We start from the raw sequence: 54,482 nt of genomic DNA on the forward strand, positions 1-54,482 counted from the left end.
CGGGTCGCTGGCGACGCCGTCGATGGCGGTGTTGACCAGACGCAGCACCGGCATCGTGACCGGGTCGATGGTCTCGCCCTGTGCAGCGAACTCATTGGCGACCAGGGCGGCGGCCTTTTCGGTCGGCAGCGCCAGCAGCGCCTTGCCCGGCGTGCGCACCGGCTTGCCATCGAGGTGGACGACAAAACCGTCCTCCACAGCTACGACCGACACGTCCTTGTAGAAGCGCTTCGGCAGGTGCGTCTTCATCTGGATCTGGGCGCGGCGGACCGGATCCGGATCGGACAGATGCTTTCCCGCTTCGAGGTCGTTGAGGATGTCACGCATGGTCGAACTTTCTATCCAGGTACCTGCTTGCGCGCCGGCCGGTTGACGATGATCAGGCCGACTGCGATCAGCCCAAGCGCCACAAAGATCCTGGTCGTTGGCGCCTCGCCAAGAATGATAGCGCCGCAGAGGACGCCGAACACCGGCGACAGGAAGGCGAAGCTCGACAGGCCCGATGCCGGATAGCGCCTGAGCAGCCAGAACCACAGCACATAGGTGAAGGCAACTATATAGAGCGACTGGAACAGCAGCGCCAATGTCGGCAAGGCACTGACCGCGCGGATCGGCGGGCCGGCGAAAGGCAGAACCAGGACACCGACAATGGCCGCACCGGCCAGCTGATAAAGCAGCAATTTCTCGGCACTGGTCTCGACCAGTTTCGAACGCTTGATGACGATGCTGGTCGCCGCCCACAGGATGCCCGAGCCGAGGCTGAGCAGATCGCCCATCAAGGTCACGTCGGTGCCGCCGGCAATCCCGTCGGAAAACACCGCCACAAGGCCACAGAAGGCAAGCACGAGCCCGCCAAGCTTGCGCGCGTTGATACGCTCACCGAGCAGGAAATGGCCGCCGATCAGGACCCAGAACGGCATGGTGTTGACCAGCAGTGTGTTGCGGGCAACGGTCGTGTATTCCAGCCCGATATAGAGGCACAGGAACTCGACGCCGAACAGCACGCCGACGATGATGCCGGCGACAAGCGACCCGTCGGCCTTAAACAGCCTGATGCCGCGCAGCCAGCACCAGCCGAGCACACAGAGCCCGCCGATGATCGAACGTGCGATCGAGACGAAAACCGGATCGAAGCCGGCATAGGAGATCTTGGCGGCGACGTAGTTCAGCCCCCAGGAAAAGGTCAACCCGACCATGATGGAAGCAGCCGCCAGATCGACCGCATCGCGGCGATCCAATGCCGAGGCGACGGCCAATGTCAGTCCTCCGCGCTGGCGTCGTCGAAGCCGATCAGGTTCCAGCTCTGGCGCATATGCGGCGGCATCGGCGCGGTGACGTCGATGACGCCCTTGTCCGGGTGCGGAATGACGATGCGGCGCGCATGCAGATGCAGGCGGTTCTGAATGCCGCCCGGAAAGTCCCAGTTGGTGTCGGCCTCGAAATATTTGGGGTCGCCAAGGATCGGGCAGCCGATATAGGCGGCATGAACGCGCAGCTGGTGGGTGCGGCCAGTGTACGGCTCCATTTCCAGCCAGGTCATCGTCTGGGCCGCCTGCTCGATGATGCGATAGTAGGACACGGCGTGGTCGGCGCCCTTTTCGCCATGGGCTGCCACGCGCACGCGGTCGCCGTCCTCGGTCGGCTCCTTGATCAGCCAGGTCGAGATCTTGTCCTCACGCTTGGGCGGGACGCCCTTGACCAGCGCCCAATAGGTCTTCTTGGTCTCGCGCGCCCGGAATGACTCGGAAAGCTTCATCGCCGCAAGCCTGGTGCGGGCAACCACCAGCACGCCCGACGTGTCGCGGTCGAGCCGGTGCACCAGGCGCGGCTTCTCGCCCTTCTGGCTGCGCCAGGCCTCCAGCATGTCGTCGACATTGCGGGTGACGCCCGAGCCGCCTTGCACCGCCAGGCCCGCCGGCTTGTTGAAGACGAAGACTTTTGGATCTTCGTGGATCAGCATCTTGGCCAGCACATCGGCGTCGCCCTGGTTGCGGATCGAGTAACCCGTAAGCGCACTCTCGCCCTTCTTGTCGACCTCGAGCGGCGGCACACGCACCACCTGGCCGGGCTCGACACGGCTGTCGGCCTTGACCCGGCTGCCATCGACGCGGATCTGGCCCGAGCGCAGCAACTTCTGCAGATGGCCAAAGCCGAGGCCGGGGAAATGGGTCTTGAACCAGCGATCGAGCCGCATGCCCGCCTCGCCGGCCTCCACCGTGATCTGTTCTACGCCTGCCATGATTTTCGCTTTATCCGTTTCTAACGCGTGACCCCGAAATCTACTCCGGCTTTCGGAAAGGATCATGCGCAAGATCAAAGTTTCTGCAGCGCGTCCAGAGGATGCGGCGTGCTCCAGGTCGGGGCAATAACACTATGAAACGGTTCTTGCGAGCCAAAGTCCCAGAAACAGGGCGATAATGGCGCCAACGACGCTGGCCAGCGCATATCCCAACGCCGGCAGCGTCGCTCCGCGCTCCCATAGGGTCGCGAAATCGAGCGAAAAGGCGGAGAAGGTGGTGAAGCCGCCAAGGATGCCGGTGGCGACGAACAGCCGGAGCTCATTGGAACCGCCGCGCCGCATCAGCGCGGCGATGAACAGCCCCATGGCAAAGGAGCCGACGATGTTGATCACCATCGTCCCCCAGGGGTAGTTGGGGCCGACGAGGCGCAAGGCGCCGATGTTGGTCAGGTGGCGGATGCCGGCGCCGATGCCGCCGCCGACCACAACAAGAAGCAGATTGAACATGCCCGTTTACTGCCCGGCCAAGGCAGTGCGGTCAATCCCTTCAGGCCAACGCCTCAGGTCGTCTCGACCTTCTTTGCCTTGCTCGAGCCGATCATCTTCCAGTTCTTGTAGAACATGGAATTGATGCGCTCGACGGTGACCGAAACGATGGCCAGAAGTCCGGCGATGAAACCGGGGAACGGCGACGGGCGGATGATGTCCATGAACACGCAGTAGCGGCGTCCGTCATACTCGTTGACCGAGCGGTGCAGCAGCGTGTCGTCGAAAATATAGAGCGGGTTGTCGTGCCAGTAATTCCTCGCGCCGTTGCATTCGACGAAAACCTCTGCCTTCACCGGCAAGAGATTGTAGAGGATGCGCAGGCTGAGCCGCAGCGGTCCGAAATGCCAGGAAGTCGATTCCTTGCCTCTGAAGACAGATACGGCAATGGTCTTGATGTATTTGAAATCCTTGTTGAATTCCGCGACATTGTCGATCCGGTGCTTGCCGTACCACTGATAGACATACATGCCGCGACGACCGGTGCCGAAATTGGCGTCGATATCGGCGATGATCTCGTCCTTGCGCGCCTTGAAGACGTCAAGAACCTCGTTGACCTCGCGCTGATAATCGGCGGGAAACTGCTCCAGCTTCCACACGCCCGGGTTCCTGTAGCAAACGAGGTCCACCAGCAGATTGAAGGGCGACAGCAGCCAGGTGAAGATGCCATTGCCGAGGAAATAGCCGCGCAACAGCGACAGATCCTTGTTGGCGTTGCGCAGCACATCGATCAGGCCGCAGACGATCCAGATCGTGGTCAGGATCGGAATGAAATAGAAGCCGAGCGCGAGCAGCGGGACAGCAATCACAGCCTGGCGAAGCGTTTTGCGAAGGGATTTTGTCATTTCTGTTCGCGCCGCGCGCTGTCCCCGTTCCGAATTATCGCCCGTCCTGGCAGCCTCCCGGCCGAGTCATGCGACGTGATAGGGCTTTTTGTCATGCGGTACAATCACACTGCTGTGACTGGCGGGGGCAGAATTTCAGTTCATCGCGGGCAGGCCGAGTTCGTCCCGTTTGTCCCGCGCGCCTATTTTTCCCGCTCGCTGCGCAGCTTTGCCCAATAGTCCAGCCGTTTCTTGATATCGCGCTCGAAGCCGCGTTCGGGCGGATCATAAAAGGTCTGCCGGCCCATCTTTTCGGGGAAATAGTCCTGGCCGGAAAAAGCATCGGGCTGGTCGTGATCGTAGCGGTAGCCGGCGCCGTAATCCTCCTCTTTCATCAGCTTGGTCGGCGCGTTGAGGATGTGCTTGGGCGGCAGCAGCGAACCGAACTCCTTCGCCGCCCGCGTGGCTGCCTTGAAGGCGGTATAGACGGCGTTGGATTTGGGCGCGGTGGCGAGATAGACGGTGGCCTCGGCGAAGGCCAGTTCGCCTTCGGGCGAGCCGAGATAGTCGTAGGCGTCCTTGGCGGCGTTGGCGATAACCAGCGCCTGCGGGTCGGCCAGCCCGATATCCTCCATCGCCATGCGCACCAGCCGGCGGCCGAGATAGAGCGGATCCTCGCCGGCGTCGAACATGCGGGCAAGATAATAAAGCGCCGCGTCCGGGTCGGACCCACGCACCGATTTGTGCAGCGCCGAGATCAGATTGTAGTGACCGTCCTGGCCCTTGTCATAGATCGGCGCGCGGCGCTGGACGATGCGCTGCAGCCCTTCGGGATCGAAAACCTCGCCGGGTTTGGCGGCGCGCCAGACTTCCTCGGCCAGCGTCAGCGAGGCCCGGCCGTCGCCATCGCTCATGCGGATGAGCATCGCCCGCGCCTCGTCGTCGAGCGGCAGCGCCCTGCCCTCCGTCTCCTCCGCGCGCGTCATCAGCTTGGCAATGCTGTCCTCGCCCAGCGAGTGAAACACCAGCACCCGCGCGCGCGACAGAAGCGCGGCGTTCAGCTCGAAGGACGGATTTTCGGTCGTGGCGCCAACCAGCACGACGGTGCCGTCCTCCATGACCGGGAGAAACGAATCCTGCTGGGCGCGGTTGAAGCGATGGATCTCGTCGACGAACAGCAGCGTCTGGCGGCCATTGGTGCGACGCAGCTTTGCCGCCTCGAACACTTTCTTCAAATCGGCAACGCCGGAAAACACCGCTGAGATCTGCTCGAAGGCAAGGCTGGTCTCGCCGGCCAGCAGCCGCGCCACCGTGGTCTTGCCGGTGCCGGGTGGCCCCCAGAAAATCATCGAGCCGAGCGAACCGGAGTTGATCAACCGCGTCAGCGCGCCGTCCGGCCCGGTCAAATGCTCCTGGCCGACAACCTCGCCGAGGTTTTTCGGACGCAGCCGATCGGCCAAAGGCCGGCCGGGCGGCGCTCTTTCCGGTTCATCGACGCTGAACAGATCGGCCATCTAGGTCTTCTGGTTGGAGCACGATCCTCAGAAATGGGAAGATCGCCTCAGTAACGCAACACCTGGCGCAGTATCTGCCCGCCGCGCTCGACGGTAAAGCGCCACCAGCGTGTATCCTGCTGGGCAAGCTGCGCCAGTGTCGCCGCCGTATCGACCGTCGTGCCGTTCACCTCGCGCACGATGTCGCCCGGCTGGAAGCCGAAATCGGCGGCCGGCGAATCGCGGTTGATGTCGACCACGGTGACGCCCTTGAGGTCGGTGCGCAGGCCGAGGCGCTGGGCGAGCCTGGGCGACAGTTCCGCGACCTTGGCGCCGGAAAACGGGCTGCGGCCATGCAGCGTCACTTCCGAAGCCTTGGCTCCTTCCGGCGCGCGCTCCAGTGCGATCTCCATCGTCGCCTGCTGGCCCTTGCTCAGGATGGCGAAGGTCGCCTTGGTGCCGATCGACAGGGTCGCCATGCGGTAATCCAGCGCCTCGATGCCTTCGACCGTCGTGCCATTGAGCTGCAGCACGACATCGCCGGGCTTCAGCCCTGCCTTGGCCGCCGGTCCGGCTTCCTCAACCGACGACACCAGCGCGCCGGTCGGCTTCTCCATGCCAAGCGATTCGGCGATCTGCGGTGTGACCGCTTCGAACTCGGCGCCTATATAAGGCCGCTCGAAGAAATCGAGCCCGGCCTTGGCCGCGTCGGCGAAGGCGCGCACCATGTTGGCCGGGATGGCAAAGCCGATGCCGATCGAGCCGCCGCTGCGGCTGTAGATGGCGGTGTTGATGCCGACCAGCTGGCCGCCCATGTTGATCAGCGCGCCGCCGGAATTGCCGGGATTGATGGCGGCGTCGGTCTGGATGAAGTAGCCCGAATCCGAAACGCCGATATGGCTGCGGGCAAGCGCCGACACGATGCCGCTGGTGGTGGTCTGGCCGACGCCGAACGGATTGCCGATGGCCAGCACCAGGTCGCCGACCTCGAGCGCGTCGGAATCGCCGATGGCGATCACCGGAAAGGGCTTGTCGGAGTTGATCTTGAGCACGGCGAGGTCAAGCGTCTCGTCCTTGAGCATGACCTTCGAGGTGAATTCGCGCCCGTCGGCGGTCGCGACCTTGACCTCGTCGGCATCCTTGATCACGTGGAAATTGGTGACGACGACGCCGCTTGGATCGACCAGCACGCCCGAGCCGAGCGAGGATTGCGCGCGCGGCTGCGCGCGGCCGAAGAATTCCTCGAAGAAAGGATCGCCGTCGAAGGGCGACGTGACCTTGGCCGTCTGCGAAGCATAGACATTGACCACCGCCGGCGCCGTCTGCTTGACCAGGGGCGCAAACGACAGCTGTACCTCTTCGCGGCCGAACGGCACGCGCTTGTCGGGACCGGAGGTGCCGTTCTCGCCTTCGACGCCATGCAGGAGGTCGGTCAGCACATCGGAGAGCCCCGGATCGGCTGGCTTGGCGGCGTCCTCGGCCAGAGCCTGCCTGACTGTCGGCGCGGCTGCGAACGCCATCATGGCGAAGAGCAGAACAAGAGACAGTCGGTTGGCGCGCATTCGCGAATCCTCCAAGGCAAGTTCGGGGGCATTGTCCCGACGATTGTGCAGAATGAAAGGCTAATGCACTGAAATGCGGCGATTGTCGTGCAAAAGCACTTGGCCGGCAGGCAAAAAAGCCTGGCGAAGCATGCCCTCGCGACAATGCAAAAAAGGGGCCCGAAGGCCCCTTGAAGTCATTCCTGAAAAACCGAGCCTTATGCGGCAGCGGCTTCCTCGTCGGTGCCTTCGGCCTCGATGCGGGCGCGGTCGCCGGCGCCCTTGGCCGAGGTGTCGCGATCGACGAACTCGATGACTGCCATGGCGGCATTGTCGCCGTGGCGGAAGCCGGCCTTCATGATGCGCAGATAGCCGCCATTGCGGGTGGCGTAGCGCGGCGCGATGGTGTCGAACAGACGCTTGACGACGCCTTCATTGCCGATCTGGGCAATGACCTGGCGGCGCGCATGCAGGTCGCCGCGCTTGCCGAGCGTCACCAGCTTCTCGACGATCGGACGCAAATCCTTCGCCTTCGGCAGGGTGGTGACGATCTGTTCGTGTTCGAGCAGCGACACGGCGAGGTTGGCGAACATCGACTTGCGATGGCTAATGCTTCGGGCGAAGCGGCGGCCTTTAAAACCGTGGCGCATGGCTCTTTTCCTTCTTCAGTTGTTCAAGAGGCCGTGGCCTCTGATGGTTTTCCGCATGACCGTCGGATCGAGCGGCCCACGCCGCCGATCCTTGGAAATTCATGCTCAATATTGGTCTTCGTAACGCTTGGCGAGGTCTTCGATGTTTTCCGGCGGCCAGTCCGGCACTTCCATGCCGAGGTGCAGGCCCATCGCCGCGAGCACTTCCTTGATCTCGTTCAGCGACTTGCGGCCGAAGTTCGGGGTGCGCAGCATCTCGGCTTCGGTTTTCTGGATAAGATCGCCGATATAGACGATGTTGTCGTTCTTCAGGCAGTTGGCCGAACGCACCGAAAGCTCGAGTTCGTCCACCTTCTTGAGCAGCGCCGGGTTGAAGGCGAGCTCGGTGACGGCCTCGGTGGCGACTTCCTTCTGCGGCTCGTCGAAATTGACGAACAGGCCAAGCTGGTCCTGCAGGATGCGGGCAGCGAAAGCCACCGCGTCCTCCCCCGAGATCGAACCGTCGGTCTCGATAGTCATGGTCAGCTTGTCATAGTCGAGAACCTGGCCCTCGCGGGTGTTCTCGACCTTGTAGGAGACCTTCTTGACCGGCGAATACAGGCTGTCGACCGGGATCAGGCCGATCGGCGCGTCTTCGGCGCGGTTGCGGTCGGCCGGCACGTAACCCTTGCCGGTGTCGACGGTGAATTCCATGCGGATTTCAGCGCCCTCGTCCAGCGTGCAGATGACGTGGTCGGGGTTGAGGATCTCGACGTCGCCAACCGTCTGGATGTCGCCAGCCAGAACCGCACCCGGGCCCTGCTTGCGAACGACCATGCGCTTGGGACCATCGCCTTCCATGCGGATGGCGATTTCCTTGATGTTGAGGACGATGTCGGTCACGTCCTCACGCACGCCGGCAATCGACGAGAATTCATGCAGAACGCCGTCGATCTGCACGGCGGTGACAGCCGCACCGCGCAGCGAAGACAAAAGCACGCGGCGCAGCGCGTTGCCGAGCGTCAGGCCGAAGCCACGCTCGAGCGGCTCGGCGACCAGCGTGGTCAGCGTCTTCTTCTTCGACGAGAACTCGATCTTGTTCGGCTTGATCAGTTCCTGCCAATTTTTCTGGATCATGATGCTTTCCTTCCGTTGACCCGCCACCATCCAATCGTGGCGGGCGACCTGGAGTGCCGTGGAGGAGCGCCTTGAGGCGCTCACGCGGCGTTCGGTAATGTCTTAGACGCGGCGCTTCTTGCGCGGGCGGCAGCCATTGTGCGGGATCGGCGTCACATCACGGATCGAGGTGATGGTGAAGCCGGCCGCCTGCAGGGCGCGAAGCGCCGATTCACGACCGGAGCCGGGTCCGCAGACCTCGACTTCGAGCATGCGCATGCCGTGTTCCTGGGCCTTCTTGGCGACGTCTTCGGCAGCCATCTGGGCGGCGAACGGGGTCGACTTGCGCGAACCCTTGAAGCCCTGGGCACCGGCCGACGACCAGGCAATGGAATTGCCCTGCGCGTCGGTGATGGTGATCATCGTGTTGTTGAAGGTCGAATTGACGTGGGCAACGCCCGACGAGATGTTCTTGCGTTCGCGACGGCGAACACGAGCGGCTTCCTTGGCCATGATAGTCCTTTCAGTTGATCTCTACACCGCCGTAATGCCAGCGGCTCCACCTTTGAAAGCGAGTAGTGAGCAGGGACCAGCGAATAGGGAACCCCTACTCGCTAATGGCTACTCGCTATTCGCTCACTTACTTCTTCTTGCCTGCAATCGACTTGGCCGGGCCCTTGCGGGTGCGTGCATTGGTGTGCGTGCGCTGGCCGCGAACCGGCAGCGAACGGCGGTGACGCAGACCGCGGTAGCAGCCGAGGTCCATGAGACGCTTGATGTTCATCGACACTTCGCGGCGCAGGTCGCCTTCGACCTGGTAGTCGCGGTCGATGGTCTCGCGGATCTGCAGCACTTCCGCGTCGGTCAGCTGGTTGACGCGGCGCTCGGCCGGGATGCCGACCTTGTCGACGATCTCCTGGGCGAACTTCTTGCCAATGCCGTGAATGTACTGAAGCGCAATGACGACGCGCTTGTTGGTCGGAATGTTGACGCCGGCTATACGAGCCATATTCTTCTCTTCTCCATGTGGGACCGGCCGGCCTTCAAAAAAAGGGGCATGCGCGGCGCTGTTCAAATTACCCGCGTCCGGTGGAGGCCGGCCCTTGCGGGAGTTCCCTAGTTTCAATGCGGCTGCCTTGCCCTTGCGGACAAGCAAGCCTCATGCCTGATAGGAAGACGGGCCGCCATAACCCAGCGAACCGTTCCAGTCAAGCGCAATCTTTACTTTACCGTAACGGTCTCCCGCGTCACCGCCGCGAGCAGCGCTTCAATCTCCGCCGTCACGGTGTCGACAGGGGCCATGCCGTCGACACTCCTAAGCGAGCGTTTGGCATAATAATAGCCGATCAGAGGCGCGGTCTTCTTGTAATATTCCCGCAGGCGCTCTTCGAACACCACCGGATTGTCGTCCTTGCGCACCGGCTGTCCGGCGGCCTTGGCGTCGTCGGCGCGCTTGACGATGCGGCCGACCAGCGCTTTGTCGTCGACGACGAACTCGATCACGGCATCGAGGCCAATGCCGCGCTCGGCGAGCATCGATTCAACCGCATCAGCCTGCACCAGCGTGCGCGGATAGCCGTCGAGAATGAAACCGTTGGTGCAATCGGGCTGATCGATGCGCTCGGCCACGATGGCGTTGACGATGGCGTCGGAAACCAGCTCGCCGGCATCCATCACCGCCTTGGCGCGCTTGCCGACTTCGGTGCCGGCCTGCACGGCCGCCCGCAGCATGTCACCCGTCGACAGCTGCGGTATGCCGTATTTTTCTACCAGTCTTTGTGCTTGCGTCCCCTTGCCCGCTCCTGGCGGCCCAAGCAATATCAATCTCATCTGGCCTTCTTCCCCCCGCGCAGCTTCGACTTCTTGATCAGGCCCTCATACTGGTGCGCGATCAGGTGACCCTGGATCTGCGCCACCGTATCGAGGGTTACACTGACCACGATCAGAAGCGATGTGCCACCGAGGTAGAATGGTACGCCAGTCGCCGAAATCAGGAACTCGGGCAGCAGGCACACCAGCACCAGATAGATGGCGCCGACGACGGTGATGCGCGTCAGGACATAGTCGATGTAATCGGCGGTGCGCTCACCCGGACGGTAGCCCGGAATGAAGCCGGAATGCTTCTTGAGCTGGTCGGCGGTGTCCTTCGGATTGAACACGATGGCCGTGTAGAAGAAGGCGAAGAACACGATCATTGCCGCATAGAACAGCATGTAGAGCGGCTGGCCGTGGCCGAGCGAGGCGAGCACGGTGCTTGCCCAGGCCGGCAGGTTTGTCGTCTGCGAGAAGCCGGCGACCGTTGCCGGCAGCAAAAGCAGCGACGACGCGAAGATCGGCGGAATGACGCCCGACGTGTTGAGCTTCAGCGGCAGATGCGAGGTATCGCCCTGGAACATGCGGTTGCCGACCTGGCGCTTCGGATACTGGATCAGCAGGCGGCGCTGCGCGCGCTCGAAGAACACGATCAGCGCGATGACGATGATAGCCAGCACGATGATCGCGAGTATCAGCCCGGTCGATAGGGCGCCGGTGCGGCCGAGCTCCAGCGTGCCGGAGATGGCGCGCGGCAGGCCGGCGACGATGCCGGAAAAGATGATCAGCGAAATGCCGTTGCCGATGCCGCGGGCGGTGATCTGCTCGCCCAGCCACATCAGGAACATGGTTCCGCCAACCAGCGTGACGACGGTCGAGATGCGGAAGAACATGCCGGGATCATTGACGATGCCGTTGCCGCCTTCCAGGCCCACCGAAATGCCGTAGGCCTGCACCAGCGCCAGGAGTACCGTGCCGTAGCGCGTGTACTGGTTGATGACCTTGCGGCCCTGCTCGCCTTCCTTTTTCAGCGCTTCCAGCGACGGAATGACCGAGGTCATCAGCTGCATGATGATGGAGGCTGAGATGTAAGGCATGATGCCGAGCGCGAAGATCGCCATGCGCTGCACGGCGCCGCCGGCGAACATGTTGAACATGCCGAGCACGCCCTTGGCCTGCGAAGAGAAGGCCTGCGCGAATGCATCCGGATTGATGCCGGGCAGCGGGATATAGGTGCCGAGGCGATAGACGAGCAGCGCGCCGACGGTGAACCAGATTCGCTTCTTCAGGTCCTCCGCCTTGGCGAAAGCCGCAAAATTCAGATTCGAGGCTAGTTGTTCAGCAGCCGAAGCCATGCCTGATTCTCCGCTAGAGCATGATGCCGAAAAGTGTGAAGCGGTTTTCGGACAACGTCATGCGCTACTTCTTTGATTTGTATGTCACGCTCGATGCCCGCAGCTCAGGCGGCGCGTGGCACCGAAGCTCACGAGATAAGCTCCGGGCTCTAAACATGCAAGCGGCCGCGTTGACGCGGCCGCCTAATTGATTGGATCAAAGCGCAATCGTGAACAAAAACGGATACCGTTCCTGCCGGCCGCGCTTCAAATTGCCGTTACTCCGCTGCCGCTTCCGGCAGCTTGACCGAACCGCCGGCCTTTTCGATCTTCTCGATCGCGGCCTTGGAGGCGCCCGCGACGTCGAAGGCAAGCTTTGCCTTGAGCTCGCCGTCCGAGAGGATGCGCACGCCGTCCTTGACGCGGCGGATGACGCCGGCGGCAACGAGCGCCTCGGCCGTCACGGTCGCCTTGGCGTCAAGCTTCTTGGCATCGAGCGCCGTCTGGATACGAGCCAGCGACACGACGACAAAGCTCTTGGCGAAGATGTTATTGAAGCCACGCTTCGGCAGGCGCCGATAGAGCGGCATCTGGCCGCCCTCGAAGCCGTTGATGGCAACGCCGGAGCGCGCCTTCTGGCCCTTGACGCCGCGACCGCCGGTCTTGCCCGAGCCGGAGCCGATGCCACGGCCGAGACGCTTCTTGGAGTGCGTCGCGCCGTCCTTGTCACGCAGATCGTTGAGTTTCATCTGGGTTCTCCTGCGCTTTTGCTCAGCCCTCGTCCACGACGCGGACGAGATGCTGGACGGCAGCGATCATGCCGCGCACCGAGGGAGTGTCCTCCAGAGTGCGCTGCTTGTGCATCTTGTTGAGGCCGAGGCCGACCAGCGTCGCGCGCTGTTCCTTCGGGCGGCGGATCGGCGAACCGATCTGCTCAACGGTGATGGTCTTGGTTGCTTTCTTGGCCATGGTCAAAATCCCTGGTCAGATCGACTATTCTTCAGCCGCAACGGCGGTGCCGCGGCGGGCCTGAAGGGTCGAATACTTGATGCCGCGTGCAGCAGCCACATCCTTGGGATGCATCTGGCTCTTCAGCGCGTCGAATGTGGCACGAACCATGTTGTAGGGGTTCGACGAACCCATCGACTTGGCGACCACGTCATGCATGCCGAGCGTCTCGAAGACAGCGCGCATCGGGCCGCCGGCGATGATGCCGGTACCCTGCTTGGCAGCGCGCAGCAGCACGCGTCCGGCGCCCCAGCGTCCTTCGACGTCGTGGTGCAGCGTGCGGCCCGAGCGCAGCGGCACGAAAATCATGTCGCGCTTGGCCGACTCAGTTGCCTTGCGGATCGCTTCCGGCACTTCGCGCGCCTTGCCGTGACCGAAGCCGACGCGGCCCTTCTGGTCGCCGACGACGACGAGTGCTGCAAAACCGAAGCGACGGCCGCCCTTGACGACCTTGGCGACACGGTTGATGTGGACGAGCTTGTCCACCATGCCGTCATCGCGTTCTTCACGATCGCGGCCGCGGCCGCCATCCCTACGTTCCTGTGCCATATCCTGTTCCTTGTTTTTTTCCGGAAGCACGGTTGCTGATAAGATCCGGTGCGCCTCTTTGGGTCACCGGGGGCGAATTATTTTTCCTTGCATGATCTTGTCCGAAAAGTCTGCAACTTTTTGCTGCGCTGACCTTCGGTTCGGGATCAGGCAATTAGAAGCTCAGACCGCCTTCACGGGCAGCCTCGGCCAGCGCCTTGACGCGGCCGTGATAGATATAGGCGCCGCGGTCAAAGACGACTTCCTTGACGCCGGCCTTCGAAGCACGCTCGGCGATCAGCTTGCCAACAGCGGCTGCTGCCTCGGTGTCGGCGCCGGTCTTGAGCGAACCCTTGAGGTCCTTCTCGAGTGTCGATGCAGCCGCGATGGTATGGCCCTTGGCATCGTCGATGACCTGCACGTAGATGTTCTTCGACGTGCGGTGAACCGAGAGACGCGGACGTTCGCCGGCGACCTTCTTGATCTGGCGGCGGACGCGCTGCGCGCGGCGCTGGATGGATTCCTTGGTAGCCATGATAGTCTTCCTTGCCTTCAAAAAACGGGGGCCGCCATGTGCGGTAGGCGAAAGCGCCTCCCGCGACCGCTCCCCGCGGCGTTGCACTTCTTTGGCTTGGCCTTTTCCGAAAAGTCTGCAACTTTTCGGGGCCAGGCCTACTACTTCTTCTTGCCTTCCTTGCGGACGATCTTCTCGCCGGCATAGCGGACACCCTTGCCCTTGTAGGGCTCGGGACCGCGATACTCGCGGATCTCGGCTGCAACCTGGCCGACCTGCTGCTTGTCGATGCCGGTCACGGTGATTTCCGTCGGCTTCGGCACGGTGATCGTGATGCCGGCCGGCGTCTCGTAAACGACGTCGTGGCTGAAGCCAAGCGCCAGCTGCAGGTTCTTGCCCTGGAGTGCCGCGCGATAGCCGACGCCGGTGATCTCGAGCTTCTTCTCGAAACCGTCCTTGACGCCCTGCAGGATGTTGACGATCTGCGTGCGCGACATGCCCCACTTGGAGCGGGCGGTCTTGGTCTGGTCACGCGGCTGGACAGCGATTTCGCTGCCTTCCATCTTGACCAGCACTTCGTCGTTCACCACGAACTTCAGCTCGCCCTTGGGGCCCTTCGCCGTCACGGTCTGGCCGTTGACGGTCGCGGTCACGCCCTGCGGCAGCGAAACGGGTTTCTTTCCAATACGAGACATTTGGTTGTCCTCGTCACTTCTCTTGTTTCAGGTCTGCCGAATTAGAAAATCTGGCAGAGGATTTCGCCGCCGACATTCTGTTCGCGTGCTTCGTGATCGGCCATCACGCCCTTCGGCGTCGAAAGGATGGCGATGCCGAGGCCGTTGGCGACGTGCGGGATCGACTTGGCCGAAACGTAAACGCGGCGGCCAGGCTTCGAGACGCGGGCGATTTCGCGCACGACCGGAGCACCGTCGAAATACTTCAGCTCGATTTCGATTTCGGACTTGCCGTTGTCGAAGTCGGTCTGGCTGTAGTCGCGGATATAGCCTTCAGCCTTCAGCACGTCGAGGACGCGGGTACGCAGGCGCGACGCCGGCGTCGAAACGCTCGACTTCTTACGGCCATACGCGTTGCGGATGCGGGTCAGCATATCGCCGAGAGGATCGCTCAATGACATGTTATGTCCTCCTTACCAGCTCGACTTGACCAGGCCCGGGATCTGGCCGTTATTGCCGAGATCACGAAGCGCGATGCGCGATACTTTGAGCTTGCGATAATAGGCGCGCGGACGGCCGGTAACTTCGCAGCGGTTGCGGATGCGGATCTTGGCCGAGTTGCGCGGCAGGGCAGCAAGCTTCAGCTGAGCGCGGAAACGCTCTTCCATCGGCTTGGACTGGTCCATGATGATCGCCTTGAGCGCTGCGCGCTTGGGACCGTACTGGTCGGCAAGCTTGCGGCGCCTGTTGTTCTTCTCGACTGAGCTGGTCTTTGCCATTTCAGATTTTTCCTTTTCTCGCTGCCGTTACTGGCGGAAGGGGAAGTTGAAGGCCTTGAGCAATGCCCTGGCTTCGTCGTCCGTCTTCGCAGTCGTACAAACGATGACGTCCATGCCCCAGATCTGATCAACCTTGTCGTAGTTGATCTCCGGGAACACGATGTGTTCCTTGATGCCCATGGCGTAGTTGCCACGGCCATCGAAGCTCTTCGGATTCAGTCCGCGAAAGTCGCGGACGCGCGGCAGTGCGATGTTCACGAGACGGTCGAGGAACTCGTACATGCGTTCCTTGCGCAGCGTGACCTTGGCGCCGATCGGCATCTTCTCGCGGACCTTGAAGCCGGCGATCGAATTACGGGCGCGGGTGACGACGGCCTTCTGGCCGGCGATCATCGCCAGGTCTTCGGCCGCGATCGAAGGCTTCTTCGAATCCGCGGTCGCTTCGCCGACGCCCATGTTCAGCACGATCTTGTCGATGCGCGGAACCTGCATCTCGTTCTCGTAGCCGAACTGCTCCTGCAGCGCCTTGCGGATGGTCTCGTTGTAGACCTGCTTGAGGCGCGGCGTGTTCTGGGCCTTGGACTGTTTGCTTTCAGCCTTGGGCTTCGTGGTTTGAGCCTTAGCCATTGATGACTTCTCCCGAGCGCTTGGCGACGCGCACCTTCTTGCCGTCCTTCTGGAAGATGAAGCCGACGCGGGTCGGCCTGCCATCCTTGGGGTCGGCGAGCGCGATGTTCGACAGCTGGATCGGCGCTTCCTTGGTGATGATCCCGCCCTCTTGGGACTGGGACTGCTTCTGGTGACGACGGATCATGTTGACGCCGCGCACCAGCGCGGTGTCTTCCTTCGGCTGAACCGAGAGGACTTCGCCCGAACGGCCCTTGTCCTTGCCGGCCAGCACGACGACCTTGTCGCCTTTTCTAATCTTTTGCATTGGTCCGGCTCCTTACAGCACTTCAGGCGCGAGCGAGATGATCTTCATGTGGTTCTTGGCGCGGAGTTCGCGCGGAACCGGTCCGAAGATACGCGTGCCGATCGGCTCTTTCTTGTTGTCGACGAGAACGGCCGCGTTCTTGTCGAAACGGATCACGCTGCCGTCCGGGCGGCGGATGTCCTTGGCCGTGCGAACCACGACCGCCTTCATCACATCGCCCTTCTTAACGCGGCCGCGCGGAATGGCTTCCTTGATCGACACCACGATGATGTCGCCTACGGAAGCGTATTTCCGCTTCGAGCCGCCCAGCACCTTGATGCACATGACACGACGGGCGCCGGAATTATCCGCGACGTCGAGGTTTGTTTGCATCTGAATCATGACTGGCCGCCTTCTTCTCTACTAACGGGACGGGCTCAAAGCCCCTCCCCGGTCTGTCCAAAATTCGGTTTGTTACGCCTGGTCCGAAGACACGACGATCCAGCGCTTGTCCTTGGAAATCGGCTTCGATTCCTGGATGAACACCTGATCGCCGACCTTGTGGGCGTTGTTCTCGTCGTGCGCCTTGTACTTCTTGGTCATGCGCACGGTCTTCTTCATCACGGGATGCGTGAAGCGCCGTTCGACCTTGACGACTACCGTCTTCTCGTTCTTGTCGCTGACGACAGTGCCCTGCAGAATGCGCTTTGGCATGATTTTCGTCCTTAAGCCTTCTTGGCCGCGGACTTTTCCGCAGCGATGGTCTTGATACGCGCAATGTCCTTGCGAACCTGCCGCACGCGCGCGGTCTTCTCGAGCTGGCCGGTGGCCTTCTGGAAGCGCAGGTTGAACTGCTCCTTCTTCAGGCTGGCCAGATCGTCGGTCAGCTGGTCCTGGGTCTTGGTCCGGATGTCTTCGGCTTTCATGATCAGCCCGTCCTTATTCTGCGATGCGCTGTACGAAGCGCGTCCTGACCGAGAGCTTGGCCGCGCCGAGACGCAGCGCCTCACGGGCGGTTTCTTCGTTGACGCCGTCGATCTCGAACATGATGCGGCCCGGCTTTACGCGCGCCGCCCAGTAATCGACAGCGCCCTTGCCCTTGCCCATGCGCACTTCAGTCGGCTTCGACGTCACCGGCACATCAGGGAAAATACGGATCCACACGCGGCCGGCACGCTTCATCTCACGAGTGATCGCGCGGCGGGCCGCCTCGATCTCACGCGCGGTGACGCGGTTCGGCTCAAGCGCCTTCAGCCCGAAACCACCGAAATCCAGGTTGGTGCCGCCCTTTGCGGTACCATGGATACGGCCCTTGAACTGCTTGCGGAACTTTGTGCGCTTTGGCTGCAGCATCGTTCTAACTCCAAATTCCTAAATAATCAGGCGTTTTCGCGACGACGACCGCGTTCGCGATCACCACCACCGCCATGCGCAGCATCACCCTCGGTCGCGCGACGCTCCGAAGCCATCGGATCGTGCTCGAGGATTTCGCCCTTGAACACCCAGACCTTGACGCCGCAGATGCCGTAAGCCGTATGCGCTTCGGCCGTGCCATAGTCGACATCGGCGCGCAGCGTATGCAGCGGCACGCGGCCTTCGCGGTACCATTCCATGCGTGCAATCTCTGCGCCGCCGAGACGGCCGGCGCAGTTGATGCGGATGCCTTCGGCGCCCAGGCGCATCGCCGACTGAACGGCGCGCTTCATGGCGCGGCGGAACGCGATACGACGCTCGAGCTGCTGGGCGATCGACTGGGCGACCAGGGTTGCGTCGATTTCCGGCTTGCGCACTTCAACGATGTTCAAGTGCGTCTCGGACTTCGTCATCTCCATCAGCTTCTTGCGAAGCTTTTCGATGTCGGCGCCCTTCTTGCCGATGATCAGGCCCGGGCGCGCCGCATGGATGGTGACGCGGCACTTCTTGTGCGGGCGCTCGATCACGACCTTGGAAATCGCAGCCTGCTTGAGTTCCTTTTCAAGATATTTGCGGATCTTGATGTCCTCATGCAGCAGCTTGCCGTACTCGCCGGTGTTCGCGAACCAGCGCGAATCCCAGGTGCGGTTGATGCCGAGGCGCAGACCGATCGGATTGACTTTCTGACCCATTATGCGGCCTCCCCTTTTTCTTCGACTTCACGAACGACGATCGTGAGGTGCGAGAACGGCTTTTCTATACGGCTGGCGCGACCGCGGCCACGAGCATGGAACCGCTTCATGACGATCGACTTGCCGACATAGGCTTCCGCCACGATCAGTGCATCGACGTCGAGGTCGTGGTTGTTTTCCGCGTTGGCGATCGCCGATTCCAGCGTCTTCTTGACCGTGCCGGAAATCCGCTTGGCCGAGAATTCGAGATCGGAAAGCGCTGTCGCGACCTTCTTGCCGCGGATCAGCGCGGCAACCAGGTTCAGCTTCTGCGGGCTGATACGGATCGTGCGCAGAACGGCGCGCGCTTCGTTGTCAGCAAGCCTGCGCGGAGCTTTGGCCTTGCCCATGATTATTTCCTCTTCGCCTTCTTATCCGCGCCGTGACCGTAATAGGTCCGGGTCGGAGCGAATTCACCGAACTTGTGACCGACCATGTCCTCGTTCACCGAGACGGGAACATGCTTCTGGCCGTTGTAGACACCGAAGGTGAAGCCGACGAACTGCGGCAGGATGGTGGAGCGACGGCTCCACATCTTGATCACCTCATTGCGACCACCTTCACGAACCTTGTCCACCTTCTTGAGAAGGTAGCCGTCGATGAAGGGGCCTTTCCAAATAGAACGAGTCACTTGGCGTTACCTCTTCTTAGCTCTTGCGCTGATGGCGCGAGCGCAGGATGAACTTGTCGGTCGCCTTGTTGGACCGCGTCTTCTTGCCCTTGGTCGGCTTTCCCCACGGGCTGACCGGATGACGGCCACCGGAGGTGCGGCCTTCACCACCGCCATGCGGATGGTCGACCGGGTTCATGGTCACGCCGCGATTGTGCGGGCGCTTGCCGCGCCAGACCGTGCGGCCGGCCTTGCCGTCGTTGATGTTGCCGTGGTCGGGGTTCGACACGGCGCCGACGGTGGCCATGCAGGAGCCGTGAACGACCCGCTGCTCGCCCGAGTTGAGGCGCAGGATCGCCATGCCCTGGTCGCGACCGACCAGCTGTCCGTAGCCACCTGCCGAGCGGGCAACCTGGGCGCCCTTGCCCGGCTTCAGCTCGATGTTATGGACGATCGTGCCGACCGGCATCGAGGCCAGCGGCATCGCATTGCCTGGCTTCACGTCGACCGATTCACCGGCCACGATCTTGTCGCCGGCGGCAAGGCGCTGCGGAGCGATGATGTAGGACAGCTCGCCATCGTCATACTTGATCAGCGCGATGAAGGCGGTGCGGTTCGGATCGTATTCAATGCGCTCGACCGTGCCGACGACGTCGAACTTGCGGCGCTTGAAGTCGATGATGCGGTACGAACGCTTATGACCGCCGCCGATGAAGCGGGCCGTGATGCGGCCGTGATTGTTGCGGCCGCCCGACTTGGTCAGGCCTTCGGTCAGTCCCTTGACGGGCTTGCCCTTGTAGAGGCCCGAGCGGTCGACGATGACCAACTGGCGGGTGCTCGGCGTTACCGGGTTGAATTTTTTAAGTGCCATGTTTGTTGTCCTCGCGGCCTAGCTCAGAGACCCGTCGCGACGTCGATCGACTGGCCGTCGGCCAGTGTCACAATCGCCTTCTTGACGTCGCTCTGGCGGCCGATCGTGCCGCGGAAGCGCTTGATCTTGCCCTTGCGGACAAGCGTGTTCACGGCCGTAACCTTGACGCCAAACAGCGCTTCGACAGCGGCCTTGATTTCCGGCTTCGACGCCTTCTTGGCGACGTTGAAAACAACCTGGTTGTTCTCGGAAGCCATGGTCGACTTTTCCGTGATCGCCGGCGAGACGATCACGTCGTAATGACGGAGGTCGGTCATTTAAAGCGCTCCTCGAGAGCCTCGACGGCGGCCTTCGAAAGGACCAGCGTGCCGCGGCGCAGAATGTCGTAGACGTTGATGCCCTGGATGGGCAGCACGTCGATGTTCGGGATGTTGGTCGCCGCCAGCTTGAAGTTCTGGTCAAGCTCGGCACCGCCGATCACCAAGGCGTTGGTCAGGCCCAGTGTCGCGAAATTCGCGATCAGCGCCTTCGTCTTGGCCTCGGTCAGCTTCAGCTCGTCGATGATGATGATCGACGCGCTCTTGGCCTTGGCCGAGAGAGCATGCCGCAAGCCCAGAGCGCGCACCTTCTTCGGCAGATCGTGCTCGTGGCTGCGAACGACCGGGCCGTGGGCCTTGCCGCCGCCGCGGAACTGCGGAGCGCGTGCCGAATGGTGACGGGCGCGGCCCGTACCCTTCTGCTTGTACATCTTGGCGCCGGTGCGCGCGATTTCGGCGCGGCCCTTGGCCTTGTGCGTGCCCTGCTGCCGTTTGGCCAGCTGCCAGCGCACGACGCGCTGCAGGATGTCCTCGCGCGGATCAAGGCCGAAAATCTCCTCGGAGAGTTTCACCTTGCCGGCGTCCTTGCCGCCAAGCGTTGTGATCTTGAGATCCATTATTCTGCTCCCTCTGCGGCCGGAGCCTCGTTCTTGGCGCCACTCTCGGCGGCAACGGCGCGGATCGCGGCAGGCTTCGGCGCGTTGGCCGGCAGTGCCACCTTGGCCGCATCGCGGACCAGGATCCAGGCGCCCTTCGATCCGGGAACCGCACCGCGGATCAGGATCAGGCCGCGGTCGGCGTCGGTCGAAACGATCTCGACATTCTGTGTGGTGACGCGGGTGTCGCCCATGTGGCCAGCCATATGCTTGCCCTTGAACACTTTGCCCGGGTCCTGACGCTGGCCGGTCGAACCATGCGTACGGTGCGAAACCGAGTTACCGTGCGTCGCGCGGCCACCACCCATGTGATGGCGCTTGATGACGCCCTGGAAACCCTTGCCGATCGTCGTGCCCGTCACATCGACCTTCTGGCCGGCGACGAAGTGCTCGACGGTGATCTCGGCGCCGACATCGATCATGTTGTCGGCGGAGACGCGGAACTCGGCGACCTTCGCCTTCGGCTCGACGGAAGCGGTCGCGAAATGGCCGCGCATCGCCTTCGACGTGTTCTTCACCTTGGCAAGGCCAACGCCGAGCTGGACGGCGGTATAGCCGTTCTTCTCCTGCGTGCGCTGAGCCACGACCTGGCAGTTCTCCATCTGGAGAACGGTGACGGGAACATGTTCCCCGGCATCATTATAGATGCGGGTCATTCCCACCTTCTTTGCAATCACACCTGAACGCATCGGTTCAATTCCTTTAGAGTTCCGGGCCAGGGGCACCGCCCCTTACCGCGCTCTCATTCCCTTAGAGCTTGATCTCGACGTCGACACCGGCGGCCAGATCGAGCTTCATCAAAGCATCGACCGTCTGCGGGGTCGGATCGACGATGTCGAGCAGACGCTTGTGCGTGCGCATCTCGAACTGCTCGCGGCTCTTCTTGTCGACGTGAGGCGACCGGTTGACCGTGAACTTTTCGATCCGCGTCGGCAGCGGAATGGGGCCGCGGACGTTTGCTCCGGTGCGCTTGGCCGTCGACACGATTTCTTTCGTCGAGGCGTCAAGCACGCGGTGATCAAACGCCTTCAGGCGGATGCGGATATTCTGTCCGTTCATGCGTCACTTCCTTGTTCTGGCGCGGCGCGGGCAAATCCTGCGCCCGCGACAGATCGGTTTAAGTCCAAATTACTCTTTGATGGTGACGACGATGCCGGCACCGACGGTGCGGCCGCCTTCACGGATGGCGAAGCGCAGCTTCTCTTCCATGGCGATCGGCACGATCAGCTCGACATCGACGGTGATGTTGTCGCCGGGCATAACCATTTCCGTGCCTTCCGGCAGCGACACGATGCCGGTCACGTCGGTCGTGCGGAAGTAGAACTGCGGACGGTAGTTGGTGAAGAACGGCGTGTGACGGCCACCTTCGTCCTTGGTCAGGATGTAGGCTTCGGCCACGAACTTCTTGTGCGGCTTCACCGTACCGGGCTTGGCCAGAACCTGGCCGCGCTCGACACCTTCACGATCAACGCCGCGCAGCAGCGCGCCGATGTTGTCGCCGGCCTGGCCCTGGTCGAGCAGCTTGCGGAACATCTCGACGCCCGTGCAGGTCGTCTTGGTCGTCGGACGGATGCCGATGATTTCCAGTTCCTCGCCGACCTTGACGATGCCGCGCTCGACGCGGCCGGTCACGACCGTGCCACGGCCCGAGATCGAGAACACGTCTTCGATCGGCATCAGGAACGGCTTGTCCAGCGGACGAACAGGCGTCGGGATATAGGCATCGACCGCAGCCATCAACTCGCGGATCGCATCTTCGCCGATGGTCTTGTTGGAATCTTCCAGAGCAGCCAGCGCCGAACCCTTGACGATCGGAATGTCGTCGCCGGGGAACTCGTTCTTCGACAGAAGCTCGCGAACCTCGAGCTCGACCAGTTCGAGCAGCTCGGCATCGTCGACCTGGTCGACCTTGTTCAGGAACACCACGATCGACGGCACGCCGACCTGACGGGCAAGCAGGATGTGCTCGCGGGTCTGCGGCATCGGGCCGTCGGCGGCCGACACCACCAGGATCGCGCCGTCCATCTGCGCAGCGCCCGTGATCATGTTCTTCACATAGTCGGCGTGGCCGGGGCAGTCGACATGGGCGTAGTGGCGCGCTGCCGTCTCGTATTCGACGTGCGCCGTCGAAATCGTGATGCCGCGGGCCTTCTCTTCGGGCGCCGCATCGATCTGGTCGTAGCGCTTGTACTCGCCAAAATACTTCGTGATCGCCGCCGTCAGCGACGTCTTGCCATGATCGACGTGGCCAATCGTGCCAATGTTCACATGAGGCTTGTTACGCTCGAATTTACCTTTTGCCATGTGATGTCTCCAATCTGCTCGCCCGTACGGGCCTTGAATTAAGTTACCGATGCAACCCGTTCAGGTTACGCGTATTTCTTCTGGACTTCCTGGGCGACCGCGGTCGGCACAGGCTCATAGTGATCGAACTGCATCGTGTAGGCCGCGCGGCCCTGGCTCATCGAGCGCAGGTTGTCGACGTACTTGAACATGTTGGCCAGCGGCACCATCGCGTTGATGACGACAGCCACGCCACGCGCTTCCTGGCCCTGGATCTGGCCGCGACGGCCGTTCAGGTCGCCGATGACGCTGCCGACATAGTCTTCCGGGGTCACGACTTCGACCTTCATGATCGGCTCGAGCAGCTGCACGCCAAGCTTGGGTGCGGCTTCACGGAAGCAGGCGCGGCCGGCGATTTCGAAGGCCAGAACGCTGGAGTCCACATCGTGGTAAGCGCCGTCGATAAGCGTCGCCTTGACGCCGATCATCGGGAAGCCCGCGAACGGACCCGACGACATGACGCTGTTGATGCCCTTTTCGACACCCGGGATGTATTCCTTGGGAACCGCACCGCCGACGATCTTGGTCTCGAACTCGAACTCCGAGCTTTCCGGGTTCGGTTCGAACACGATCTTGACGCGGGCGAACTGACCGGTACCGCCGGTCTGCTTCTTGTGGGTGTAGTCCTGCTCGTGCCTGCGGGTGATGGTCTCGCGGTAAGCCACCTGCGGCGCGCCGACATTGGCCTCGACCTTGAACTCGCGACGCATGCGGTCGACGATGATGTCGAGGTGAAGTTCGCCCATGCCCGAAATGATGGTCTGGCCGCTTTCCTCGTCCGTCTTGACACGGAAGGACGGATCCTCGGCAGCCAGGCGGTGAAGGGCGAGGCCCATCTTTTCCTGGTCGTTCTTGGTCTTCGGCTCGATGGCGATCTGGATGACCGGATCGGGGAATTCCATGCGCTCGAGGATGACCGGGTGCAGCGGATCGCTGAGCGTGTCGCCGGTGGTCGTGTCCTTGAGGCCAGCCAGAGCAACGATGTCGCCGGCAAAGGCTTCTTCGACGTCGGCGCGCGAATTCGCATGCATCTGCAGCATGCGGCCGATGCGCTCTTTCTTGCCCTTGACGGTGTTATCGACCGAGATGCCCTTGGTCAGCTTGCCCGAATAGATGCGGGCAAAGGTCAGCGAACCGACGAACGGGTCGTTCATGATCTTGAAGGCCAGCATCGACAGCGGCTCGTTGTCGTCGGCATGACGCTCGATCTCGGCGTCGGTCTTGGCGTCGACGCCCTTGATGGCGGGAACATCGGCCGGCGACGGCAGGTATTCGACGACGGCGTCGAGCAGCGGCTGCACGCCCTTGTTCTTGAAGGCCGAGCCACAGAACATCGGGTAGAACTTGACGGCGATGGTGCCCTTGCGGATCAGCGCGCGGATCTCGTCATTCGACGGCATCTTGCCTTCGAGGTAATTCTCGAGTGCCGTCTCGTCCATTTCGACAGCGGCTTCGATCATCTTCTCGCGGTATTCTTCGGCACGGGCCTGGAGATCGGTCGGGATCTCGACGACGTCCCAGGCTGCGCCCAGCGTCTCGTCGCGCCAGACCAGCGCGTTCATCTCGACGAGATCGACAACGCCCTTGAATTCAGTCTCAGCGCCGATCGGCAGCTGCATGACGACGGCATGCGCACCAAGACGCGAGCCGATCATCTCGACCGAGCGGTAGAAGTCGGCGCCGATCTTGTCCATCTTGTTGCAGAAGATCATGCGCGGAACTTTGTACTTGTCGGCCTGGCGCCAGACAGTCTCGGTCTGCGGCTCGACACCGGCATTGGCATCGAGCAGCGCAATGGCGCCGTCGAGCACGCGCAGCGAACGCTCGACTTCGATGGTGAAGTCGACGTGTCCGGGAGTGTCGATGATGTTGAAGCGGTACATCTTGCCGCTGCGACCCTTCCAGAAGGTCGTGGTGGCGGCGGACGTGATGGTGATGCCGCGCTCCTGCTCCTGCTCCATCCAATCCATGGTGGCAGCGCCGTCGTGGACTTCGCCGATCTTGTGCGACTTGCCCGTGTAATAGAGGACGCGCTCGGTGGTCGTCGTCTTGCCGGCGTCAATATGCGCCATGATACCGAAATTGCGGTAGTCTTCGATTTTGTATTCGCGGGCCATCTTGGATGCCTTCTCAGTCTCGTTCGCGCTTTACCAGCGGTAGTGTGCGAAAGCGCGGTTGGCTTCAGCCATCTTGTGGGTGTCTTCACGCTTCTTCACGGCGGTGCCGCGGTTGTTGGCTGCGTCCATCAGCTCGCCGGAGAGGCGGTCGACCATGGTGGTCTCGTTGCGGTTGCGGGCCGCGGCGATCAGCCAGCGGATCGCCAGGGCCTGGCGGCGCTCGGGGCGCACATCGACCGGAACCTGGTAGGTAGCGCCGCCGACGCGGCGCGACCGGACTTCCACATGCGGCGCGACATTGTCGAGCGCCTGATGGAAGACGGTGACCGGCTCCTGCTTGGTCTTCGACTGAACCTGGTCGAGCGCACCGTAGACGATGGTCTCGGCAACCGACTTCTTGCCGTCATACATGACGGCGTTCATGAACTTGGTGACGATCAGATCGCCGAACTTCGGGTCCGGATTGATCTCACGCTTTTCTGCACTGTGACGACGCGACATGGCTTTTGTCTCTCAATCTCGTAGCCCGACGCATTCAAGCAGCGCCAGGGCCGGAAAATCTTACTTCGGACGCTTGGCGCCGTACTTCGAACGGCGCTGCTTGCGGTTCTTCACGCCCTGCGTGTCGAGCACGCCGCGGATGATGTGGTAGCGCACGCCCGGAAGATCCTTTACGCGGCCGCCGCGGATCATGACCACGGAGTGTTCCTGAAGGTTGTGGCCTTCGCCGGGGATGTAGCCGATCACTTCAAAGCCGTTGGTCAGGCGGATCTTGGCCACCTTGCGCAGTGCCGAGTTCGGCTTCTTCGGCGTCGTTGTATAGACGCGCGTGCAGACGCCCCGCTTCTGCGGGTTCTGCTGCATGGCCGGGACCTTGTTGCGCTTCACCGGCGCAATGCGCGGCTTGCGGATCAGCTGGTTGACGGTAGGCATTAAACCCTCTTGTCTCTCAATTCCGTGTCTCGCCCGGTCAGGGCCGCTCAAAGCGCCAATTCCATACGCAAATTCGGGCCATAAACCGCGCCTCGCGGTCCTGCCCGAACAAAATGCAGAGGAAGCGGGAACCGCTTCATGCGCGCCGGAAATGTCTTTTCGCTCGTAAAACGAACCCTGTTTGAGGCAAACTCCAAAGCGTGTCGCTTCGGAAGGGAGAGCCTCACATCGGTTCTGACTGGGCGGCTTCTACTCGCAAGACCGTGAACCGTCAACCCCGGCACGCCAAATATTGCGCGCTGACGACGGCTTGGCAGCCATGCGAAAAATGCATGTAATTTTCTTTCTTCGTTTTACAAGGCAGAGGAAGAAAGTGACCGGGGCAGACAAGAAAGTGACCGGCTTTTGGCTGTCATGCGCGGGTTCTTCATGGCAAAAGGCGCCATGGACAGCCCAAAACCCCTCGCCCGCCCCCGTCTCAAGAGGAATCAGCCCGTGAACGACAATGAGGAACGCCCGGTCACCATCGTCACCGGCCGGGTCTGGAAAAAGAAGGGCGGCAAGCCGGAAGGCGTCCATGTGATGCTGGTCGCGCCCGACGACGATTCGGCCGTGCGCCGGGTGCTCGAATCGCTTGCGGCCGAAGGCTATGCCGAGGTCGAGCTCGACCAGATCGGCGATATGGACGGCGAACCCGACGAGGAGCCGCATCTGTCAGCCTTTCAGGGTGCGCTCGAAGGCGAAGTGTCGATCGTTACGTTCGAGGTTCCGCTCTGAGCGTGGCCGGCTGCTTGCGCCTGTCACCGCGCCGGCTTGCCCGGCACCGGTTCTCTGCTAAGAACCGAGCGACTTAACCAGCCAAATTCGAATCCGCGGAGTTCCCATGCCCTCGAACAATGGTCCCATCAAGCTCGGCATCGTCGGCGTCGGCAAGATCGTGCGCGACCAGCATCTGCCGGCAGTGGCCAAGGATGCGGACTACCGCCTAATCGCCGCCGCCAGCCGGCACGGCAAGGTGGACGGCATCCCGAATTTACCGACCATCGAGGCGATGATCGACGCGGTGCCCGACCTCGAGGCCGTCTCGCTGTGCATGCCGCCGCAGTTCCGCTACGACGCGGCACGCACGGCGCTGATGGCGAAGAAGCACGTTTTCCTGGAGAAGCCGCCGGGCGCCACCGTCAGCGAGGTCGAGGACCTGAAGCGGCTGGCGGCAGCCAACGGCGTCTCACTGTTCGCCAGCTGGCATTCGCGCTACGCGCCGGCAGTGGAGGCCGCGCGCGCCTTCCTGGCGTCGGCCAGGGTCAACTCGGCTGCTATCGTCTGGAAGGAAGACGTCCGCCGCTGGCACCCAAACCAGGACTGGATCTGGGCGGCCGGCGGTTTCGGCGTCTTCGATCCCGGCATCAACGCACTGTCGATCGCAACCCACATCCTGCCGGCGATGTTCATCACCTCGGCCGTCCTCGACTTTCCGGAAAACCGCGCCTCGCCGGTGGCGGCCCACGTGACCTTCCGCACCTCCGACGGATTGCCGGTGACCATGGAGCTCGACTGGCTGCAGACTGGACCACAGAGCTGGGACATCCTGGCCGACACCGACAAGGGCAAGATGGTGTTGTCGGGCGGCGGCACCAGGCTCGCCATCGACGGAAAGGTGGTTCACGACGAGCCGGAAGCCGAATATCCCCAGCTTTACCGGCGCTTCGCTGAAATCGTACGCGCCGGCGTCTCCGATGTCGATTTGGCACCCCTGCAGCACGTGGCCGACGCCTTCATGCTCGGCAAGCGCAATGTGGTGGAAGCGTTCTTCGATTGAGCGATGAGTTCTGCCGGACCGCAGTCCGGACACTCATCATGCAGCCTTACTCGACGATCGCAATCGCAAACCCGTCATAGCCTTTGGCGCCGACGGTCTGGATGGCGGTGCCGTCCAGGCGCTTGTCGCCGCCGATGAAGGAAAACGCACCGCGTGCGCCTTCGACATACGCGTCACGGCCATCGTCGTTGAGCACGGTGCCGTCGCGGATGACGTTGTCGCAGATGATGACCGTCCCCGGCCGCGACAGGCGCATGGCCCATGACAGATAATTCGGGTTGTTCGGCTTGTCCGCGTCGATGAAGATCAGATCGAACGGACCGGCATTTTCGGCAGCCAGCGTCTCAAGCGACTGAAGCGCGGGGCCGATCCTGAGCTCGACCTTGTCCGGCACCCCTGCCCGCTCGAGATTCGAGTGCGCGACTTTTGCATGATGCGGCTCGAGTTCGAGCGTCACGATCTTGCCGCCGACGGGCAATCCCCTTGCCATCCAGATGGTCGAGTAGCCGCCAAGCGTGCCGATCTCCAGCACCTTCCTGGCGCCGCTGATGCGGACCAGCAGCGACAGCAGCTTGCCCTGCGCCGGCGATACGTCGATGGCCGGCAGGCCCTGGTCGCGGTTGGCCGCAAGCACCGCTTCGAGGATGGGATCTGCCTCGAAGAGAGAGGAAACGATGTAGTCGTCGACGTCAGTCCAAACCTTCTTGCTCATGTTTTCCTCGATTCGATTGGGGGTCAAAACGCGAAAAGGGGCCACTGGGGCCCCCTTCCTTCTTCTCGTCCTACCGCGCTTACTGCGCGGCGTTGACCATGTCGGTCAGCATCGGCTCGGCGACCTCGACACCGGAGGCCTTGCGGCGTTCGTCGATGATCAGTTCGTCGCGCGAGGTGGCGATGCGCCGGATCTGGCTCATCGTGCCGCCGGTACCGGCCGGGATCAGCCGGCCGACGATGACGTTTTCCTTCAGGCCCTGCAGCATGTCGGTCTTGCCGGCAACCGCAGCTTCGGTCAGCACCCTGGTCGTCTCCTGGAAGGAGGCGGCCGAGATGAAGGAAGGCGTCTGCAGCGAGGCCTTGGTTATGCCCAGCAGCACCGGCTGGCCTTCGGCCGGCTTCTTGCCGTCCTCGACCAGGCGCTCGTTGACCTCTTCCAGTTCGATCACGTCGACGTGGTCGCCCGGAATGTAGGTCGAGTCGCCCTGTACCGTGATCTCGACCTTCTGCAGCATCTGGCGAACGATCACCTCGATGTGCTTGTCGTTGATCGACACGCCCTGCAGACGGTAGACTTCCTGGATTTCGTTCACGAGGTAGGAAGCAAGTGCTTCCACGCCCTTGATCGCCAGGATGTCGTGCGGCGCCGGATTGCCGTCGAGGATGTAGTCGCCCTTCTCGATGACGTCGCCGTCCTGGAGATGGAACGGCTTGCCCTTCGGGATCAGGTATTCGACCGGCTCAAGCGTCGAGTCATGCGGCTCGATGATGATGCGGCGCTTGTTCTTGTAGTCGCGGCCGAAGCGGATCGTGCCATCGATCTCGGCGATGATGGCGTGATCCTTCGGACGACGTGCCTCGAACAGTTCGGCAACACGCGGCAGACCGCCGGTAATGTCCTTGGTCTTGGCGCTTTCCATTGGGATACGCGCCAAAACGTCGCCGGGACGAACCTGCGAACCCGGCTCGACCGAAAGAATGGCCTCTACCGAGAGCAGGAAGCGGGCGTCGCCGCCCTTCGACAGCTTGCCGACCTTGCCCTTGGGGTCAAGGATGGCGATCGCCGGCTTGAGGTCGTTGCCGCGTGGCGTCGAGCGCCAGTCGATGACCTCGCGCTTGGTGATGCCGGTCGATTCGTCGGCCGTTTCCTGAACGGAAATGCCGTCGACCAGATCCTCGTACGACACCTTGCCCTCGATTTCGGTGAGGACGGGGCGGGTATAGGGATCCCATTCGGCGATACGCTGGCCGCGCTTCACCTTGTCGCCATCGTCCACGAAGATGCGCGAACCATAGGTAAGGCGATGCGAGGCACGCTCCTTGCCGGCTTCGTCGAGGATCAGCACCGCCATGTTGCGGCCCATGACCATCTGCTGGCCGTCCGAGTTGCGCACCACGTTGCGGTTGCGGATCTCGACCTTGCCCTCATACGAGGCTTCAAGGAACGAGCTGTCCACCACCTGCGCCGTACCGCCCATGTGGAAGGTACGCATGGTGAGCTGGGTGCCCGGCTCGCCGATCGACTGCGCCGCGATGACGCCGACGGCTTCGCCCTGGTTGACCGGGGTGCCGCGGGCAAGATCGCGTCCGTAGCAGACCGCACAGACGCCGATCCTGACCTCGCAGGTCAGTGCCGAGCGAATGCGGACCGACTGCACGCCGGCCTTTTCGATCTTTTCCACGTCACGTTCGTCCATCAGCGTTCCGGCCTTGACCAGAACCTCACCCGAAAGCGGATGCGTGATGTCGTCGAGCGAGGTGCGGCCCAGCACGCGCTGGCCGACCGAAGCGACGACCTGACCGGCATCGACGATCGGCTGCATGGTGAGGCCCTTGTCGGTGCCGCAATCCACGGAGTTGACGATGCAGTCCTGCGCCACGTCGACCAGACGACGGGTGAGGTAACCCGAGTTCGCCGTCTTCAAGGCGGTGTCGGCCAGACCCTTGCGGGCGCCGTGGGTCGAGTTGAAGTACTCGAGCACGGTCAGGCCTTCCTTGAAGTTCGAGATGATCGGCGTCTCGATGATTTCACCCGAGGGCTTTGCCATCAGGCCGCGCATGCCGGCGAGCTGACGCATCTGGGTGGGCGAACCACGCGCACCCGAATGCGACATCATGTAGATCGAGTTCATCGGCTTTTGACGGCCACTGTCCTCGAACTCGACGGCCTTGATGCGGGCCATCATCTCGTCGGCGACCTTTTCCGAGCACTTGGCCCAGGCGTCGACGACCTTGTTGTACTTCTCGCCCTGAGTGATCAGGCCGTCATTGTACTGCTGCTCGTATTCCTTGGCCAAAGCTTCGGTGTCGGAAACCAGCTTGATCTTGGCGTCCGGGATCAGCATGTCGTCCTTGCCGAACGAAATGCCGGCGCGGCAGGCGTGGCTGAAGCCGAGGGCCATGATGCGGTCGCAGAAAATGACCGTCTCCTTCTGACCGCAGTGGCGGTAGACGGTGTCGATCATCTTGGAGATGTTCTTCTTGGTCATCTCCTGGTTGGCGGTCTCGTAAGGCACGTTGACGTTCTTCGGCAGCAGTTCGCCGATGATCATGCGGCCAGGCGTGGTGTCGTAGATTTTCGACACGACCTTGCCTTCGGCGTCGACCGTGCGGAAGCGACCCTTGATCTTGGAGTGCAGCGTCACCGCCTTGGTCTCGAGCGCATGCTGGAGTTCGCCCATGTCGGCAAACACCATGCCTTCGCCCGGCTCGTTCTGATTGACGATCGAGAGATAGTAGAGACCCAGGACCATGTCCTGCGACGGCACGATGATCGGCGCGCCGGAAGCCGGGTGCAGGATGTTGTTGGTCGACATCATCAGCACGCGGGCTTCAAGCTGCGCTTCCAGCGACAGCGGCACGTGAACGGCCATCTGGTCGCCGTCGAAGTCGGCGTTGAAGGCCGTGCAGACCAGCGGATGCAGCTGGATCGCCTTGCCTTCGATCAGGATCGGCTCGAACGCCTGGATGCCGAGGCGGTGCAGCGTCGGCGCACGGTTCAGCAGCACCGGATGCTCGCGAATGACCTCGTCGAGGATATCCCAGACTTCCGGACGCTCCTTCTCGACCAGCTTCTTGGCCTGCTTGACGGTCGAGGAGAACCCCTTGGCGTCGAGGCGGGCGTAGATGAACGGCTTGAACAGTTCGAGCGCCATCTTCTTCGGCAGGCCGCACTGGTGCAGCTTGAGCTCCGGACCGGTGACGATGACCGAACGGCCCGAATAGTCGACGCGCTTGCCGAGCAGGTTCTGGCGGAACCGGCCCTGCTTGCCCTTCAACATGTCGGACAGCGACTTCAGCGGACGCTTGTTGGCGCCGGTGATGACGCGGCCGCGACGGCCGTTGTCGAACAGCGCATCGACGGCTTCCTGCAGCATGCGCTTTTCATTGCGCACAATGATGCCGGGGGCGCGCAGCTCGATCAGCCGCTTCAGGCGGTTGTTGCGGTTGATGACGCGGCGATAGAGATCGTTCAGGTCGGACGTCGCGAAACGGCCGCCATCCAGAGGAACCAGCGGGCGAAGGTCCGGCGGGATCACCGGAACCACCTTCATGATCATCCATTCCGGACGGTTGCCGGACTCCATGAAGTTCTCGACGACCTTGAGCCGCTTCAGATACTTCTTCTGCTTCAGCTCGGACGTGGTCGAAGCCAGTTCCGAACGCAGGTCGCCGGCGATCTTCTCCAGGTCCATGCCGGCCAGAAGGTCATGAATGGCCTCGGCACCGATCATGGCGGTGAACGAATCCTCGCCATATTCGTCGACGGCGATCATGTACTCTTCCTCGCTGAGCAGTTGGTGCTCCTTCAGCGCGGTGAGGCCAGGCTCGGTGACGATGTAGTTCTCGAAGTAGAGGACGCGCTCGATGTCCTTCAGCGTCATGTCGAGCAGTGTGCCGATGCGCGACGGCAGCGACTTCAGGAACCAGATGTGAGCGACAGGTGCCGCCAGCTCGATGTGGCCCATGCGTTCGCGGCGAACGCGCGACAGCGTGACTTCGACGCCGCACTTTTCGCAGATGACGCCCTTGTACTTCATGCGCTTGTACTTGCCGCACAGGCATTCATAGTCCTTGATCGGGCCAAAAATGCGCGCGCAGAACAGACCGTCACGCTCCGGCTTGAAGGTGCGGTAGTTGATGGTCTCCGGCTTCTTGATCTCGCCGAACGACCAGGACAGAATCTTCTCAGGGCTGGCGAGCGATATCCGGATGGAATCGAACACCTGCGCCGGCGCCTGCGGATTGAAGAGATTCATGACCTCTTGGTTCATGCCGTTCTCCTTTTCGGGGTCCTCGAAAACCCCTTGCCTCTAACGCGGGCCAAATGCCCGCTGAGTGGTCGGCCCACTGGCCGTAGAATTTGTTGCATCCGGTCGCGGCGTTCCGCGACCGGATGTCTTGCTTACTCGGCCGCGCCCCTATTCGGCAGCATCTGGCAGCCGGACAGGGTTGTCGTCGAGCTTGGTGTTCTCCAGCTCGACATTGAGGCCGAGAGACCGCATTTCCTTGACGAGCACGTTGAAGCTCTCGGGAATGCCGGCCTCGAACGTGTCGTCGCCGCGCACGATCGCCTCGTAGACCTTGGTGCGGCCGGCGACATCGTCCGACTTCACCGTCAGCATTTCCTGCAGCGTGTAGGCGGCGCCATAGGCTTCCAGCGCCCAGACCTCCATTTCGCCGAAGCGCTGGCCACCGAACTGCGCCTTGCCGCCCAGCGGCTGCTGGGTAACGAGCGAGTACGGACCGATCGAACGCGCGTGGATCTTGTCGTCCACCAGGTGGTGAAGCTTGAGCATATAGATATAGCCCATCGTCACCTTGCGATCGAACGGCTCGCCTGTGCGTCCGTCATAGAGCTGCGACTGACCGCTGGTGTGCAGGCCCGCCTGCTCCAGCATGATGTTGATGTCGACTTCATGCGCGCCGTCGAACACCGGTGTCGCGATAGAGACGCCGCGGCGCATCTGCTCGCTGAGGCGAACGATGCTCTCGTCGTCATATTCGCGGACCGGCTCGTTGCGGTCGTTGGCTGGGATGAAGCTCTCGAGCGTCTTGCGCAACGGCTTGATGTCTCCAGCCGTCTTGTACGCGTCGATCAGCTCGCCGATCTTCTTGCCCATGCCCGCGCATGCCCAGCCCAGATGCGTTTCCAGGATCTGGCCGACATTCATGCGGCTCGGCACACCCAGCGGGTTGAGCACGATATCGGCATGCGTGCCGTCCTCGAGGAAAGGCATGTCCTCGACCGGAACGATCCGCGACACGACACCCTTGTTGCCGTGACGTCCGGCCATCTTGTCGCCCGGCTGCATCTTGCGCTTCACGGCCACGAAGACCTTGACCATCTTCATGACGCCCGGAGGCATTTCGTCGCCGCGCTGGACCTTCTCGACCTTGTCCATGAAGCGCTGCTCGAGCGCCTTCTTGGAATCGTCGTACTGGCCACGCAGGGCTTCCAGTTCGCTCTGGAGCTTTTCGTTCTCAACCGCAAACTGCCACCACTGCGAACGCGGATACTCGTCCAGCGTGTCCTTCGACAGCTTCGAGCCCTTCTTGAAGCCCTTCGGCCCGGCAATGGCTTCCTTGCCGACGAGAACGTCGGAAAGGCGCGAATAGACGTTGCGGTCGAGGATCGCCTGCTCGTCGTCGCGGTCCTTGGCGAGGCGTTCGATCTCCTCGCGTTCGATCGCCATGGCGCGCTCGTCCTTCTCGACGCCGTGGCGGTTGAAGACGCGCACTTCGACGACTGTGCCGAAGGTGCCCGGAGGCATGCGCATCGAGGTGTCGCGAACGTCGGACGCCTTTTCACCGAAGATGGCGCGCAGGAGCTTTTCTTCCGGCGTCATCGGGCTTTCGCCCTTCGGCGTGATCTTGCCGACCAGGATGTCGCCCGGCTGCACTTCCGCGCCGATATAGACGATGCCGGCTTCGTCGAGGTTCTTCAGCGCTTCTTCCGAAACGTTCGGAATGTCGCGCGTGATTTCCTCCGGTCCAAGCTTGGTGTCGCGGGCCATGACCTCGAATTCCTCGATGTGGATCGAGGTGAAGACGTCGTCGGCCACGATGCGCTCGGAGAGCAGGATCGAGTCCTCGTAGTTGTAGCCGTTCCACGGCATGAACGCGACCAGCACGTTGCGGCCGAGCGCCAGATCGCCGAGCTCGGTCGACGGACCGTCGGCGATGATGTCGCCCTTGTTGACGCGGTCGCCCATGCGCACCAGCGGACGCTGGTTGATGCAGGTGTTCTGGTTCGAACGCTGGAACTTCATCAGCCGGTAGATGTCGACGCCCGACTTGCCGGGATCGAGATCTTCCGTGGCGCGGATGACGATACGCGTCGCGTCCACCTGGTCGACGATGCCGCCGCGGCGGGCGCCGATGGCGGCACCCGAGTCACGGGCAACGATCGGCTCCATGCCGGTGCCTACGAACGGCGCTTCGGCGCGCACCAGCGGCACGGCCTGACGCTGCATGTTGGAGCCCATCAGCGCGCGGTTGGCGTCGTCGTTCTCGAGGAACGGGATCAGCGCCGCGGCCACGGACACCATCTGCTTGGGCGACACGTCCATGAGATCGACGTTTTCGCGCGGCGCCATCATCACTTCGCCGGCGCTGCGGCAAATGACGAATTCGTCGACGAAACCACCATTCTTGTCGAGCTCGGCATTGGCCTGCGCAACGTGGTGCTTGGACTCTTCCATAGCGGAGAGATAGACGACCTCATTGGTCAGCTTGCCATTGACGATCTTGCGGTACGGGCTTTCGATGAAGCCGTACTTGTTGACGCGCGCGAAGGTCGCCAGCGAGTTGATCAGACCGATGTTCGGGCCTTCCGGCGTCTCGATCGGGCAGATGCGGCCGTAATGCGTCGGGTGCACGTCGCGCACTTCGAAGCCGGCGCGCTCGCGGGTCAGACCGCCCGGGCCAAGTGCCGACAGGCGGCGCTTGTGGGTGATCTCCGACAGCGGGTTGGTCTGATCCATGAACTGCGACAGCTGCGAGGAACCGAAGAACTCGCGCACGGCGGCAGCCGCCGGCTTGGCGTTGATCAGGTCCTGCGGCATCACCGTATCGATCTCGATCGAGGACATACGTTCCTTGATCGCGCGCTCCATGCGCAGCAGGCCGACGCGGTATTGGTTCTCCATCAGCTCGCCGACAGAACGCACGCGGCGGTTGCCGAGATTGTCGATGTCGTCGATCTCGCCCTTGCCGTCGCGCAGCTCGACCAGCGTCTTGACCACGGCCAGGATGTCGTCCTTGCGCAGCACGCGCACGGTATCCTCAGCCTTGAGCTCGAGGCGCATGTTCATCTTGACGCGGCCGACGGCCGACAGGTCGTAGCGCTCCGAGTCGAAGAACAGCGAGTTGAACATGGCTTCGGCGGTTTCAAGCGTCGGCGGCTCGCCCGGGCGCATGACACGGTAGATGTCGAACAGTGCGTCCTGGCGGCTCTCGTTCTTGTCGACGTTGAGCGTATTGCGGATGTAGGCGCCGACATTGACGTGGTCGATGTCGAGAACCTTGATCTCGCTTTCGCCCGTGCCGAGCAGCACCTTCAGCGTCTTTTCATCGATCTCGTCGCCGGCTTCGAGGAAAATCTCGCCGGTGCCGTAGTTGACGATGTCCTCGGCCAGGTAATTGCCGAGCAGATCCTCGTCGGTCGCCTTGATCGCCTTCAGACCCTTTTCGCCAAGCGCCCTTGCTTGGCGGGCGGTGATCTTCTTGCCGGCCTCGACGACAACTTCGCCTGTGTCGGCATCGACGAGGTCGCCAACGGCCTTGAGGCCGCGGAAACGCTCGACGTTGAACGGGATGCGCCAGTGGTCGCCGGCGCGCTTGTAGGTGATCTTGTTGTAGAAGGTCGACAGGATCTCTTCGCCGTCCATGCCGAGCGCCATCAAGAGCGACGTCACCGGAATCTTGCGGCGGCGGTCGATGCGGGCATGCACGACGTCCTTGGAATCGAACTCGATGTCGAGCCACGAACCGCGATAGGGAATGACGCGCGCCGCAAACAAAAGCTTGCCCGAGGAGTGCGACTTGCCCTTGTCATGGTCGAAGAAGACGCCCGGCGAACGGTGCATCTGCGAGACGATGACGCGCTCCGTGCCATTGACGATGAAGGTGCCGTTGAGCGTCATGAGCGGCATGTCGCCCATATAGACGTCCTGCTCCTTGATGTCCTTGATCGACTTTGCGCCGGTATCCTCGTCGATATCGAACACGATGAGGCGAAGCGTCACCTTGAGTGGCGCGGCATAGGTCAGGTCGCGCTGACGGCATTCGTCAACGTCGAATTTCGGTCCTTCGAACTCGTACTTCACGAACTCCAGCATCGAGGAGCCGGAGAAATCGGAGATCGGGAAAACCGACTTGAAAACGGCCTGCAGTCCCTCGTCCGGACGCCCACCCTTGGGCTCCGCCACCATCAGGAACTGGTCATAGGATGCTTTTTGAACCTCGATCAGGTTCGGCATCTCCGCAACTTCCGGAATCTTTCCGAAGAACTTGCGTACGCGTCTGCGGCCATTGAAAGTCTGGGTCTGGGCCATCGTCGCTCCTTAGCTATAAACTCGGGGCGAGCCTCGCCGCGGCTCACCTTGCATGCGCGGCCACCTCGGCGGCGGCCCCTGATCTGTTTCCCGCCGCCTGGCGGCGACGGCTAAAACGGGAGAAAACCCGTTTCCTGAAGGCCGGTTTCGGCCCTCAGGAAAGAGGTTCTCGTACATCTCGCGCTACGCATCCTCCCCTCTGATGAAGGGAGTGGCGGACGGCGCGAGGCCGCCCGCCGCTTTTACGCTTACTTCAGGTCGACCTTGGCGCCGGCTGCTTCCAGCTGGGCCTTGAACTTCTCAGCGTCAGCCTTGGAAACGGCTTCCTTGACCGGCTTCGGAGCTGCTTCGACCAGATCCTTGGCTTCCTTGAGGCCCAGGCCGGTGATGGCGCGGACTTCCTTGATGACGTTGATCTTCTGAGCGCCTGCCTCGGTGAGGACGACGTCGAATTCCGTCTTTTCCTCAGCCGGAGCAGCAGCAGCGGCAGCGCCGCCGGCAGCGGCAACCGCCACCGGAGCAGCAGCCGAAACGCCCCACTTTTCTTCCAGAAGCTTCGACAACTCGGCCGCCTCGAGGACGGTCAGCTTCGAAAGGTCGTCTACGATCTTTGCCAGATCAGCCATTGTTGTATTCCTTCATCAGGTTCGAACGTGTGTTTGTGATAGCGAGGAACGGCCTCATGCCGCCTCGTCCTTCCGGGCGTAAGCGCCGATGACGCGCGCGACCGAAGCCGCTGGCGCATTGACGATCTGGGCGATCCGGGTTGCCGGCGTGGCGATCATGCCAACCAGCCTGGCGCGCAGCTCATCGAGCGACGGAAGTGTGGCGAGTGCCTTCACACCGTCGGCGTTGAGCGAGGTGGTGCCCATTGCGCCGCCGAGAATGACCAACTTGTCATTTCCCTTGGCGAAATCGGACGCGACCTTCGGCGCCGCAATCGGATCCTCCGAATAAGCGATCAGCGTCTGTCCCTTGAACAGGTCGATGATCGATGCGGAGTCCGTGCCCTGAAGAGCGATTTTGGCGAGACGGTTCTTCGCGACTTTGACGGTGCCACCGGCAGCGCGCATTTTCGACCGAAGGTCGTTCATTTGCGCGACGGTGATACCGGCGTAGTGGGCCACGACGACTGAACCAGCGCCTGCAAAAGCACCATTCAGGCCCGTGACGAGTTCGCGTTTTTCCGCTCTGTCCACTGCCTATCTCCAGTTGACCCCTGCCCCGCTAGTGGGACAGGCGTCGGGTTGCCTTTTTGCCGGCCGGGCCATCCATTACAGATCTCCCGAACGACGCTCGAGGATCCTGCCCCCTTTCGCCACATCGACGGCAAGCCGGAGATGCGCAGACAAAAGGCAAACACGGTTCGAACCTTTCATTGGAGCTTGTCGCTCCGTTGTCCGGCTTTCACCCGTCTCATGCAGGCCCAATTCAATTAAGGCTTCTGGGCCGCCTGCAATCTCGGACAGGATGTCCGGAAGCCTCTCGACTTCCGGTACCGGGCCGCCGACAAGTCGGAGGCCCGGAATTCACTTGCGGATCAGCGCCTTGGCAGCCGATCCAGATGTTCGTATCAAGACGCTGCGAGCGTCGAGACGTCGAGCTTGAGGCCCGGGCCCATCGTCGAGGTGACCGACACTTTCTTGACGTAGTTGCCCTTGGCGCCAGCCGGCTTTGCCTTGGTCACGGCATCGGCGAAGGCGCGGACGTTTTCTTCCAGCGCCTTGACGTCGAACGAGACCTTGCCGACGCCGGCATGAACGATGCCGGCCTTCTCGACGCGGAACTCGACAGCGCCGCCCTTCGATGCCTTGACGGCGGCGGCGACGTCGGTGGTGACGGTGCCGACCTTCGGGTTCGGCATCATGCCGCGCGGGCCCAGCACCTTGCCCAGACGGCCGACCAGCGGCATCATGTCCGGCGTGGCGATGCAGCGATCGAAGTCGATCGTGCCCTTCTGGACGATGTCGACCAGATCCTCGGCACCGACGATGTCGGCGCCGGCGGCGCGAGCCTCATCGGCCTTGCCGCCACGTGCGAACACGGCGACGCGGACAGAGCGGCCGGTGCCGTTCGGCAGGTTGACCACGCCGCGGACCATCTGGTCGGCATGGCGCGGGTCGACGCCTAGGTTCATCGCAACTTCGATGGTCTCGTCGAACTTCACCGTCGAACGGTCCTTGAGCAGCTTCAGCGCCTCACCAAGGGCATAGGCCTTGTTGGGGTCGATGCCGTCGCGGGACTTCGATACACGCTTTGCAATCTTTGCCATGATCTCAGCCCACCACTTCCAGACCCATCGAGCGGGCGGAGCCCTCGACCATGCGCATGGCCGCCTCGACGTCGTTTGCGTTCAGATCCTTCATCTTCTGTTCGGCGATGGCGCGCACCTTGTCGCGACCGATCGTGCCGGCCTTGATCTTGCCCGGCTCTTTCGAACCCGAAGTCAAGTTCGCCGCCTTTTTCAGGAAGTAGCTCACCGGCGGCGTCTTCATGACGAAGGTGAAGGACTTGTCCTGGTAATAGGTGATGACGACCGGGATCGGCGATCCCTTTTCCATTTCCTGGGTCTGCGCGTTGAACGCCTTGCAGAATTCCATGATGTTGATGCCGCGCTGACCAAGTGCCGGGCCGATCGGCGGAGACGGCGTAGCCGATCCCGCTTTGACCTGGAGCTTGAGCTGGCCTGCAATTTTCTTAGCCATCTCTTTCCTGCCTTTATCTCATGCCGGCCCCAGTATCGGGAACACCGGCGGTTGCAGTCTGGTGGTGCGGTCCGCGCGGCCGGCTAAAGCCGCATTCGCCTCCCACCCGTTCATGGCCGCGCGCTTTCCGCGCCGCCTCCCCTTGCCGGCGAACCGGCGCAGGGTTTTCGGATCAGCCCTTTTCGACCTGTCCGAATTCCAGATCGACCGGCACGGCGCGCCCGAAGATCGAAACTTCCACCTTGAGCCGCGCCCGCTCCTCGTCCACTTCCTGGACGAAACCGTTGAACGAGGCGAACGGACCATCCGAAACGCGGATCGCCTCGCCGATCTCGAAAGTGACCGAAGGCTTCGGCCGCTCGACGCCTTCCTGAACCTGGTTCAGGATGCGCTGCGCCTCGGCTTCGGTGATCGGCACCGGCTTGGAGTCACCGAGGAAGCCGGTGACCTTCGGCGTGTTCTTGACCAGCGAGAACACCGCATCGGTCAGATTGGCCTTGAGCAGCACATAGCCCGGAAAGAACTTGCGCTCGGCATCGACCTTGCGGCCGCGGCGGATTTCGACGACCTTCTCGGTCGGCACCACGATCTGCTCGATATCGGCGGACAGGCCCTTCTGCTTGGCCTTGTTCTCAATGTCCTCGGCGACCTTCTTTTCGAAGTTCGAATAGGCGTGGACGATGTACCAGCGCGCGGTCATTTCAAGACTTCTCCGTAATCGCCGGACTTAATGGCCGAGGCTCAGTAACCGCTCGATCGCGTAGCCCATGGCCACGTCGGCGGTGAAGAAAAAGATCATCGCGATGACCGCGAATACGAGCACCATCACCGTCGAGATCATCGTCTCCCGGCGCGACGGCCAAGTCACCTTGGCGGTCTCCGCGCGGACCTGCTGGAGAAAGACGAAAGGATTTGTGGTTTTCGAAGCCATATGCCGCTCTGTCTTCAAGACCCGTTGGCCGGGTCTCCTGGATGATCCCGCTGGCCGGGACGTGCCGCCTGGGTTCAAGTCGGCGCCGAATCAGCGCCATTTCGCCCATGCAAATCGGACGCGTAAAGCCGGCTTCCCAGCTCCACGCGTCGCGTGTCTGTTGTGTCTACATAAAACCGATTCTTGATCCACGCAAGTGGCAAGTGTCCGCTTTATGACCAAACGCCGCCTCGGAACCATCCAGTCGTCCCGTCCCGGCTATCGGGGCCTTATGCCTCAGTTCACCCAATATGGCAAGCCGCCTGCCGTTTTTCAATGCCGGACCCGAATTCCGGAGGTGCATCCGGAAATCAGGCACGTGACTACAAGTTCGAGGAAATGGCGTTGAGGACGAACCTGCGACCTGCTGTTTTGGAAAGCAAATGAAGCACCCAAGGTTGGAATCCAGCTGCCCCTGGCGAGGCAGCTGGATCAACCCAGGGTTAGTTCAGGCACAGGCGAGTTCGACCCCGGCCACTGCGCCGATTCCGCGTGGTGGGCGTGGGCGCGGCGCGATCACTGCCGGGCACGAGGGCGGGTCGTCGTCATCGTCGGGGCCGAAAGAACGGCCACGACGCCGCCAAGCCTTGAGAGCGCTGCGGCGCGAGGAGGGTCGCCAAGGCAGCACTCGGCCTGAAGTCTCTTTCCCCAGCGTGGGTTTCTCATCGAGAGCCTTCAACGCCCTCAGAATCTGGTCGACAGGGATTACCGTGCCGTTGTCCAGGCGGCGCAAGGCAGGCTGGTTTTCCACCGCGCAGGCATCGGACGCCCACGAGGAAAGCAGTGCCCGCTTTTCTCCACGGCTGAGGCGTGGATGGTTGATGACGTCGTCTGGATTGTCGAGCAGGCACAAAGAAGTTTCAATTTTGCCCGAGCGTGCCGCAGAAAGTGTCGGTGTCTCGTAGAAGTTGTCCATCTCCATTCTCCGCAATCTGGGCCTCCCGGCCGAAGCCGGGAGGCGGACCGCAGGGATAACTGAATCGATACGATCAGGCCGCTTTGCGGGTGCGTTCCGTATCCTGGGCGATCTGCTTGCCGCCCACCTGAGCGTCGCCGGCCCCGATGCTGATGCGGCGCGGCTTCAGCTCTTCGGGAATCTCACGGACGATGTCGATGGTCAGGAGACCCTTCTCAAGGTTTGCTGCCTTGATCTTCATGTGGTCGGCAAGCTTGAACGTCTGCCTGAAACTGCGGTAGGCGATGCCCTGGTGCAGCAGCTGGCGTCCGCTCTGATCATCAGCCTTCTGGCCTACCACGACCAGTTCGGGTCCATGCTGGGTCAGCTCAACCTCATCCTGGCTGAAGCCTGCGATGGCCATCGAGATACGGTAGCCGTTCTCGTCGACCTTCTCGATGTTATAGGGCGGCCAGTCCGGACGCGTGCCGCTGTCGAGCATGTCGAAAAGCCGGTCGAAACCGACGGTGGTCCGATAGAGAGTATCAAAGGTTCTCATAGCCACATCCTCCTTTGAAGCAACATGGGTACAAGGGCGCCGCCCAGCAGCGCCGTCTTTTGCCAAGCCAATCGGCCTCGGCGCGAAACGAATTAGGAAGGGCCGAAAACGGGTTCAAGAGCCCTGTTCAGAAAATTTCAGAAGCCAGGCCAGCATCCCGCTTCCAATAATTCGCAGCCGCTGAAAAGCAGCCGGCGGCAGCAAAATATGCCTATTCTGAATTGTGAACGCAAATGGCAATTGGCTCGCCAATGGCAGTTGGATCAAGGAAATCGGTTCGTGGAAATACGCCGACTTCGGCATTGCGCATCAGCGCTCTCGCTCTGCGATGCCTTCGGAACGTCGCTCGTCGAGTACGCCGCTTCAGCCCAACCAAACGAGGAGCCAAAACAAGGCGTTTCTAAAATGCCGGATTCCAACGAGGAAAATGGCACGGGCAGCAGGGCTCGAACCTACGACCTGCGGTTTTGGAGACCGCCGCTCTACCAACTGAGCTATGCCCGTACGCGCGTTTCAGCGCAGGCGCTTCCTAAAAGCTTCCGGGCGCGCTGTAAAGAGTTGTCTGACGCGCTTTCAGATCCTTTGCCGGAAATCCGGATAGGTGATGACCAGCCCGTCCCTGCCTATCTCGATTTTCGCCTGCCTGAAGCCGCATGCCGGCGCTCAGCCCCCGGCCGGCGGCTTGTACGGCCCGCCCGGCACGCCCCAGCCCCAGGCCGGCATCGGTTCGGTCTGCGGGTCGCAAGTCTCGCCGAGGGCAGAGTTCATCTTGGCCAGCCGCGATCCCCATTCGACATAGCCGATGAAGGCGGAGCGGAATTCGGGATCGTCCGGCAACCCGACCGCATCGGCGGCATCGGCAAGCAGGCTGATCCAGCGGCGGCGCTGTTCCTCCGTCAAATGCTTGCCGAGATGATGCATGACCATCTCGCGGTGACCGCCAAATTTCTCGCTGTAGGTCTTCGGCCCGCCAAAAACCTCGCCGATAAAGGCCGCGACATGCGCGGGATGATCCGGCGACATGTGTTTGAACATTGGGCCGACCACCGGGTCGCGGGACACCATGTCGTAAAAGGTTTCCGTCAGCCGATTGAGGGCTTCGATGCCGCCGGCCCATTCGTAGAGTGTCGGGATATCCTGGCTCATTCTCGATCCTCCCCCGGGCGACGCCTGCCACGACGATAGCGGAGAAATCGGGCATGGCTCAACCTGCCTCGATGGCCAGTTTCTGCGATGCCTACAGTTTGGCGGGCGACTCGGCCTTGGCTGTCGGCGGAAGCAAACAGTTGTCGGGCTTGGGTGAGGTTTTGCAAATAGCGGGGCCAGTTAGCGCCTCCACCGACTCCGGCCCGGTTGTCAGCCCGACTTTGAGCATCATGTCGGGCTCGAGCTGACGCTCGACCGAGCCTATCGCGGCGAACAGAGCTGGGTCCATCTCCATCTCCTCCAGGTAGGCTTTAACCAACTGCGTCTGTCCCCTCGAGGACATGCTGAGCCTCGCCTTGGGATCGACCAGCCTTTTGGCGCCGGCGGCAAGCATGAGCGCGCAGGCCGAATCGCACTCCACTCCAAAATCGCTAATCAGCCCGACATAGGCACCGTTATCGGCCAAGCAGCCTGCCTCGGGCGGGTCGCAGCCGACGATAGTGGTGCGAGCGACGGCGACGTCGAGCTTCCGTTCATGGATAAGCCTTCCCGCGGCCAGAGCGCTGAACAGGCTGCCCCCCTGTGAGCTGATCACCACCGGCAGCCGCCGGTTGCCAAGGGTGTCGAGCAACTGGCGCAACTTTTGCGGGGTCTGAGGCGTCATCGCGCCTTCCGCCGAGATCCATTCCGGGCTATCGGGATTGCAGAGCGAGTCTCTGCCGCGAACGACAACGAAGCGCATATCTGGCGTCGAATTCCCTGGCGCTGCCTGCAACGGCTTGGGAGCTGGAGCCTTGGCCGCCTGAGAAAGTGGGGGGCCGGTCTTTGCCTTGATCGCAGCCACCACGGCCGGCTTGGCCACGGGCGTTTGTCCGCCGGCTGGCTTGTTTCCCGGTATTTCCCGGCAGTTCGGAGCCGGCGGGTCGAACATGCACAGACTTGCTCTGGTAAACAGGTCCAGAGTGTCCGTGCTGGTCGCCAGTTTCATCGTCAGCATATCGTGGAGGCCGATCTGCCTGATGTCGCTCGCCGGCGTCGCCTTCATCAAGTCCAGCACGCCCTGCCCGATACCCATCTCTCGGAGATAGGCCGAGATCTTTCTCGCGTACCCCTTGCTCATCTCATAGGTCTTGTAGCTTTCACCTTGAGTGACCGTTTGCGTGGTGACCCGATATTTTTTGCCCCGTTTGACGCGATATGTGGTCCGGTAGTGCGTGGTGGAGGGGAACCAGGTGGTCGTGATCTGGTGAACACCCAGATAGTTCCAGCCGCCGGCCACGCGGCGGACGCCACCGGCAAACATCAGCGGACAGGCGGAGTTGCAGCTGGCGCCATCAGACGCCCGGCCGAGATAGGCGGAACCTTTGCCGTAACTAAAACCACAACCATCCGTCCCGGGCCAACAGTCGGAAAACTCGGTCTTGCCTACGGCGATATCGAGCTTGTTCTTGCGGATTATCCGGCCAAGTTCGAGCGCTGCATTGACGTTGCCGCCAAAGGAATTGACGATAATCGGCAGTTTGCGACCGCCTAGCTTCTTCAAGGTGCGCTTGAGCAGGGCTGGCGTGCCGGCTGCGATGTCGCCTTCGGCGGAGATCCACTCCGGACAATTGGGCTCGCAGCCCGGTGCGTTGCTGCGCGCGACGACAAACTTCATCTCCGAGCGATCCTCGGACCATATCGTCGGATCATTCGTCGGATAGGGCACTCCCTGCAGAGGGAGCAATGTCTGCCATGTCCGGGGGGCGGCATCCTCGGCCTTCGCGGCGAAGGCAGCCATCGCCATCGCGGCCACCGTCGCCAGCCGAACCAGCCCGCGCCGCCACCTTGCAGCATTGTCTGAACGGTGTCCCCAAACCACGCCCGGCAAACCCCTCAATGCAATCCATAATAGTTGCGGCGACGGTGCTTGCAATAGCTTTGACCAACCGTGCAATACTTGTGCCGCGCAACGCCGGAAACAAAAAGGCAGCCCCAAAGACCGCCCTCTCCTGGTCGATCCGGCTGATATCAGTTCGACTATTTCTCGATGGTGACGACGATGCCGGCAGCGACGGTGCGGGGCCCTTCACGGAACGCGAAGCAAGGCGTCTCTTTCATGCGATAGGCACGATCAGCCATTGGACGACGGCACCACGCGGCAATTCTCAGGTTTCGGCGCCGATCTGCAGATGCTGGACCCCGTCAGCGCATCCACCGACTGGCGCCCGGTCGTCAGGCCGACCTCCAGCATCATGTCGGGTTCGAGCTGACGCTCGACCGAACTGCCCTGGAGCGCCCGGAACAAAGCGGGGCTGATCGCCATCTCGTCGAGGTAGGATTTGACCGCCTGCTTCTGCCCCATCAGATAGAGGCTGAGCCGCGCCTGGGAACCGACAAGCCGCCTGGCGCCACCGGCCAGCATGAGCGCGCAGGCCGAATCGCAGTCGCCGTCGCCATCGACGCTCAGCCCGGCATAGGCGCCTTCCCTGGCCAGGCAATTCCACTCTGCCGGGTCGCAGCCGACGAAATCGGTGCGGGCAACGGCAACGTCGAGCTTCTTTTCATGGATGATCCGGCCCGCCGCCAGGGCGCCGGAGAGGTCGCCGCCTCGCGAGCTGATCACCACCGGCAGCCGCCGGTTGCCAAGCGTGGCGAGCAATTGGCTGAGTTTCTGCGGCGTCTGGGGCGTAATCGCGCCTTGCGCTGCAATCCATTCCGGGCAGTCGGGATTGCAGAGCGGGTTGCTGCCACGAACCACGACAAAGCGCATGCCGTCATCGTGCGGCGCGCTCTCCGGCTTCAGCGGCAGCGGCGCAGCCTTTGCCACGTCCGGCAGGCCGCCGGCTGGCTTGTTCGCCGGTATTTCCCGGCAATTCGGAGCCGGAAGGTTCAGCCTGCACAGGCTTGCGCTGGTCAGCAAATCTGCAGCGTCGTCGCTGGTGACCAGCTTCATTGTCAGCATGTCGCTGAGGTCGATCTGCTGGATGTCGCTGGCCGGCGTGCTCTTCATCGTCTCGATGATGCTGAGGTCGACACCCATCTCCTTGAAATAGGCGGACAGCTTGCGCTCCACCCCCTTGCTCATCTCGTAGGTCTTGTAGCTGCCGGTGTTCTTGCGGCTGACGACCTTCTTGCTGATGACCCGCTTCTTGCCTTTCACGATCCGGTAGCGGACCTGATATTGCACGTTCATCTGCACGATCGTGGTGGTGATCTGGTGGACGCCGAGATAGGCCAGCGGCCCGACCAGGCGCCTGGTGCCGCCGGCCAGCATCATTGGACAAGCGGATGCGCAATAGCTGCCGAGCACATAGGGGCTGCCGATATAGTGCGCGCCTCTGGCGTCGTTCTCCTTGCAGTTTTTCACCCCTGGCTCGCAGCCGACGAACCAGGTCCTGCCGACCGCGATGTCGAGCTTGTTCTTGCGTATCATCCGGCCCATGGCGATGGCTGCATCGACATCGCCGCCGGGAGAGTTGATGACGATCGGCAATTTGCGGCCGCCGAGCGTTTTCAGGGCAGCCTTGAGCAGCGCCGGCGACTTGGCCGATATCGCACCCTCGGCCGATATCCATTCCGGACAGCTCGGCTCACAGCCCGCCGCGTCGCTGCGCACGACGACGAACCGCATCGGCGGATCCGGATCCGGCTCTGAATTTTTTGTCTCGGCCGCCAAGGCGGCAGTGCCCATGGCAAACATCGACACCAGGCAGATCAGCCCCAGTGCCCACCATGACCGACTATGCAAACGGTGCTGTGGAACCATCCGACCAAGCCCTCAATCAATCTATACTGTAGAGGCTCACAGACTTGCAACAGAGATTGGGACCCCAAAACAGGCACATCTGGCCAACGAAAAAGGGCGGCCCGAGGGCCGCCCCTATCCGTTTCGATCCGGCGATGCCGGGCTCGATTACTCTTTGATGGTGACGACGATGCCGGCACCGACGGTGCGGCCGCCTTCACGGATGGCGAAGCGCAGCTTCTCTTCCATGGCGATCGGCACGATCAGCTCGACATCGACGGTGATGTTGTCGCCGGGCATAACCATTTCCGTGCCTTCCGGCAGCGACACGATGCCGGTCACGTCGGTCGTGCGGAAGTAGAACTGCGGACGGTAGTTGGTGAAGAACGGCGTGTGACGGCCACCTTCGTCCTTGGTCAGGATGTAGGCTTCGGCCACGAACTTCTTGTGCGGCTTCACCGTACCGGGCTTGGCCAGAACCTGGCCGCGCTCGACACCTTCACGATCAACGCCGCGCAGCAGCGCGCCGATGTTGTCGCCGGCCTGGCCCTGGTCGAGCAGCTTGCGGAACATCTCGACGCCCGTGCAGGTCGTCTTGGTCGTCGGACGGATGCCGATGATTTCCAGTTCCTCGCCGACCTTGACGATGCCGCGCTCGACGCGGCCGGTCACGACCGTGCCACGGCCCGAGATCGAGAACACGTCTTCGATCGGCATCAGGAACGGCTTGTCCAGCGGACGAACAGGCGTCGGGATATAGGCATCGACCGCAGCCATCAACTCGCGGATCGCATCTTCGCCGATGGTCTTGTTGGAATCTTCCAGAGCAGCCAGCGCCGAACCCTTGACGATCGGAATGTCGTCGCCGGGGAACTCGTTCTTCGACAGAAGCTCGCGAACCTCGAGCTCGACCAGTTCGAGCAGCTCGGCATCGTCGACCTGGTCGACCTTGTTCAGGAACACCACGATCGACGGCACGCCGACCTGACGGGCAAGCAGGATGTGCTCGCGGGTCTGCGGCATCGGGCCGTCGGCGGCCGACACCACCAGGATCGCGCCGTCCATCTGCGCAGCGCCCGTGATCATGTTCTTCACATAGTCGGCGTGGCCGGGGCAGTCGACATGGGCGTAGTGGCGCGCTGCCGTCTCGTATTCGACGTGCGCCGTCGAAATCGTGATGCCGCGGGCCTTCTCTTCGGGCGCCGCATCGATCTGGTCGTAGCGCTTGTACTCGCCAAAATACTTCGTGATCGCCGCCGTCAGCGACGTCTTGCCATGATCGACATGGCCAATCGTGCCAATGTTCACATGAGGCTTGTTACGCTCGAATTTACCTTTTGCCATAGTCTCTTTCCTTGGACGGCCTTGACCTTCAGTTCAGTCGAATGCGGGGCGATTAGCGACTACGGCCGAAAAACACAAGTGCCTTGTGGCCGGGTGCGCTGTCCACTCGGTCTCAACCGATGATCCGATTGCGGGATGTGGCGCTGATATAGGAACGCGCGAGCGGAAATGAAATGGGGGCTGCGGGCTCCAGCACCTGTTTGCTATTCCCGCCCATGTCCTGTCCCGCCCATGTCCTGGCCTTTGCCTGCCGGATGTGCAGCCGGCGCCTGGCCCATTGCCGCTACGGCGGCGGTCTGATTTGGTTGCCCCATGCAATTCATACCGACCTCCATACGCGGCCCGCTGTTCATGATCGTTTCGACGGGGTCGTACCTCGTCAACGACACGATGATGAAACTCGCGACCGCGGGCTTGCCGTCCTATGAAGTGCTGTTCCTGCGCGGGGTCGCGGCCACGCTATGGGGCATGCCGCTGCTGTTCCTGCTGGGCTATGGCAGGCAGATTCCATTGATCTTCGACAAACGCGTGCTGCGCCGCAACCTGCTCGAGCTGGCGGCCATCCTTTGCTACGTCGTGGCGCTGGCCAACATGCAGATCGCCGATTCGACCGCGCTCGGGCAGATCACCCCGCTTTTGATGCTGGTCGGCTCCTCCATCCTGTTCGGCGAACGGATCGGCGGCGTGCGCATGGCGCTGATCGGGCTCGGCTTCATCGGTGCGCTCATGGTGGCCCAGCCGACCATGCAGGGCATCTCGGTCTATGCGTTGCTGGCGCTCGGCAACGCGGCATTGGCGGCGGCGCGCGATCTTGCCGGCAGGCGGGTCGCGGCCGAGGTGCCGGGCATGATCGTCGCCATTTCCGCCGTTGTGGTGGTGCTGATCGGCGCGGGCGCCGCGCATCTCGTTTCCGAGCGCTGGGTCATGCCGGAAGCCCGGCACCTGCTGCTCATGGCCGGCGCCGGATTCTTCCTGATCTTCGGCCATTTCTTCATCTTCATGGCCTATCGCGTCGGTCCGACCGGCGTGGTGGCGCCGTTCTACTACTGCTTCACCGTCTGGGCGGTCATCTCAGGCGTTCTGGTGTTCGGCCAGTTCCCGAATGCCCTGGCGGTCTGCGGCATCCTGCTGGTGGTCGCGAGCGGGCTGACCATCGTCTCGCTTGATGAACGCAAGCGCAGGCTGACCGTCGTCGCCTGACCTTCAAGTCAACGCGTCGAAGCAGGTTTGGCCGACCTGCGGTCGGCCAGTCGGCAGACTGGCGCCTAAAGCGTTCGCTTGCCGGAGAACTGGTGATAGGCCCACAGCACGACCACCGCGCCGATGATGGCGACGATCGGGCTCCAGATGTTGAGGCCGGTCACACCCGTGGCGCCAAAGGCGCTGAAGATCAGCCCTCCGACGATGGCGCCGACAATGCCGAGCACGATATCCATGATCAGGCCCTGGCCGGTCTTGTTGACGATCTTGCTGCCGATAAAGCCGGCGATGACGCCGAGGATGATCCAGCTGATAATGCCCATTTTTCCTCTCCATTCCCCGCCCGCCGATCATGGTCACATGATTGTCAAAAGCTCAAGCCAACTTGAAATTCCGCCCGCATGGTCCATTGTAGCCGGCGGGACGGGCTTGGTCGTTATGGAGGATTGACCTATGGGACTTTTTGACAACGCCGTGCCCGGCGGCAACATCACCAAACCGCTGATGATCGCGCTCGGCGCGCTGCTGGTGGGAAAGATGCTGAGCGGCAGAAGCGCCGAACAGACGAGTGCCGAAGAGACGGGCGAGCCCGCCCAGCCTCAAACGCCAGCCCCCACCGGAACCACGGCCTCAGGCGACGGCGGCCTGCTTGGCGGACTGGGCGGACTGCTCGACAAGCTCAAGAATGCCGGCCAAGGCAATGTTGCTGACTCATGGGTCGGCACCGGGCAGAACCAGCCGATCAACGCCAATGATCTGGGCAAGGCGATCGGCCCGCAGGTCATTCGAGAGATCGCGCAAAGGACCGGACTGGACGAGCAGGAGTTGCTCAAGCAATTGTCCACAGCCCTGCCCGGCATTGTCGACAGACTGACGCCGAACGGACAGGTGCCGCAGCAACACCAGGTCGCGTCCGCTTTCAACAGCTAGACTTCTGCGCCTGCATCACGCGCAAACACGCCCGGCACCGCCTTGCGGCTGTCGGGCGTTGCTCCGACCAGCGCGGCGAACCGCCTGGCAGTCGACGCATCGACCGGCGTGTAGACGGAAACCGAGAAATCACTGTCGCGGCCGCCCGGCTGCAGCGTGGCGAAATCGAAGGACATCGCGCCGGCGACAGGGTGCCGGATGGATTTCCGCCAGATCGGTGGCTCGGCGATGTCGCGGCTGTTCCAGCACGTGGCGAACGCTTCGCTTGCCGCTTCCAGTGACGAAACCAGCGCAGCCAGCACCGGATCGCGAGTCATGGCGACAGTGGCAAGCCGGAACTGCGCCGCCGCCGAGCGCGAAACCTCCGGCCAGTCGACAAAGCGCTGCCGCCATTCCAGGTCGAGAAACAGCCGGGCGAGCAGGCTGCCGGACCACTCATCATCCGTCTCGAAATCCCCAAGCAGCACCGCCGCCGGATGGTTACAGGCGACGACCTGCCAGTAGCGATTGACGACATATGCCGGGTGCGGCGCCAGCCCGTCGAGCAGGCTGAGCAACGGCGCGCTGGGCAGGCCTTGCGCGCCGAGCCGGTTTCGCCAATCGAGATCGGGCCGCGCCAATTGGAAAAGATAGGCCTGCTCCGACCGGCTCAGTCTCAGCACCCGCGCCAGCGAGCGAAGCACCTGCGGCGACGCGTTCACCTCCCGTCCCTGCTCGAGCCAGGTGTACCAGGTGGTGCTGATCCCCGCCTCGGCGGCGACCTCTTCGCGCCTGAGGCCCGGCGCCCGGCGGCGGCCATTGGCGCCATCGATCCGCGGCAAGCGGTCCCGCCGCTCGCGCAGGAAGCGGGCAAGCTCATCGTGCCGTGGGCCGTCGTATGGCATGCAGTCACCTCCGATACCAGTATAAGCTATAGTCTTGTACTACTTTAAAGGAAAGCTAGGTTGCGGGCGATCGAACATCAGCCCACGGGACTTCGACAATGAATGCGCTCAATGAAATCCGTCAGATCGACTACACCGTCATCTTCGCCCGCGACATGGCCGCCATGCGGCACTTCTACGGGGATGTGATGGAATTTGATCTGCAGCGCGAACTCGGCGACAGGTGGATCGAATATCGGGTCGGCCCGAACACGCTGGCCTTGACCAGCCTCGGCATGATGTTCAACGACACGCCGCAGCAGCGGGATGCGCTGTCGCTTCAGCTGGCATTCCGGGTGGCGCCGGAGATGGTGGCGGCCTGCGCCGAGGCGCTCCAGGCCAAGGGCGTGCAGCCGGTCCTGCCGCTCACCGACCAGGAATGGGGCCACAGGACAGTGTTCTTCCGCGATCCGGACGGCAACGTTGTCGAGATATTCGCTGAGATCTGATGCGGAGTGGGGAGTTTGGAGCGGGTAGCGGGAATCGAACCCGCATATTCAGCTTGGAAGGCTGCTGCTCTACCACTGAGCTATACCCGCATCGTCCTCAAGGTTCGCGGGCTGGCAGTGGTGGAGAGGGTTGGATTCGAACCAACGTAAGCTAAGCTAACGGATTTACAGTCCGTCCCCTTTAACCACTCGGGCACCTCTCCAGCCTGCCGTCGAAGCCTTGCAACGAGGCATTCTCGCCGATCAGGTCGAAACCAGGGTTTTGTCCGAAATCAGCGAAGCGCCTTATGGCGGCAAGGCCAGTGGGTGTCAACCGCACCCCAAGGCAAAATGCGCTGATTTTGACAGCTCACCCGGCAAGCCGGCTTTCTGCCTGTATCCATGGCCCGGCGACGCGGCTATAGAAGCCGGCCATGAGCAATGACAACACGCCCAAGACCGCCAAAGACACCCACTACGCCAAGCTGCGCCGCGCCCATCGCGACGAGAAGGCCGGCGGCGCGCCTGCCTTCCGGCCGCGCCAGCCGGTGCCGCCGGGCGAGAACGCCGCCGACGGGCTGGTGCGGCTTTATGGCCTGCACACGGTGCGCGCGGCGCTCGACAATCCGCGGCGGAAGATCCGTAACATGCTGGTGACGCGCAATGCCGCCGAGCGGCTGGCGATCGCCGACCTCGCCGCTTTGCCGTTCAAGGCCGAACTCGTCGAGCCCAAGGAGATCGACAAGATCACCGGTTCGGATGCCGTGCATCAGGGCGTGCTGATCGAAGCCGAACCGTTGAAGCCGAAACGCCTCGACACGCTCGGCGACACGAAACTGGTGCTGGTACTCGACCAGGTCACCGACCCGCACAATGTCGGCGCCATATTGCGCTCGGCGGTCGCCTTCGGCGCCGGCGCACTGATCACCACGGCCCGCCACAGCCCGCAGGAATCCGGCGTGCTGGCCAAATCCGCCTCCGGCGCACTGGAGCATATCGACCAGATCGAGGTGAAGAACCTGGCCGACGCGCTGGGACAGCTGCACGATGCCGGCTTCCAGACCATCGGCCTCGATTCGGACGGGCCGGCCGAACTCGAAACGGGTTTTTCAGGCGAGAAGATCGCGCTGGTGCTTGGCGCCGAAGGCAAGGGCCTGCGCCAGAAGACGCGCGAGACGGTGACCACGCTCGCCCGCCTCGACATGCCCGGCGCCATCCGCTCGCTCAACGTGTCGAATGCGGCGGCGGTGAGCCTTTATGCGGCACGGAAATTCCTTGGAGGGTGAATGGTGAAATAGTGAATGGAAAAGCGTTCTTACCGCAACTATTCACCATTCACTATTCACCCACTTCATGCCCCGCCATCCGCTCCAGCGCACGAACCAGCGCTGAGTGATCCTCTTTTGCCCCGCCATTCGCCGAGCATGAGTTGAACAGCTGCTGCGTCGTCGACGTATTGGGCAGCGAGACACCGAGTGCCTTGGCGCCTTCCAGCGCCAGATTGAGATCCTTCTGGTGCAGTTCGATGCGGAAGCCCGGCGCGAAGGCGCGCTTTATCATGCGCTCGCCATGCACTTCGAGGATGCGCGATGCCGCCAGCCCGCCCATCAGCGCCTGCCGGACCTTGGCGGGGTCGGCGCCGGCTTTTGAGGCAAAGACCAGCGCCTCGGCGATCGCCTCGATGGTCAGGGCCACGACGATCTGGTTGGCAACCTTGGTGGTCTGGCCGACGCCGTTCGGGCCGACAAGCGTGATGTTCTTGCCCATCTTTTCGAACACGGGCTTGGCGCGCTCGAACGCCTTGTCCTCGCCGCCGACCATGATGGTCAGCGACGCCGCCTTTGCGCCGACCTCGCCGCCCGACACCGGCGCGTCAAGATAGTCGCAGCCGAGATCGTTGATTTTCTTGGCGAAAACCTTGGTCTCGATCGGCGAGATCGAGCTCATGTCGATGACCAGCTTGCCCTTGCTCAGGCCGGAAGCGACACCGTTCTCGCCGAACAGCACCTCGGCTACCTGCGGGGTGTCGGGAACCATGGTGATGATGATATCCGCGGCCTTCGCCACTGCCGCGTGGCCGGTGATGCTTCTCAAGCCCTTGGCGACGAGATCGGCCGGCGGCTTCGAGCGGTGGTCGCTGGCAATGACGGCGTAGCCGGCATCCAGGAGATGCCCCGCCATCGGCGCGCCCATAATGCCAAGGCCGATGAAGCCGATGGTTTCCATTGTTTTCTCCTTTGTTGAGGCTGAGTTCCTTCGCGCCCCCTCTGGCCTGCCGGCCATCTCCCCCACGAGGGGGGAGATTGGCAGTTTCGGCGCCTCGCTCACCCTGCAATGTTGGGGAGCGAAAGCCGGGATGACGTCCGATCTCCCCCCTCGTGGGGGAGATGTCCGGCAGGACAGAGGGGGCGCGAAGGAACGCGAGTTCGACTGCGCCTAAGCCGCGGCACTCCCCTGCCCGTTAAGCTCCCGAAACCACCCCAGCCCAGCCTCCGTCCCCGCCTTCGGTTTGTATTCCGCTCCAACCCAGCCGGCATAACCGATCCTGTCGATATGCTCGTAGAGGAAGGGATAATTGATCTCGCCCGTCCCCGGCTCGTGACGGCCGGGATTGTCCGCAAGC

General features: G+C 62.3%; 63 protein-coding genes and 3 tRNA genes (2 of these 66 running past the window's edge). 6 read left to right on the top strand and 60 right to left on the bottom strand.

From position 1 onward, the window contains the following. From NLY33_RS21350 to rpsL, 38 genes are all read right to left on the bottom strand, one after another. Positions 1–327, bottom strand: the 5' end (the start) of a protein-coding gene (locus NLY33_RS21350) for an ATP12 family chaperone protein (RefSeq protein WP_023688421.1). It extends 465 nt beyond the left edge of the window; 327 of the gene's 792 nt are visible here — the first part of the coding sequence; its start codon is at positions 325–327; the stop codon falls past the left edge of the window. An 11-nt stretch (positions 328–338) separates the two neighbouring features. Continuing rightward, positions 339–1,196 carry a DMT family transporter gene (locus NLY33_RS21355; RefSeq protein ID WP_081727411.1) on the bottom strand — a complete coding sequence of 286 codons (858 nt, stop codon included), beginning with the start codon at positions 1,194–1,196 and terminating at the stop codon, positions 339–341. Positions 1,197–1,258: 62 nt separating this feature from the next. After that, complete coding sequence (locus tag NLY33_RS21360; protein ID WP_023691252.1) at positions 1,259–2,239, bottom strand: RluA family pseudouridine synthase; 981 nt, start codon at positions 2,237–2,239, stop codon at positions 1,259–1,261. A 132-nt stretch (positions 2,240–2,371) separates the two neighbouring features. Beyond that, positions 2,372–2,746, bottom strand: a complete 375-nt coding sequence (gene crcB / locus NLY33_RS21365; RefSeq protein WP_023706517.1) for a fluoride efflux transporter CrcB — start codon at positions 2,744–2,746, stop codon at positions 2,372–2,374. A 53-nt stretch (positions 2,747–2,799) separates the two neighbouring features. After that, positions 2,800–3,630: an aspartyl/asparaginyl beta-hydroxylase domain-containing protein gene (locus NLY33_RS21370; RefSeq protein WP_023698807.1), complete on the bottom strand. Its 831-nt coding sequence runs from the start codon at positions 3,628–3,630 to the stop codon at positions 2,800–2,802. 182 nt (positions 3,631–3,812) lie between these two features. Further along, positions 3,813–5,123 (bottom strand): replication-associated recombination protein A, encoded by a 1,311-nt coding sequence (locus NLY33_RS21375; RefSeq protein ID WP_023682595.1) that lies wholly within the window; start codon positions 5,121–5,123, stop codon positions 3,813–3,815. A 47-nt stretch (positions 5,124–5,170) separates the two neighbouring features. Then, entirely contained in the window at positions 5,171–6,664 is a 1,494-nt protein-coding gene (locus tag NLY33_RS21380; RefSeq protein WP_023672765.1) for a DegQ family serine endoprotease, read from the bottom strand. Between the two features lie 197 nt (positions 6,665–6,861). Then, positions 6,862–7,293, bottom strand: coding sequence for a 50S ribosomal protein L17 (gene rplQ, locus NLY33_RS21385; RefSeq protein WP_023682598.1), 432 nt, complete (start codon positions 7,291–7,293; stop codon positions 6,862–6,864). Positions 7,294–7,398: 105 nt separating this feature from the next. Next, the gene (locus tag NLY33_RS21390; RefSeq protein WP_023682599.1) at positions 7,399–8,409 is read right to left on the bottom strand and encodes a DNA-directed RNA polymerase subunit alpha; all 1,011 of its coding nucleotides are present in this window, start codon (positions 8,407–8,409) and stop codon (positions 7,399–7,401) included. Between the two features lie 102 nt (positions 8,410–8,511). Next, positions 8,512–8,901 carry a 30S ribosomal protein S11 gene (gene rpsK / locus NLY33_RS21395; RefSeq protein WP_006205444.1) on the bottom strand — a complete coding sequence of 130 codons (390 nt, stop codon included), beginning with the start codon at positions 8,899–8,901 and terminating at the stop codon, positions 8,512–8,514. Between the two features lie 127 nt (positions 8,902–9,028). After that, positions 9,029–9,397 carry a 30S ribosomal protein S13 gene (gene rpsM / locus NLY33_RS21400; protein ID WP_006205445.1) on the bottom strand — a complete coding sequence of 123 codons (369 nt, stop codon included), beginning with the start codon at positions 9,395–9,397 and terminating at the stop codon, positions 9,029–9,031. 212 nt (positions 9,398–9,609) lie between these two features. Continuing rightward, the gene (locus NLY33_RS21405) at positions 9,610–10,218 is read right to left on the bottom strand and encodes an adenylate kinase (protein WP_023701778.1); all 609 of its coding nucleotides are present in this window, start codon (positions 10,216–10,218) and stop codon (positions 9,610–9,612) included. Then, positions 10,215–11,555 carry a preprotein translocase subunit SecY gene (secY, locus tag NLY33_RS21410; protein ID WP_023672761.1) on the bottom strand — a complete coding sequence of 447 codons (1,341 nt, stop codon included), beginning with the start codon at positions 11,553–11,555 and terminating at the stop codon, positions 10,215–10,217. The genes NLY33_RS21405 and secY overlap by 4 nt, the downstream gene beginning before the upstream one ends. A gap of 257 nt (positions 11,556–11,812) precedes the next feature. After that, entirely contained in the window at positions 11,813–12,283 is a 471-nt protein-coding gene (gene rplO, locus NLY33_RS21415; protein WP_023672760.1) for a 50S ribosomal protein L15, read from the bottom strand. A gap of 22 nt (positions 12,284–12,305) precedes the next feature. Next, entirely contained in the window at positions 12,306–12,503 is a 198-nt protein-coding gene (gene rpmD / locus NLY33_RS21420; protein ID WP_006205449.1) for a 50S ribosomal protein L30, read from the bottom strand. Positions 12,504–12,527: 24 nt separating this feature from the next. Next, positions 12,528–13,091, bottom strand: a complete 564-nt coding sequence (gene rpsE / locus NLY33_RS21425; RefSeq protein ID WP_006333394.1) for a 30S ribosomal protein S5 — start codon at positions 13,089–13,091, stop codon at positions 12,528–12,530. Between the two features lie 154 nt (positions 13,092–13,245). Continuing rightward, positions 13,246–13,605 carry a 50S ribosomal protein L18 gene (gene rplR, locus NLY33_RS21430; protein ID WP_023682602.1) on the bottom strand — a complete coding sequence of 120 codons (360 nt, stop codon included), beginning with the start codon at positions 13,603–13,605 and terminating at the stop codon, positions 13,246–13,248. Between the two features lie 140 nt (positions 13,606–13,745). Further along, positions 13,746–14,279, bottom strand: coding sequence for a 50S ribosomal protein L6 (gene rplF, locus NLY33_RS21435; RefSeq protein ID WP_023682603.1), 534 nt, complete (start codon positions 14,277–14,279; stop codon positions 13,746–13,748). 41 nt (positions 14,280–14,320) lie between these two features. Next, complete coding sequence (rpsH, locus tag NLY33_RS21440) at positions 14,321–14,719, bottom strand: 30S ribosomal protein S8 (protein ID WP_006205453.1); 399 nt, start codon at positions 14,717–14,719, stop codon at positions 14,321–14,323. Between the two features lie 12 nt (positions 14,720–14,731). Continuing rightward, entirely contained in the window at positions 14,732–15,037 is a 306-nt protein-coding gene (gene rpsN, locus NLY33_RS21445) for a 30S ribosomal protein S14 (RefSeq protein ID WP_010909282.1), read from the bottom strand. Positions 15,038–15,064: 27 nt separating this feature from the next. Beyond that, the gene (gene rplE, locus NLY33_RS21450) at positions 15,065–15,664 is read right to left on the bottom strand and encodes a 50S ribosomal protein L5 (protein ID WP_023672755.1); all 600 of its coding nucleotides are present in this window, start codon (positions 15,662–15,664) and stop codon (positions 15,065–15,067) included. After that, positions 15,657–15,971: a 50S ribosomal protein L24 gene (rplX, locus tag NLY33_RS21455; RefSeq protein ID WP_023691245.1), complete on the bottom strand. Its 315-nt coding sequence runs from the start codon at positions 15,969–15,971 to the stop codon at positions 15,657–15,659. The genes rplE and rplX overlap by 8 nt, the downstream gene beginning before the upstream one ends. Before the next feature lie 12 nt (positions 15,972–15,983). Next, positions 15,984–16,352 carry a 50S ribosomal protein L14 gene (gene rplN / locus NLY33_RS21460; RefSeq protein WP_006205457.1) on the bottom strand — a complete coding sequence of 123 codons (369 nt, stop codon included), beginning with the start codon at positions 16,350–16,352 and terminating at the stop codon, positions 15,984–15,986. 72 nt (positions 16,353–16,424) lie between these two features. Then, entirely contained in the window at positions 16,425–16,664 is a 240-nt protein-coding gene (gene rpsQ / locus NLY33_RS21465; RefSeq protein WP_010909280.1) for a 30S ribosomal protein S17, read from the bottom strand. Between the two features lie 11 nt (positions 16,665–16,675). Then, positions 16,676–16,876 carry a 50S ribosomal protein L29 gene (rpmC, locus tag NLY33_RS21470; protein WP_006205459.1) on the bottom strand — a complete coding sequence of 67 codons (201 nt, stop codon included), beginning with the start codon at positions 16,874–16,876 and terminating at the stop codon, positions 16,676–16,678. Between the two features lie 13 nt (positions 16,877–16,889). Next, positions 16,890–17,303, bottom strand: a complete 414-nt coding sequence (rplP, locus tag NLY33_RS21475) for a 50S ribosomal protein L16 (protein WP_006205460.1) — start codon at positions 17,301–17,303, stop codon at positions 16,890–16,892. A gap of 26 nt (positions 17,304–17,329) precedes the next feature. Further along, complete coding sequence (gene rpsC, locus NLY33_RS21480; protein ID WP_023672753.1) at positions 17,330–18,055, bottom strand: 30S ribosomal protein S3; 726 nt, start codon at positions 18,053–18,055, stop codon at positions 17,330–17,332. Next, a complete protein-coding gene (rplV, locus tag NLY33_RS21485) occupies positions 18,055–18,444 on the bottom strand; it encodes a 50S ribosomal protein L22 (RefSeq protein WP_006205462.1) in 390 nt (129 codons plus the stop codon). The genes rpsC and rplV overlap by 1 nt, the downstream gene beginning before the upstream one ends. Positions 18,445–18,446: 2 nt before the next feature. Then, entirely contained in the window at positions 18,447–18,725 is a 279-nt protein-coding gene (gene rpsS, locus NLY33_RS21490; protein ID WP_006205463.1) for a 30S ribosomal protein S19, read from the bottom strand. A gap of 16 nt (positions 18,726–18,741) precedes the next feature. Further along, positions 18,742–19,575, bottom strand: coding sequence for a 50S ribosomal protein L2 (rplB, locus tag NLY33_RS21495; RefSeq protein WP_023706515.1), 834 nt, complete (start codon positions 19,573–19,575; stop codon positions 18,742–18,744). Positions 19,576–19,598: 23 nt separating this feature from the next. Next, complete coding sequence (locus NLY33_RS21500; protein WP_023672751.1) at positions 19,599–19,892, bottom strand: 50S ribosomal protein L23; 294 nt, start codon at positions 19,890–19,892, stop codon at positions 19,599–19,601. Further along, positions 19,889–20,509, bottom strand: a complete 621-nt coding sequence (rplD, locus tag NLY33_RS21505) for a 50S ribosomal protein L4 (RefSeq protein WP_023672750.1) — start codon at positions 20,507–20,509, stop codon at positions 19,889–19,891. Before rplD ends, NLY33_RS21500 begins: the two co-directional genes overlap by 4 nt. Then, positions 20,509–21,237, bottom strand: a complete 729-nt coding sequence (rplC, locus tag NLY33_RS21510; protein ID WP_023682606.1) for a 50S ribosomal protein L3 — start codon at positions 21,235–21,237, stop codon at positions 20,509–20,511. The genes rplD and rplC overlap by 1 nt, the downstream gene beginning before the upstream one ends. A gap of 61 nt (positions 21,238–21,298) precedes the next feature. Continuing rightward, the gene (gene rpsJ, locus NLY33_RS21515) at positions 21,299–21,607 is read right to left on the bottom strand and encodes a 30S ribosomal protein S10 (RefSeq protein ID WP_010909272.1); all 309 of its coding nucleotides are present in this window, start codon (positions 21,605–21,607) and stop codon (positions 21,299–21,301) included. A gap of 69 nt (positions 21,608–21,676) precedes the next feature. Next, the gene (gene tuf, locus NLY33_RS21520) at positions 21,677–22,852 is read right to left on the bottom strand and encodes an elongation factor Tu (protein ID WP_023723394.1); all 1,176 of its coding nucleotides are present in this window, start codon (positions 22,850–22,852) and stop codon (positions 21,677–21,679) included. Between the two features lie 65 nt (positions 22,853–22,917). After that, positions 22,918–25,008, bottom strand: coding sequence for an elongation factor G (gene fusA / locus NLY33_RS21525; protein WP_023707177.1), 2,091 nt, complete (start codon positions 25,006–25,008; stop codon positions 22,918–22,920). A 30-nt stretch (positions 25,009–25,038) separates the two neighbouring features. Further along, positions 25,039–25,509 (bottom strand): 30S ribosomal protein S7, encoded by a 471-nt coding sequence (gene rpsG, locus NLY33_RS21530; RefSeq protein ID WP_008875664.1) that lies wholly within the window; start codon positions 25,507–25,509, stop codon positions 25,039–25,041. Positions 25,510–25,569: 60 nt separating this feature from the next. Continuing rightward, on the bottom strand, positions 25,570–25,941 hold the full coding sequence (rpsL, locus tag NLY33_RS21535) for a 30S ribosomal protein S12 (RefSeq protein ID WP_006333356.1): 372 nt from the start codon (positions 25,939–25,941) through the stop codon (positions 25,570–25,572). A 495-nt stretch (positions 25,942–26,436) separates the two neighbouring features. Between rpsL and NLY33_RS21540 the strand changes: the two genes are divergently transcribed. Next, positions 26,437–26,718 carry a hypothetical protein gene (locus NLY33_RS21540; RefSeq protein ID WP_023686022.1) on the top strand — a complete coding sequence of 94 codons (282 nt, stop codon included), beginning with the start codon at positions 26,437–26,439 and terminating at the stop codon, positions 26,716–26,718. A 106-nt stretch (positions 26,719–26,824) separates the two neighbouring features. Further along, positions 26,825–27,760 (top strand): Gfo/Idh/MocA family protein, encoded by a 936-nt coding sequence (locus NLY33_RS21545; protein WP_023690568.1) that lies wholly within the window; start codon positions 26,825–26,827, stop codon positions 27,758–27,760. 46 nt (positions 27,761–27,806) lie between these two features. Here the strand turns inward: NLY33_RS21545 and NLY33_RS21550 are convergent, their stop codons facing one another. The 16 genes from NLY33_RS21550 to tuf (NLY33_RS21625) all read right to left on the bottom strand — a co-directional run bounded on the left by NLY33_RS21550 (position 27,807) and on the right by tuf (NLY33_RS21625) (position 48,378). Further along, positions 27,807–28,472 (bottom strand): O-methyltransferase, encoded by a 666-nt coding sequence (locus NLY33_RS21550; protein WP_023667433.1) that lies wholly within the window; start codon positions 28,470–28,472, stop codon positions 27,807–27,809. Between the two features lie 79 nt (positions 28,473–28,551). After that, positions 28,552–32,748: a DNA-directed RNA polymerase subunit beta' gene (gene rpoC, locus NLY33_RS21555; protein WP_023707178.1), complete on the bottom strand. Its 4,197-nt coding sequence runs from the start codon at positions 32,746–32,748 to the stop codon at positions 28,552–28,554. A 147-nt stretch (positions 32,749–32,895) separates the two neighbouring features. Continuing rightward, on the bottom strand, positions 32,896–37,032 hold the full coding sequence (gene rpoB / locus NLY33_RS21560; RefSeq protein ID WP_023686024.1) for a DNA-directed RNA polymerase subunit beta: 4,137 nt from the start codon (positions 37,030–37,032) through the stop codon (positions 32,896–32,898). A 248-nt stretch (positions 37,033–37,280) separates the two neighbouring features. After that, positions 37,281–37,658, bottom strand: coding sequence for a 50S ribosomal protein L7/L12 (gene rplL / locus NLY33_RS21565; protein ID WP_023667436.1), 378 nt, complete (start codon positions 37,656–37,658; stop codon positions 37,281–37,283). 54 nt (positions 37,659–37,712) lie between these two features. Next, positions 37,713–38,231: a 50S ribosomal protein L10 gene (gene rplJ, locus NLY33_RS21570; RefSeq protein WP_023667437.1), complete on the bottom strand. Its 519-nt coding sequence runs from the start codon at positions 38,229–38,231 to the stop codon at positions 37,713–37,715. Positions 38,232–38,605: 374 nt separating this feature from the next. Further along, positions 38,606–39,304 carry a 50S ribosomal protein L1 gene (gene rplA, locus NLY33_RS21575; RefSeq protein WP_023667438.1) on the bottom strand — a complete coding sequence of 233 codons (699 nt, stop codon included), beginning with the start codon at positions 39,302–39,304 and terminating at the stop codon, positions 38,606–38,608. A 4-nt stretch (positions 39,305–39,308) separates the two neighbouring features. Next, positions 39,309–39,737 carry a 50S ribosomal protein L11 gene (gene rplK, locus NLY33_RS21580; RefSeq protein ID WP_006333334.1) on the bottom strand — a complete coding sequence of 143 codons (429 nt, stop codon included), beginning with the start codon at positions 39,735–39,737 and terminating at the stop codon, positions 39,309–39,311. 172 nt (positions 39,738–39,909) lie between these two features. Beyond that, positions 39,910–40,437 (bottom strand): transcription termination/antitermination protein NusG, encoded by a 528-nt coding sequence (gene nusG, locus NLY33_RS21585; RefSeq protein WP_006333333.1) that lies wholly within the window; start codon positions 40,435–40,437, stop codon positions 39,910–39,912. A gap of 27 nt (positions 40,438–40,464) precedes the next feature. Beyond that, a complete protein-coding gene (gene secE, locus NLY33_RS21590) occupies positions 40,465–40,668 on the bottom strand; it encodes a preprotein translocase subunit SecE (protein ID WP_023667439.1) in 204 nt (67 codons plus the stop codon). A gap of 487 nt (positions 40,669–41,155) precedes the next feature. After that, a complete protein-coding gene (locus NLY33_RS21595; protein ID WP_023707179.1) occupies positions 41,156–41,623 on the bottom strand; it encodes a hypothetical protein in 468 nt (155 codons plus the stop codon). A 73-nt stretch (positions 41,624–41,696) separates the two neighbouring features. Next, positions 41,697–42,161: an Hsp20 family protein gene (locus NLY33_RS21600; RefSeq protein WP_023708950.1), complete on the bottom strand. Its 465-nt coding sequence runs from the start codon at positions 42,159–42,161 to the stop codon at positions 41,697–41,699. Positions 42,162–42,589: 428 nt separating this feature from the next. Further along, positions 42,590–42,665, bottom strand: a tRNA-Trp gene (locus tag NLY33_RS21605). A gap of 159 nt (positions 42,666–42,824) precedes the next feature. Continuing rightward, positions 42,825–43,307, bottom strand: coding sequence for a group II truncated hemoglobin (locus NLY33_RS21610; protein WP_023707182.1), 483 nt, complete (start codon positions 43,305–43,307; stop codon positions 42,825–42,827). A 91-nt stretch (positions 43,308–43,398) separates the two neighbouring features. Beyond that, positions 43,399–45,093, bottom strand: a complete 1,695-nt coding sequence (locus tag NLY33_RS21615; protein ID WP_348528054.1) for a COG3904 family protein — start codon at positions 45,091–45,093, stop codon at positions 43,399–43,401. Between the two features lie 327 nt (positions 45,094–45,420). After that, a complete protein-coding gene (locus NLY33_RS21620; RefSeq protein ID WP_023707184.1) occupies positions 45,421–47,055 on the bottom strand; it encodes a COG3904 family protein in 1,635 nt (544 codons plus the stop codon). A gap of 147 nt (positions 47,056–47,202) precedes the next feature. Further along, entirely contained in the window at positions 47,203–48,378 is a 1,176-nt protein-coding gene (gene tuf, locus NLY33_RS21625; protein ID WP_023723394.1) for an elongation factor Tu, read from the bottom strand. Between the two features lie 312 nt (positions 48,379–48,690). On the opposite strand from tuf (NLY33_RS21625), the gene NLY33_RS21630 reads away from it, so the two are divergent. After that, positions 48,691–49,578, top strand: coding sequence for a DMT family transporter (locus NLY33_RS21630; RefSeq protein WP_023681464.1), 888 nt, complete (start codon positions 48,691–48,693; stop codon positions 49,576–49,578). Positions 49,579–49,643: 65 nt separating this feature from the next. On the opposite strand, the gene NLY33_RS21635 is transcribed toward NLY33_RS21630, so the two are convergent. Next, complete coding sequence (locus NLY33_RS21635) at positions 49,644–49,901, bottom strand: GlsB/YeaQ/YmgE family stress response membrane protein (RefSeq protein WP_023708485.1); 258 nt, start codon at positions 49,899–49,901, stop codon at positions 49,644–49,646. Between the two features lie 130 nt (positions 49,902–50,031). Between NLY33_RS21635 and NLY33_RS21640 the strand changes: the two genes are divergently transcribed. Then, positions 50,032–50,508: a YidB family protein gene (locus NLY33_RS21640; RefSeq protein WP_023667447.1), complete on the top strand. Its 477-nt coding sequence runs from the start codon at positions 50,032–50,034 to the stop codon at positions 50,506–50,508. Here the strand turns inward: NLY33_RS21640 and NLY33_RS21645 are convergent. Continuing rightward, positions 50,505–51,392 carry a helix-turn-helix transcriptional regulator gene (locus NLY33_RS21645; protein WP_023688410.1) on the bottom strand — a complete coding sequence of 296 codons (888 nt, stop codon included), beginning with the start codon at positions 51,390–51,392 and terminating at the stop codon, positions 50,505–50,507. The two genes, NLY33_RS21640 and NLY33_RS21645, sit on opposite strands and share 4 nt — an antisense overlap. Before the next feature lie 98 nt (positions 51,393–51,490). On the opposite strand from NLY33_RS21645, the gene NLY33_RS21650 reads away from it, so the two are divergent. After that, positions 51,491–51,880, top strand: coding sequence for a VOC family protein (locus tag NLY33_RS21650; protein ID WP_023688409.1), 390 nt, complete (start codon positions 51,491–51,493; stop codon positions 51,878–51,880). Between the two features lie 16 nt (positions 51,881–51,896). On the opposite strand, the gene NLY33_RS21655 is transcribed toward NLY33_RS21650, so the two are convergent. Together NLY33_RS21655 and NLY33_RS21660 are read right to left on the bottom strand one after the other, a co-directional pair. Continuing rightward, a tRNA-Gly gene (locus NLY33_RS21655) sits at positions 51,897–51,970 on the bottom strand. Between the two features lie 28 nt (positions 51,971–51,998). Further along, positions 51,999–52,083, bottom strand: a tRNA-Tyr gene (locus NLY33_RS21660). Between the two features lie 210 nt (positions 52,084–52,293). Here NLY33_RS21660 and NLY33_RS21665 point away from each other — a divergent pair. After that, positions 52,294–53,145, top strand: a complete 852-nt coding sequence (locus tag NLY33_RS21665; protein WP_023691240.1) for a TrmH family RNA methyltransferase — start codon at positions 52,294–52,296, stop codon at positions 53,143–53,145. A 52-nt stretch (positions 53,146–53,197) separates the two neighbouring features. Here the strand turns inward: NLY33_RS21665 and NLY33_RS21670 are convergent, their stop codons facing one another. Continuing rightward, positions 53,198–54,085, bottom strand: coding sequence for a 2-hydroxy-3-oxopropionate reductase (locus NLY33_RS21670; RefSeq protein ID WP_023691239.1), 888 nt, complete (start codon positions 54,083–54,085; stop codon positions 53,198–53,200). A 210-nt stretch (positions 54,086–54,295) separates the two neighbouring features. After that, positions 54,296–54,482 carry the 3' end of a hydroxypyruvate isomerase gene (gene hyi / locus NLY33_RS21675; RefSeq protein ID WP_023706964.1) on the bottom strand. It continues 611 nt past the right edge of the window, so only the last 187 of its 798 coding nucleotides appear in the window; its start codon lies off the right edge, out of view; it ends in the stop codon at positions 54,296–54,298.

The organism is Mesorhizobium sp. C432A (assembly GCF_030323145.1).
Taxonomy (GTDB): domain Bacteria; phylum Pseudomonadota; class Alphaproteobacteria; order Rhizobiales; family Rhizobiaceae; genus Mesorhizobium.

Bases quoted from the DNA above. Each gene is read 5' to 3' on its own strand.
- crcB (WP_023706517.1), bottom strand. From the start codon at position 2,746: ATGTTCAATCTGCTTCTTGTTGTGGTCGGCGGCGGCATCGGCGCCGGC.
- NLY33_RS21615 (WP_348528054.1), bottom strand. From the start codon at position 45,093: ATGGCGATGGCTGCCTTCGCCGCGAAGGCCGAGGATGCCGCCCCCCGG.
- rpsC (WP_023672753.1), bottom strand. From the start codon at position 18,055: ATGGGTCAGAAAGTCAATCCGATCGGTCTGCGCCTCGGCATCAACCGC.
- NLY33_RS21360 (WP_023691252.1), bottom strand. From the start codon at position 2,239: ATGGCAGGCGTAGAACAGATCACGGTGGAGGCCGGCGAGGCGGGCATG.
- NLY33_RS21550 (WP_023667433.1), bottom strand. From the start codon at position 28,472: ATGAGCAAGAAGGTTTGGACTGACGTCGACGACTACATCGTTTCCTCT.
- NLY33_RS21650 (WP_023688409.1), top strand. From the start codon at position 51,491: ATGAATGCGCTCAATGAAATCCGTCAGATCGACTACACCGTCATCTTC.
- rplQ (WP_023682598.1), bottom strand. From the start codon at position 7,293: ATGCGCCACGGTTTTAAAGGCCGCCGCTTCGCCCGAAGCATTAGCCAT.
- NLY33_RS21500 (WP_023672751.1), bottom strand. From the start codon at position 19,892: ATGACCGACCTCCGTCATTACGACGTGATCGTCTCGCCGGCGATCACG.
- NLY33_RS21630 (WP_023681464.1), top strand. From the start codon at position 48,691: ATGCAATTCATACCGACCTCCATACGCGGCCCGCTGTTCATGATCGTT.
- rpsL (WP_006333356.1), bottom strand. From the start codon at position 25,941: ATGCCTACCGTCAACCAGCTGATCCGCAAGCCGCGCATTGCGCCGGTG.
- NLY33_RS21390 (WP_023682599.1), bottom strand. From the start codon at position 8,409: ATGATCCAGAAAAATTGGCAGGAACTGATCAAGCCGAACAAGATCGAG.
- rplV (WP_006205462.1), bottom strand. From the start codon at position 18,444: ATGGGCAAGGCCAAAGCTCCGCGCAGGCTTGCTGACAACGAAGCGCGC.
- NLY33_RS21380 (WP_023672765.1), bottom strand. From the start codon at position 6,664: ATGCGCGCCAACCGACTGTCTCTTGTTCTGCTCTTCGCCATGATGGCG.
- fusA (WP_023707177.1), bottom strand. From the start codon at position 25,008: ATGGCCCGCGAATACAAAATCGAAGACTACCGCAATTTCGGTATCATG.
- NLY33_RS21635 (WP_023708485.1), bottom strand. From the start codon at position 49,901: ATGGGCATTATCAGCTGGATCATCCTCGGCGTCATCGCCGGCTTTATC.
- rpsQ (WP_010909280.1), bottom strand. From the start codon at position 16,664: ATGCCAAAGCGCATTCTGCAGGGCACTGTCGTCAGCGACAAGAACGAG.
- NLY33_RS21405 (WP_023701778.1), bottom strand. From the start codon at position 10,218: ATGAGATTGATATTGCTTGGGCCGCCAGGAGCGGGCAAGGGGACGCAA.
- rplR (WP_023682602.1), bottom strand. From the start codon at position 13,605: ATGGCTACCAAGGAATCCATCCAGCGCCGCGCGCAGCGCGTCCGCCGC.
- rplP (WP_006205460.1), bottom strand. From the start codon at position 17,303: ATGCTGCAGCCAAAGCGCACAAAGTTCCGCAAGCAGTTCAAGGGCCGT.
- NLY33_RS21665 (WP_023691240.1), top strand. From the start codon at position 52,294: ATGAGCAATGACAACACGCCCAAGACCGCCAAAGACACCCACTACGCC.
- secE (WP_023667439.1), bottom strand. From the start codon at position 40,668: ATGGCTTCGAAAACCACAAATCCTTTCGTCTTTCTCCAGCAGGTCCGC.
- tuf (WP_023723394.1), bottom strand. From the start codon at position 22,852: ATGGCAAAAGGTAAATTCGAGCGTAACAAGCCTCATGTGAACATTGGC.
- rplL (WP_023667436.1), bottom strand. From the start codon at position 37,658: ATGGCTGATCTGGCAAAGATCGTAGACGACCTTTCGAAGCTGACCGTC.
- rplK (WP_006333334.1), bottom strand. From the start codon at position 39,737: ATGGCTAAGAAAATTGCAGGCCAGCTCAAGCTCCAGGTCAAAGCGGGA.
- secY (WP_023672761.1), bottom strand. From the start codon at position 11,555: ATGGCTTCGGCTGCTGAACAACTAGCCTCGAATCTGAATTTTGCGGCT.
- tuf (WP_023723394.1), bottom strand. From the start codon at position 48,378: ATGGCAAAAGGTAAATTCGAGCGTAACAAGCCTCATGTGAACATTGGC.
- NLY33_RS21610 (WP_023707182.1), bottom strand. From the start codon at position 43,307: ATGAGCCAGGATATCCCGACACTCTACGAATGGGCCGGCGGCATCGAA.
- rplA (WP_023667438.1), bottom strand. From the start codon at position 39,304: ATGGCAAAGATTGCAAAGCGTGTATCGAAGTCCCGCGACGGCATCGAC.
- rpoB (WP_023686024.1), bottom strand. From the start codon at position 37,032: ATGGCCCAGACCCAGACTTTCAATGGCCGCAGACGCGTACGCAAGTTC.
- rpsE (WP_006333394.1), bottom strand. From the start codon at position 13,091: ATGGCACAGGAACGTAGGGATGGCGGCCGCGGCCGCGATCGTGAAGAA.
- rpoC (WP_023707178.1), bottom strand. From the start codon at position 32,748: ATGAACCAAGAGGTCATGAATCTCTTCAATCCGCAGGCGCCGGCGCAG.
- rplB (WP_023706515.1), bottom strand. From the start codon at position 19,575: ATGGCACTTAAAAAATTCAACCCGGTAACGCCGAGCACCCGCCAGTTG.
- rpsM (WP_006205445.1), bottom strand. From the start codon at position 9,397: ATGGCTCGTATAGCCGGCGTCAACATTCCGACCAACAAGCGCGTCGTC.
- rpmC (WP_006205459.1), bottom strand. From the start codon at position 16,876: ATGAAAGCCGAAGACATCCGGACCAAGACCCAGGACCAGCTGACCGAC.
- rplE (WP_023672755.1), bottom strand. From the start codon at position 15,664: ATGGCTAAGGCTCAAACCACGAAGCCCAAGGCTGAAAGCAAACAGTCC.
- rplF (WP_023682603.1), bottom strand. From the start codon at position 14,279: ATGTCTCGTATTGGAAAGAAACCCGTTTCGCTGCCGCAGGGCGTGACC.
- NLY33_RS21620 (WP_023707184.1), bottom strand. From the start codon at position 47,055: ATGGTTCCACAGCACCGTTTGCATAGTCGGTCATGGTGGGCACTGGGG.
- rplX (WP_023691245.1), bottom strand. From the start codon at position 15,971: ATGCAAAAGATTAGAAAAGGCGACAAGGTCGTCGTGCTGGCCGGCAAG.
- NLY33_RS21640 (WP_023667447.1), top strand. From the start codon at position 50,032: ATGGGACTTTTTGACAACGCCGTGCCCGGCGGCAACATCACCAAACCG.
- rpsN (WP_010909282.1), bottom strand. From the start codon at position 15,037: ATGGCAAAGACCAGCTCAGTCGAGAAGAACAACAGGCGCCGCAAGCTT.
- NLY33_RS21600 (WP_023708950.1), bottom strand. From the start codon at position 42,161: ATGAGAACCTTTGATACTCTCTATCGGACCACCGTCGGTTTCGACCGG.
- rplD (WP_023672750.1), bottom strand. From the start codon at position 20,509: ATGGATCTCAAGATCACAACGCTTGGCGGCAAGGACGCCGGCAAGGTG.
- rpsH (WP_006205453.1), bottom strand. From the start codon at position 14,719: ATGTCATTGAGCGATCCTCTCGGCGATATGCTGACCCGCATCCGCAAC.
- rpsG (WP_008875664.1), bottom strand. From the start codon at position 25,509: ATGTCGCGTCGTCACAGTGCAGAAAAGCGTGAGATCAATCCGGACCCG.
- NLY33_RS21375 (WP_023682595.1), bottom strand. From the start codon at position 5,123: ATGGCCGATCTGTTCAGCGTCGATGAACCGGAAAGAGCGCCGCCCGGC.
- rplN (WP_006205457.1), bottom strand. From the start codon at position 16,352: ATGATTCAGATGCAAACAAACCTCGACGTCGCGGATAATTCCGGCGCC.
- nusG (WP_006333333.1), bottom strand. From the start codon at position 40,437: ATGACCGCGCGCTGGTACATCGTCCACGCCTATTCGAACTTCGAAAAG.
- NLY33_RS21595 (WP_023707179.1), bottom strand. From the start codon at position 41,623: ATGGACAACTTCTACGAGACACCGACACTTTCTGCGGCACGCTCGGGC.
- NLY33_RS21545 (WP_023690568.1), top strand. From the start codon at position 26,825: ATGCCCTCGAACAATGGTCCCATCAAGCTCGGCATCGTCGGCGTCGGC.
- rplO (WP_023672760.1), bottom strand. From the start codon at position 12,283: ATGAAACTCAACGATCTGCGTGACAAGGACGGCGCGACGCACTCCAAG.
- NLY33_RS21370 (WP_023698807.1), bottom strand. From the start codon at position 3,630: ATGACAAAATCCCTTCGCAAAACGCTTCGCCAGGCTGTGATTGCTGTC.
- rpsK (WP_006205444.1), bottom strand. From the start codon at position 8,901: ATGGCCAAGGAAGCCGCTCGTGTTCGCCGTCGCGAACGCAAGAACATC.
- rpsJ (WP_010909272.1), bottom strand. From the start codon at position 21,607: ATGAACGGACAGAATATCCGCATCCGCCTGAAGGCGTTTGATCACCGC.
- NLY33_RS21355 (WP_081727411.1), bottom strand. From the start codon at position 1,196: ATGGTCGGGTTGACCTTTTCCTGGGGGCTGAACTACGTCGCCGCCAAG.
- rpmD (WP_006205449.1), bottom strand. From the start codon at position 12,503: ATGGCCAAGAAAGCAACCAAGACCATCACCGTTGAGCAGATCGGTTCG.
- NLY33_RS21670 (WP_023691239.1), bottom strand. From the start codon at position 54,085: ATGGAAACCATCGGCTTCATCGGCCTTGGCATTATGGGCGCGCCGATG.
- NLY33_RS21645 (WP_023688410.1), bottom strand. From the start codon at position 51,392: ATGCCATACGACGGCCCACGGCACGATGAGCTTGCCCGCTTCCTGCGC.
- rplC (WP_023682606.1), bottom strand. From the start codon at position 21,237: ATGCGTTCAGGTGTGATTGCAAAGAAGGTGGGAATGACCCGCATCTAT.